34 protein-coding genes and 1 tRNA gene (2 of these 35 cut by a window edge) are annotated in these 57,671 nt (G+C 69.4%); 15 read left to right on the top strand and 20 right to left on the bottom strand.

Annotation, left to right across the window (positions count from 1 at the left end):
• On the top strand, window positions 1–86 hold the final stretch of the coding sequence (locus ACOCEP_RS30085) for an iron-siderophore ABC transporter substrate-binding protein (protein ID WP_482332464.1). It extends 1,000 nt beyond the left edge of the window; only the last 86 of its 1,086 coding nucleotides appear in the window; its start codon lies off the left edge, out of view; it ends in the stop codon at window positions 84–86.
• A gap of 354 nt (window positions 87–440) precedes the next feature.
• Here ACOCEP_RS30085 and ACOCEP_RS30080 read toward each other — a convergent pair whose 3' ends face one another.
• The 5 genes from ACOCEP_RS30080 to ACOCEP_RS30060 form a co-directional block, all read right to left on the bottom strand.
• Window positions 441–743, bottom strand: coding sequence for a DUF4073 domain-containing protein (locus ACOCEP_RS30080; protein WP_482332463.1), 303 nt, complete (start codon window positions 741–743; stop codon window positions 441–443).
• A complete protein-coding gene (locus ACOCEP_RS30075; protein ID WP_482332462.1) occupies window positions 707–1,471 on the bottom strand; it encodes a metallophosphoesterase family protein in 765 nt (254 codons plus the stop codon). Before ACOCEP_RS30075 ends, ACOCEP_RS30080 begins: the two co-directional genes overlap by 37 nt.
• A gap of 122 nt (window positions 1,472–1,593) precedes the next feature.
• Window positions 1,594–1,803: an MbtH family protein gene (locus ACOCEP_RS30070; RefSeq protein WP_007029404.1), complete on the bottom strand. Its 210-nt coding sequence runs from the start codon at window positions 1,801–1,803 to the stop codon at window positions 1,594–1,596.
• Window positions 1,800–23,990 (bottom strand): non-ribosomal peptide synthase/polyketide synthase, encoded by a 22,191-nt coding sequence (locus ACOCEP_RS30065; RefSeq protein ID WP_482332460.1) that lies wholly within the window; start codon window positions 23,988–23,990, stop codon window positions 1,800–1,802. Before ACOCEP_RS30065 ends, ACOCEP_RS30070 begins: the two co-directional genes overlap by 4 nt.
• A gap of 43 nt (window positions 23,991–24,033) precedes the next feature.
• Window positions 24,034–25,377, bottom strand: a complete 1,344-nt coding sequence (locus ACOCEP_RS30060; protein WP_482332459.1) for a lysine N(6)-hydroxylase/L-ornithine N(5)-oxygenase family protein — start codon at window positions 25,375–25,377, stop codon at window positions 24,034–24,036.
• Between the two features lie 137 nt (window positions 25,378–25,514).
• Between ACOCEP_RS30060 and ACOCEP_RS30055 the strand changes: the two genes are divergently transcribed.
• From ACOCEP_RS30055 to ACOCEP_RS30030, 6 genes are all read left to right on the top strand, one after another.
• Window positions 25,515–26,462: a methionyl-tRNA formyltransferase gene (locus ACOCEP_RS30055; RefSeq protein ID WP_482332458.1), complete on the top strand. Its 948-nt coding sequence runs from the start codon at window positions 25,515–25,517 to the stop codon at window positions 26,460–26,462.
• A gap of 33 nt (window positions 26,463–26,495) precedes the next feature.
• On the top strand, window positions 26,496–26,933 hold the full coding sequence (locus ACOCEP_RS30050) for a PPOX class F420-dependent oxidoreductase (RefSeq protein WP_482332457.1): 438 nt from the start codon (window positions 26,496–26,498) through the stop codon (window positions 26,931–26,933).
• Between the two features lie 123 nt (window positions 26,934–27,056).
• The gene (locus ACOCEP_RS30045; protein WP_482332455.1) at window positions 27,057–29,171 is read left to right on the top strand and encodes an alpha-galactosidase; all 2,115 of its coding nucleotides are present in this window, start codon (window positions 27,057–27,059) and stop codon (window positions 29,169–29,171) included.
• 138 nt (window positions 29,172–29,309) lie between these two features.
• Complete coding sequence (locus ACOCEP_RS30040) at window positions 29,310–30,581, top strand: extracellular solute-binding protein (RefSeq protein WP_482332453.1); 1,272 nt, start codon at window positions 29,310–29,312, stop codon at window positions 30,579–30,581.
• A gap of 7 nt (window positions 30,582–30,588) precedes the next feature.
• Complete coding sequence (locus tag ACOCEP_RS30035; protein ID WP_482332452.1) at window positions 30,589–31,476, top strand: carbohydrate ABC transporter permease; 888 nt, start codon at window positions 30,589–30,591, stop codon at window positions 31,474–31,476.
• On the top strand, window positions 31,473–32,294 hold the full coding sequence (locus tag ACOCEP_RS30030) for a carbohydrate ABC transporter permease (protein WP_482332451.1): 822 nt from the start codon (window positions 31,473–31,475) through the stop codon (window positions 32,292–32,294). Before ACOCEP_RS30035 ends, ACOCEP_RS30030 begins: the two co-directional genes overlap by 4 nt.
• 342 nt (window positions 32,295–32,636) lie before the next feature.
• On the opposite strand, the gene ACOCEP_RS30025 is transcribed toward ACOCEP_RS30030, so the two are convergent.
• Window positions 32,637–33,725 carry an IS110 family RNA-guided transposase gene (locus ACOCEP_RS30025; protein ID WP_482332450.1) on the bottom strand — a complete coding sequence of 363 codons (1,089 nt, stop codon included), beginning with the start codon at window positions 33,723–33,725 and terminating at the stop codon, window positions 32,637–32,639.
• 314 nt (window positions 33,726–34,039) lie between these two features.
• The gene (locus ACOCEP_RS30020; RefSeq protein WP_482332449.1) at window positions 34,040–35,677 is read right to left on the bottom strand and encodes an ABC-F family ATP-binding cassette domain-containing protein; all 1,638 of its coding nucleotides are present in this window, start codon (window positions 35,675–35,677) and stop codon (window positions 34,040–34,042) included.
• Window positions 35,678–35,823: 146 nt separating this feature from the next.
• Between ACOCEP_RS30020 and ACOCEP_RS30015 the strand changes: the two genes are divergently transcribed.
• Window positions 35,824–36,714 carry a PaaX family transcriptional regulator gene (locus ACOCEP_RS30015; protein WP_482332447.1) on the top strand — a complete coding sequence of 297 codons (891 nt, stop codon included), beginning with the start codon at window positions 35,824–35,826 and terminating at the stop codon, window positions 36,712–36,714.
• A 34-nt stretch (window positions 36,715–36,748) separates the two neighbouring features.
• Window positions 36,749–37,528: an enoyl-CoA hydratase/isomerase family protein gene (locus tag ACOCEP_RS30010; protein ID WP_482332446.1), complete on the top strand. Its 780-nt coding sequence runs from the start codon at window positions 36,749–36,751 to the stop codon at window positions 37,526–37,528.
• A gap of 4 nt (window positions 37,529–37,532) precedes the next feature.
• On the opposite strand, the gene ACOCEP_RS30005 is transcribed toward ACOCEP_RS30010, so the two are convergent.
• Together ACOCEP_RS30005 and ACOCEP_RS30000 are read right to left on the bottom strand one after the other, a co-directional pair.
• Window positions 37,533–38,432 carry a CU044_5270 family protein gene (locus tag ACOCEP_RS30005; RefSeq protein WP_482332444.1) on the bottom strand — a complete coding sequence of 300 codons (900 nt, stop codon included), beginning with the start codon at window positions 38,430–38,432 and terminating at the stop codon, window positions 37,533–37,535.
• Window positions 38,425–39,027 (bottom strand): RNA polymerase sigma factor, encoded by a 603-nt coding sequence (locus tag ACOCEP_RS30000; RefSeq protein WP_482332443.1) that lies wholly within the window; start codon window positions 39,025–39,027, stop codon window positions 38,425–38,427. Before ACOCEP_RS30000 ends, ACOCEP_RS30005 begins: the two co-directional genes overlap by 8 nt.
• A gap of 220 nt (window positions 39,028–39,247) precedes the next feature.
• Between ACOCEP_RS30000 and ACOCEP_RS29995 the strand changes: the two genes are divergently transcribed.
• The 5 genes from ACOCEP_RS29995 (at window position 39,248) to ACOCEP_RS29975 (ending at window position 44,443) form a co-directional block, all read left to right on the top strand.
• Window positions 39,248–41,464 (top strand): glycosyl hydrolase family 18 protein, encoded by a 2,217-nt coding sequence (locus tag ACOCEP_RS29995; protein WP_482332442.1) that lies wholly within the window; start codon window positions 39,248–39,250, stop codon window positions 41,462–41,464.
• 351 nt (window positions 41,465–41,815) lie between these two features.
• Window positions 41,816–42,985, top strand: a complete 1,170-nt coding sequence (locus tag ACOCEP_RS29990) for an alginate lyase family protein (RefSeq protein ID WP_482332441.1) — start codon at window positions 41,816–41,818, stop codon at window positions 42,983–42,985.
• Window positions 42,986–43,124: 139 nt separating this feature from the next.
• A tRNA-Pro gene (locus tag ACOCEP_RS29985) sits at window positions 43,125–43,198 on the top strand.
• 132 nt (window positions 43,199–43,330) lie between these two features.
• Entirely contained in the window at window positions 43,331–43,822 is a 492-nt protein-coding gene (locus ACOCEP_RS29980) for a hypothetical protein (protein ID WP_482332440.1), read from the top strand.
• A 180-nt stretch (window positions 43,823–44,002) separates the two neighbouring features.
• On the top strand, window positions 44,003–44,443 hold the full coding sequence (locus tag ACOCEP_RS29975) for a hypothetical protein (RefSeq protein WP_482332439.1): 441 nt from the start codon (window positions 44,003–44,005) through the stop codon (window positions 44,441–44,443).
• A gap of 23 nt (window positions 44,444–44,466) precedes the next feature.
• On the opposite strand, the gene ACOCEP_RS29970 is transcribed toward ACOCEP_RS29975, so the two are convergent.
• The 3 genes from ACOCEP_RS29970 to ACOCEP_RS29960 all read right to left on the bottom strand — a co-directional run bounded on the left by ACOCEP_RS29970 (window position 44,467) and on the right by ACOCEP_RS29960 (window position 46,650).
• Complete coding sequence (locus tag ACOCEP_RS29970) at window positions 44,467–45,129, bottom strand: S1 family peptidase (RefSeq protein WP_482339847.1); 663 nt, start codon at window positions 45,127–45,129, stop codon at window positions 44,467–44,469.
• A 109-nt stretch (window positions 45,130–45,238) separates the two neighbouring features.
• Entirely contained in the window at window positions 45,239–46,159 is a 921-nt protein-coding gene (locus tag ACOCEP_RS29965; protein WP_482332438.1) for a methylenetetrahydrofolate reductase, read from the bottom strand.
• A 41-nt stretch (window positions 46,160–46,200) separates the two neighbouring features.
• Window positions 46,201–46,650: a VOC family protein gene (locus ACOCEP_RS29960; protein WP_482332436.1), complete on the bottom strand. Its 450-nt coding sequence runs from the start codon at window positions 46,648–46,650 to the stop codon at window positions 46,201–46,203.
• A 259-nt stretch (window positions 46,651–46,909) separates the two neighbouring features.
• Between ACOCEP_RS29960 and ACOCEP_RS29955 the strand changes: the two genes are divergently transcribed.
• Window positions 46,910–48,349 (top strand): MFS transporter, encoded by a 1,440-nt coding sequence (locus tag ACOCEP_RS29955; RefSeq protein ID WP_482332435.1) that lies wholly within the window; start codon window positions 46,910–46,912, stop codon window positions 48,347–48,349.
• A 78-nt stretch (window positions 48,350–48,427) separates the two neighbouring features.
• Here the strand turns inward: ACOCEP_RS29955 and ACOCEP_RS29950 are convergent, their stop codons facing one another.
• The 8 genes from ACOCEP_RS29950 to fabG all read right to left on the bottom strand — a co-directional run.
• Window positions 48,428–49,801 (bottom strand): helix-turn-helix transcriptional regulator, encoded by a 1,374-nt coding sequence (locus tag ACOCEP_RS29950; RefSeq protein WP_482332433.1) that lies wholly within the window; start codon window positions 49,799–49,801, stop codon window positions 48,428–48,430.
• A 141-nt stretch (window positions 49,802–49,942) separates the two neighbouring features.
• Window positions 49,943–51,340 carry a helix-turn-helix transcriptional regulator gene (locus tag ACOCEP_RS29945; RefSeq protein ID WP_482332432.1) on the bottom strand — a complete coding sequence of 466 codons (1,398 nt, stop codon included), beginning with the start codon at window positions 51,338–51,340 and terminating at the stop codon, window positions 49,943–49,945.
• Window positions 51,341–51,629: 289 nt separating this feature from the next.
• On the bottom strand, window positions 51,630–52,400 hold the full coding sequence (locus tag ACOCEP_RS29940; RefSeq protein WP_482332431.1) for an SDR family NAD(P)-dependent oxidoreductase: 771 nt from the start codon (window positions 52,398–52,400) through the stop codon (window positions 51,630–51,632).
• Between the two features lie 150 nt (window positions 52,401–52,550).
• Complete coding sequence (locus tag ACOCEP_RS29935; protein ID WP_482332430.1) at window positions 52,551–53,729, bottom strand: acyl-CoA dehydrogenase family protein; 1,179 nt, start codon at window positions 53,727–53,729, stop codon at window positions 52,551–52,553.
• 59 nt (window positions 53,730–53,788) lie between these two features.
• On the bottom strand, window positions 53,789–54,694 hold the full coding sequence (locus ACOCEP_RS29930) for an LLM class flavin-dependent oxidoreductase (RefSeq protein ID WP_482332429.1): 906 nt from the start codon (window positions 54,692–54,694) through the stop codon (window positions 53,789–53,791).
• Window positions 54,667–56,178 (bottom strand): FAD-dependent monooxygenase, encoded by a 1,512-nt coding sequence (locus ACOCEP_RS29925; RefSeq protein ID WP_482332428.1) that lies wholly within the window; start codon window positions 56,176–56,178, stop codon window positions 54,667–54,669. Before ACOCEP_RS29925 ends, ACOCEP_RS29930 begins: the two co-directional genes overlap by 28 nt.
• The gene (locus ACOCEP_RS29920; RefSeq protein ID WP_482332427.1) at window positions 56,175–57,143 is read right to left on the bottom strand and encodes an aromatase/cyclase; all 969 of its coding nucleotides are present in this window, start codon (window positions 57,141–57,143) and stop codon (window positions 56,175–56,177) included. Before ACOCEP_RS29920 ends, ACOCEP_RS29925 begins: the two co-directional genes overlap by 4 nt.
• 4 nt (window positions 57,144–57,147) lie before the next feature.
• A protein-coding gene (gene fabG, locus ACOCEP_RS29915; protein ID WP_482332426.1) for a 3-oxoacyl-ACP reductase FabG crosses the window boundary here: on the bottom strand, window positions 57,148–57,671 show its 3' portion. It continues 262 nt past the right edge of the window; 524 of the gene's 786 nt are visible here — the last part of the coding sequence; the start codon falls outside the window, past its right edge; it ends in the stop codon at window positions 57,148–57,150.

Raw genomic sequence — 57,671 nt, 5'->3', positions numbered from 1 at the left:
TGCCGTTCGTGATCGACCGGATCGTCCCGCAGCTCGCGGCCGCGGTCGACGGTGACCCGAAGACCGAGGTCAAGCCGGCCGGCTGAGCTCTCCCGAGTACATGAAGGCCCCCTTCCTTGCGCCTGACGCGAGGAAGGGGGCCTTCATGTACTCGGCCACGCGCTGACAGGGTGTGGGGTTCTGGGGACGGGGTCGCCGGGGCGGTGCCAGCCACGGCCGACGTTGCGAAAGCCACTTTCGCAACGTTCAAGGTTGCGAAAGTGGCTTTCGCAACGCCCGGCCAAGCCCTTCACCCCTTCAGGACCCGGTGAGTACAGGAAGGAACCTCGGGTCTCGTGAGCGATCGGACGACTCGCGTGATCAGGCGGACGACACGCGCACCCGCACTCAGGACACTGGTGGCGCGAACCCGAAGCATTACTCACGACCCGGCCGCATCGTCAGTGCGGGAAACCCCAGGAGTCGTGCAGCGGAACGGTGATCTGCTTCAGCCAGGTCTTGGTGGTGAAGTCCCGGGCCTTGATGACCACCGATCCCGGTGAGACCTCGACCTGGAGCCCCTGGTTGAAAGCGCCGCCGAGGGACACTTCCCCACCTTTGCCGTCGTCCGTCCAGCCGGTCTGCACCGCAGCGGTGTTGACGACGGTGAAGCCTTCGAGGTTGCCGGTGCCCGGCACCACCCGGCGGACCACCCAGTCCGACAGGTTCAGATCCCAGTGCGTGTGCCCGGAGAAGAGGAACACGCCCGGTGTCGTCCGAGGATCGACAGCAGCCTGTCGGGCTGGAGGTAGTCGGACCGGTAGAGCTTGTTGTGCGTACCCGAAACGGTGTTGGGCAACGGATGATGCGTCAGCACCATCACCGGGCTGCGCCGGTTCGACCAGTACCGGAGGCGTTGTTCGAGCCAGGTGAACTGGCGGTCGCTCATCCAGACCTCGTCCCACAGCTTGGGGTCGTGGTACTTCGCGTACTGCTCGGTTCCGAGGCAGAGCACCGGAACACCGCCGAACGACGTCTCCGAGTAGACGGTGTTGCGTCCCGCGAACCGGTAGAAGCTGCGGAACAGGGAATCCTCGGTCGTCCCGTTGGGCCAGGTCTCCTGGGCGAGCGTGTCGGGATCACGCCATTTCGGGACGTAGAACTCGTGGTTGCCGATCGCCCACGCGACTTCGCGCGGATGCGGGTGCTTGTCGAACGTCGCGCGCAGCTGGGCGTACTCGAAGTCGTAGCCGCGCGGGGTGAGGTCGCCCGCGATACCGAGCCCCGCGCTGCGCGGGTTGACCGCGTGCAGGTCGTCGAGTGCCTTGCCGAAATCGGTGAGGTCACCCTGGATGTCACTCAGGATGTTGAAGCGGACGACCGGCCCGTGCGGGCCCCACTTCTCGTGCGGTTGCGCTTCCGCCTGACCGGGCAGCATCGCCGCCCCCGCCGCCGCACCACCGGCGGTCACCATGAACGCTCGTCGATCCATAACCCGAACGCTACTCACGTTCTATGGCCGGATTCGGTCGCGCTTCTGAACAACGCAAGTCCGTGAAGGCCTCCTTGAGGGACTCTGGGTCCCTCAAGGAGGCCTTCACGGACCGAAGCGGGTCAGGACTCCATGGCCTTGACGAGCGAGGCGGGCCGCAGGTCCGTCCAGTTGGTCTCAACGTACTCGAGGCACTCCGGACGCGAGGCCGGGCCGAACTTCGTCGTCCAGCCCGCCGGGACCTCGACGAACTCGGGCCACAGGCTGTGCTGACCCTCGTCGTTGACGAGCACCAGATACGTGCCGTCGGGGTTCTCGAACGGGTTCGTCATTCCTTGTTCTCCTTCTTCGTGGCGCGGATGAGCGCGTCCAGCGCGAGGAACCAGCCTTCCGCGAGTTCCCGCACCGAGTCTTCGGTGAGCACGGCCTCCGGCCAGGACCAGTGTGCGCTCAGTTCGGGGCCGCCGGGGCGGTCCTCGGTCACGACGTCGACCGTGAGCGCGTGCGAAACCGGCATCCCGCCGTCGGGGCCGATTTCGGCCGCTTCGGTCTCCGCGGCGTACGACCAGTCGGTCGCCTCGGGGACACCGATCCGGCCCAGGTAGTTGAACTCGATCTGCGGCTTCGCGAACTTCGCCAGCTCCGGGCCGGTGCGCGGGTCGAGATACCGGAGCAGACCGTGGCCGATACCGCCGTCCGGCAGCCCGTCGAGATGCGTCCGGACCCGTTCGAGCGCCTCCCCGGCGGCCGCCCCGCCCGCGAACGCGTCATCGAGGTCGAGGCCGCGCAGGTCCAGGCATACCGGGACGACACTGGTGAACCAGCCGACCGTCCGCGAAAGGTCCGCGCCACCGGCGAGATCCTCTTCGCGGCCATGCCCTTCGACGTCGACCAGCACCGCCTGTCCCCCGTCCCGGCGCCACCGGGCGACGGCGAGGGCGAGGCCCGCGAGCAGGACGTCGTTGATGGTCGCACGGGACAGCAGCGGGGCGGTCCGCTCGGCCGGCAACGTCAGCGACACCTTCTTCACCGTCGCCGCCACGTCCCGCGCCGGGTCGAGCGGCCGGTCCAGCGGGAGAAGATCCCCGCCGCCCAGTACCGACTTCCAGCGCTCCAGCTCACCTGTGCGGTCCTGTGTGGACAGAGCTCGCGACCACCGCCGGAACGAAGTGTCCACAGAGGACAACGCCGGCGCGTCACCGAGGGCGACCGATTCCCAGGCCGAAACGAGATCCGGCAGCAGGATCCGCCACGACACACCGTCGACGGCGAGGTGATGGATCATCAGCAGCAACCGTCCGGGCTCCGACGGCCCCGCGTCGAACCACGTCGCGCTCAACATCACGCCGGCGTCCGGGTCCAGCCGGGCACGAGTCGGTTCGGCGTGCCGCTCGATCAGCGCGAACAGATCGCCTTCGACCTCGACACGTTCGATCCGGACATCGACGGATTCGGCCACCTGGAGCGCCCAGCCGTCCACCGACCGGTCGAGCCGCGCGCGCAGCATGTCGTGCCGCGCGACGACCGCGCCGAGCACGGTCTTCAGCTGGTCACCGACCATGCCGGACGGCGTCCGCAGCAACGCCGCCTGGTGGTACCCGTCGATCGGGCCGCTGAGTTCGCGCAGCGCGTGCATGATCGGCGTGAGCGCGACCGTGTCGTCGTCCTCGATGTTCTCGGCGATCTCGGCCAGCGCCTCGACCGTCCGGCCCGCGAAGACGTCGTGCGGGGTGATCTTCAGCCCGGCCGCGCGTGCCCGGCTGACCAGGCGCATCGCGACGATGCTGTCCCCGCCGAGGGCGAAGAAGTCGTCGTCGGCGCCGAGTTCCGGCACGTCGAGCACCTCCGCGAAGAGCGCGCACAACGCCTTCTCCCGCGCGGTCTCGGGCGCCCGGCCGCCTGCCAGCTCCGTGTAGTCCGGGGCCGGCAGCGCCTTGCGGTCCAGCTTCCCGTTGGACAGCACGGGAAGTGCGTCGAGCGAGACGAACGCCGCGGGCACCATGTAGTCGGGCAGCGCCTCGGCCGCGAACCGCCGCAAGCTCTCCCGGTCCACAGTGGACACCACGTACGCCACCAGTTGCTTGACCCGCGGGCGATCTTCACGCACGAGGACGACAGCCTGCGCGACGTCCTGGTGTCGTTCGAGCACGGCCTCGACCTCGCCCGGTTCCACCCGGAAACCGCGGATCTTCGCCTGGTCGTCGGCGCGGCCGCCGAAGTCCAGCCGCCCGTCCACGGTCCAGCGGGCGAGGTCGCCGGTGCGGTACATCCGGGCCCCCGCCGAGCCGAACGGATCCGCCACGAACCGCTCCGACGTCAGCGCCGCTCGCCCGAGGTAGCCCCGGGCGAGCCCGGAACCGGCGAGGTACAGCTCCCCGGTGACCCCGGGCGGGACCGGCCGCAACGCCGCGTCCAACACGTACGCGCGAGTGTTCGCGACCGGCCTGCCGACCAACGGCTTGTAGCTGTCGCCGATCCTCGCGACGAGAGCGTCCACTGTGGACTCGGTCGGGCCGTAGAGGTTGACGGCCTCGGTTCCGTCCAAAGTGGCCAGACGGCGCCAGAGGCTCTCGGGCACCGCCTCACCGCCGACACCGATCACGGCGAGCGGGCACCGGTCTCCGTCGAGCAGCCCCGCGTCCGCCATCTGCGCGAAGAACGACGGCGTGACCTCGATGAAGTCGAAGCCGTCCCGCTCGATCATCGCGGCCAGGCGCTCGGGGTCGCGCCGGGTCTCCTCGTCCACGATGTGCACGGCGTGCCCGTCGAGCAGCCACAGCTGCGGCTGCCAGGACGCGTCGAAGGAGAACGACCACGCGTGTCCCACCCGCAGGTGCGGTTTGCCGGTGGCCTCGACCGCGGGCCGGTGCAGGGTGGCGCGGTGGCTGTGGAACAGGTTCACCACGCCGCGATGCGGGACGACGACCCCCTTGGGTGTCCCGGTCGAGCCGGACGTGTAGATCACGTACGCCGGATTCTCCGGGTCGAGCGGGCGAACCCGGTCGCGATCGGTCAGGTCGTGCGCCTGCCGGTCCTCGGTGACGAGCGCGCACAGCGCCAGCGTCTCGATCTCGTTCCGGGGCAACGACTCCAGCAGCTCGGGCTCGGTCAGGATCACCTTGGGCCGCGCGTCGGCGAGCATCGCGGCCAGCCGTTCGGCCGGGTGGTCCGGGTCGAGCGGCAGGTACGCCGCCCCCGCTTTGTGGACCGCGAGGATCGCCAGCAGCACGTCCGCCGAACGCGGCAACGCCAGGGCGACGAAGTCCTCGGGTCCCACACCGTGGGCGACCAAGGCCCTGGCGAGCCGGTTCGCACGCTCGTTGAGTTCGGTGAAGGTCAAGGAGACCTTGCCCGACACCACCGCGGTCGCGTCCGGCGAACGCCGCACCTGGGCCTCGAAAAGACCGGCCACAGTGGACGGCTCGACGGTGAGTGCCGTGTCGTTCCACTCCCGCACGATCAGGTCGAGGTCGGCCTCGGCCAGGATGTCCACCCGACCGACCGGGGCGTCCACATCGGACACCATCGCGGCGAGCACGCGTTCCATGGCCGGGAGAAGCCGTTCCGGCAGGCCGGGGTCGAACAGGTCGGCGCGGTATTCGGCCGTGAGCTTCAGCCGCGTGCCGGGTTCCACCGCCCAGGTGAGCGGATAGTGCGTGGAGTCGTCGTGGCGCACGATCTCCCCGCGCAACCCGGCACCGGTCTCGTCCTCGGCCGCGCCAGGGTAGCTCTCGAACACCATCAGCGTGTCGAACAGTTCTCCCAGCCCGGCGACGCGCTGGATGTCGGCGAGCCCGAAGTGCTGGTGTGCCAGCAAACCGGACTGCTCGTCCTGGACCCGGTCGAGCAGACCACCCAATTTTTCGGCCGGGTCGAGCGTGATCCGCACCGGGATCGTGGTGATGAACAGGCCGATCATCCGCTCGACGCCGGCCAGTTCGGGCGGGCGCCCGGCGACCGTCGCGCCGAACACGACGTCCGAGCGGCCGGTCAGCCTGCCGAGTACGATGCTCCACGCGGTCTGGACGAGCGTGTTCAGTGTCAGACCACGCGAGCGGGCTACTGTGGACAGTGCTTCGGTCGCCTGCTCCGGAAGCTCCAGCGACAACCGTTCCGGCAGGGCCGGGATCCGCTGCGGATCGTGCGGGACGAGATGCGTCGGCTCGGTCAGGCCGTCGAGCGCCTGTCGCCAAGCGGTTTCGGCCGCCTCCCGGTCCTGCTGTCCGAGCCAGCCGAGATGGTCGCGGAACTGACGGGCGGGCGCCAGGTCCGCACCGGCGTACAGCTGGGACAGCTCGGCGAACAGCTGCGGCACCGACCAGCCGTCGAGCAGGACGTGCTGATGGGTGAACACCAGCCGGTGCCGGCCGTCCGGCAAAGCCAGGAGCAGGAACCGCAGCAGCGGCGCGGCGGCCGGGTCGAAGCGGCGCCGGTCGTGAGCCGACTCCGCCTCGGCGTCGCTCGCCGAAGCCACGAAACGCCACGGAACGGTGACCGACCGCGCCACCAACGCGACCGGACGGCCGGACGCGAGATACCGATAGCCGGTGCGCAGGATGGCGTGACGGTCCACGAGCGACTGCGCGGCGTCACGCAGTCGCGCCGGATCGAGCGGCCCATCGAGATCGAAGGACACCTGGACGGTGTAGACGTCGGGTCCGCCGCCGTCCATCGACGCGTGGAAGAGCAGCCCGGCCTGCAGCGGGGTGAGCGGCCACACCTCGGCCGTGTCCGGCGCGACGTCGAGGATCTCCGCCTGCTCGGCCGCATCCAGCTCCACCAAGGGCTTCCTGGACGCGGGCGCGTCGAGCCGCACCGAGCTGACCTCGGCCAAGGCCGCGACGGTCCGGTGCCGGAAGACGTCACGCGGGCTCAGCAGCAGCCCGGCGCTCCGCACGCGGCCGACCAGCTGCATCGCGACGATGCTGTCCCCGCCGAGGCGGAAGAAGTCGTCGTGGATGCCGACCGAGTCCAGTCCGAGCACATCGGCGACGAGCGGCGCGAGCAGTTCTTCGCGGGCAGTGCGCGGGGCATCACCGGCGACCTCGCCCGAGAAGTCCGGGGCGGGCAGCGCCTTGCGGTCGAGCTTCCCGTTGGGCGTCAACGGGTACGCGTCCAGCACCACGAACGCCGAGGGCACCATGTACTCCGGCAGAGTGGCCTCCGCGAGCCGCCGCGCCGCCTCGACGTCCGCCTCTCCGGTCAGGTAAGCGACGAGCCTGCCGTCGCGCAGGACCACGCGGGCGGAGAGCACGGACTCGATCTCGCCCAGCTCGATCCGGAAGCCGCGCAGTTTGACCTGGTCGTCGGCTCGGCCGAGATAATCGAGCGCGCCGTCGGCCCGCCACCGCGCGAGGTCACCCGTGCGATACATCCGCTCCCCCGCCGCGAAGGGGTTCGCCACGAACCGTTCGGCGGTCAGCCCGGCCCGGCCGAGATAGCCGCGCGCGAGCTGCGCGCCCGCCAGGTACAGCTCCCCCGCCACGCCCGGCGGCACCGGCCGGAGCCGGGCGTCGAGCACGTGAACCTGGGTGTTCCACACCGGACGTCCAATGGGGACGGTTCCATCGACGACCTCCCACGAGGTCACGTCCACCGAAGCCTCGGTCGGCCCGTAGAGGTTGTGCAGCGGGACGTCCACGCGAGCCGCCAGCTCCGGCGACAGCGCCTCGCCACTGCACAGGACGCGGCGGACGCCATGCCACGACGGCTCTTCGGCGAGGAACGCCTCCAGCATCGACGGGACGAAGTGCAGCGTCGTGATCCGCTCGTCCCGGATCAGTGCTGCGAGATACGCCGGATCGCGGTGGCCGTCCGGTTTGGCGACCACCAGGGTCGCGCCGGTGATCAGCGGCCAGAAGAACTCCCACACCGACACGTCGAAACTCGACGGCGTCTTCTGCAACACACGGTCGTCCGCGGCCAGACCGTACTCGTCCTGCATCCACAGCAGGCGGTTCACGATGCCCTCATGAGGCACCACCACACCCTTGGGGCGCCCCGTCGAACCCGACGTGTAGATCACGTACGCCGGAGACGACGGATCCACAACCCTGCCCAAACGCTCACCGGAATACCCGTCCAGCGCGGGCAGCTCGTCCAGAACGACCGCGGGAGCGGCGTCATCGAGCATGAACGCCAGCCGGTCGGCCGGATAGTCCGTGTCGAGCGGCAGATACGCCCCGCCCGCCTTGTGCACGGCGTAGAGCGCGACCACGAGATCGAGCGACCGAGGCAGCGACACCGCCACCACCGACTCCGCACCCACCCCCTGCTCGACCAACCACCGCGCCAACCGGTTCGCCCGCGCGTCGAACTCCGCGTACGACAGCTCAGCGCCCTCGAACACCACCGCCGCAGCGTGCGGAGTCCGCGCCACCTGCGCCTCGAACAACTCCGGAAGCGTGGTCGCCGGGACGTCGTGTGCGGTGTCGTTCCAGTGCCCGAGCCGGATGCGCTCGTCCTCGCCGAGGACGTCGAGCTCACCGACCAGGATCGCCGGATCGGCGGCCACCTGCTCCAGAACGGCGACCAGCCGCCGCGCGAACGACTCGGCCGTGCCGTGGTCGAACAGATCGGCGCTGTACTCGATGGCGCCCGCGATCCCGTCACCGTTTTCCAGGAACCCGAACTCGAGGTCGAACTTGGCGACGCCCTGCGCGAAGTCTTCCTGCTCCGCGCGGAGACCGGGCAGCTCCAGGCCTTCGCCCGATTCGGGAAGGTAGACCACCATCACCTGGAACAGCGGGTGCCTGGCCAGCGAACGTTCCGGGTTCACCGCGTCGACCAGCCGCTCGAACGGCAGGTCCTGGTGTTCGAAGGCGGCGAGGTCGGTCGCGCGCACCCGGGAGAGCAGCTCACCGAACGCCGGGTCACCGGACAGGTCGGTGCGCAGCACGAGCGAGTTGACGAAGAAGCCGATCAACGGCTCCAGCCGCTCGTCCACACGGCCGGAACTCGGCGCGCCGAGCGGGATGTCGTCCCCGGCGCCGAGCCGGTGCAGCAGTGCCGCGACGGCGGCCTGAGCCAGCATGAACATGCTGACGTCGTGCCGCCGGGCGACCGCGCGCAGGCGCTCGGTGAGCCGGTCGTCGATCGGGAAGGTGACGAGACCGCCGCGGTGGCTCGACTCGGCAGGGCGTGGCCGGTCCGTGGGCAGAGCCAGTTCGACCGGCAACCCTGCCAGCGCGTCCCGCCAGAAGCCGAGGTGCTGAGGCGTTGTCGAGTCGAGCAGTTCCCGTTGCCACACGGCGTAATCCGCGTACTGGACGGGTAAGTCGGTCCACTGTGGAGTGACGCCCGCGGCACGGGCCTCGTACGCCGTGGCGAGGTCCGCCATCAGCGGTCCCTGGGACCACTCGTCCGTCGCCACGTGATGGATCACCAGCAGCAGGACGTGTTCCCGCGGCGAGACGGCGAAGACCGTGGCCCGGATCGGGAGTTCCTCGTCGAGCGCGAATCCGCGACCGGCCTCGGCGGCCAGCCGCGCCGGAAGGTCTCTGGCCTCCTCGAAACGGACCTCCGGACGCACGTCGCCCAGGATCCGCTGCGCCACGACACCATTCTCCTCGGTGAACACGGTCCGGAGTGGTTCGTGCCGGTCGACAAGGTCACCGATCGCCGCACGCAGCGCGTCCACGTCCAGTTCGCCGTGCAGGCGCCACGCGAGCGGGATGTTGTAGGTGGCCGTGAGCCCTTCGAGCCGGTAGAGGAACCACAACCGTTGCTGTGCGGGTGAAAGCGGCAGCACGTCCGGCCGGTTCCCGGCCCTCAGGACCGGTTGCGAGGACGGGTCCGACAGTCGTTCCGCCAGCGCGGCCACGGTAGGAGCGTCGAAAACGTCGCGGACAGACACCGTGGCGTCCAGGCTCGCCGCAATCCGGCTGACCAGGCGCATCACCAGCAGCGAATGCCCGCCGAGGGCGAAGAACCCGTCGTCGATCCCGACCCGCTCGACCCCGAGCACGTCGGCGAACAGCACGCACAGGGCCGCTTCCCGCGCGTTCCGCGGCTCGCGGCCTTCGGTGGTCGCGAACTCCGGCGCGGGCAGGGCCTTGCGGTCGAGTTTGCCGTTCGGGGTCAACGGGATCTCGTCGAGGACGACGAACGCCGACGGCACCATGTGCTCCGGCAGCTTCGCCGCCACCTCCTCCCGCAGGCCGTCGGCGGACCCGACGACATAGGCGACCAACCGGTCTTCGCGAGCGACGACCACGGCGCGCGTGACGAAAGCGGCCAAGGCGGCCTCGACCTCGCCGAGTTCGACCCGGAAGCCGCGGATCTTGACCTGGTCGTCGACGCGGCCGAGGAACTCCAGCACGCCGTCGTCCGACCAGCGCGCGAGGTCCCCGGTGCGGTACATGCGCTCCCCCGGGCCGCCGAACGGGTCGGCGACGAACCGCTCGGCCGTGAGCCCCGGCCTGGCCAGGTACCCGCGGGCGAGCTGCACGCCGGCGAGGTAGAGCTCCCCGGGGACGCCCGGCGGGACCGGGTTCAGCCGCGCGTCCAGCACGTACGTCCGCGTGTTCCACACCGGACGCCCGATCGGGACCGACGGCGTCGTTTCGGCACCGGCTCGCCAGGACGTCACATCGACGGACGCTTCGGTCGGGCCGTAGAGGTTGTACAGCGGGACGTCCACGCGGGCCGCCAGCTCGGACGGCAGCGCCTCGCCACTGCAGATCACGCGCCGCAGGCCCGTACACGCCGCGGTTTCCAGGAACAGGGCGAGCATCGACGGGACGAAGTGGACGGTGGTGATCCCGGCGGTGCGGATCAGCTCGGCGAGATACGCCGGCTCCTTGTGCCCCTCGGGTTTCGCGACGACCAGCGTCGCGCCGGCGATCAGCGGCCAGAAGAACTCCCACACCGACACGTCGAAACTCGACGGCGTCTTCTGCAACACCCGATCATCCGCAGTGAGGCCGTACTCGTCCTGCATCCACAACAGCCGGTTCACGATGCCGGAATGCGGCACCACGACACCCTTGGGGCGGCCGGTCGAACCCGACGTGTAGATCACGTACGCCGGAGACGACGGATCCACCACCCTGCCCAGACTCTCACCGGAGTAGCCGTCCAAAACCGGCAATTCGTCGAGAACGACCGCGGGCGCGGCGTCTTCGAGCATGAACGCGACGCGATCGGCCGGATAGTCACGGTCGACCGGCAAGTAGGCGCCACCGGCCTTGTGCACGGCGTACAGCGCGACCACCAGGTCGAGCGATCGCGGCAACGACACCGCCACCACCGACTCCGCACCCACACCCTGCTCGACCAGCCACCGCGCGAGCCGGTTCGCCCGCGCGTCGAACTCGGCGTACGACAGCTCGGTGTCCTCGAACACCACCGCCGTAGCGTCCGGCGTCCGCGCCACCTGCGCCTCGAACAACTCCGGCAACGTCGCGACCGTGACCTCACGAGCCGTGCGGTTCCACTCCGTGATCCGCGCGAGCTCGTCGCCGACGAGGACGTCGAGTGCCGCGATGGGCCGCTGCGGTTCGGCCGTGACCTGCTCCAGCAGGGACGTCAGCCGGGTCAGCAAGCGCTCGGCCGTCGCCTTCCCGGCGAGGTCCTCGGCGTACTCCAGCATCAGCGTGGCGGTGGTGCCGTCGTCGACCATCGTGAAGTGCAGGTCGAACTTCGCCATGCCGGTGTCCATCTCGAACCACTCGGCGGGCAGGCCGAGCACGTCGCGCGCGTCGCTCTGCCGGTGGTAGCCCACCATCACCTGGAACAGCGGGTTGCGCCCCGGCACCCGCGGCGGGTTCAGCTCCTCGACCACGCGCTCGAACGGCAGGTCACCGTGCGAGAAGGCGGCGAGATCCGCTTCGCGCACCCTGTCGAGCAGTCCGGTGAACGTCGGCTCGCCGGAAAGATCGGTCCGCAGCACCAGTGTGTTCACGAAGAACCCGACGAGGTCGTCGAGCGCCGCGTCGGTACGTCCGGCGATCGGGGCGCCCAGGGGGATGTCGTCCCCGGCGCCGGTCCGGTGCAGCAAGGCGGCCACCGCTGCCTGAAGCACCATGAACGGGCTCGCTCCCGCTTTCGCCGCCAGGTCGCGCACAGCGGCCGACAGTTCCTCCGAGAGCGTGGACTTGACCTTTCCGCCCCTGCCCGTCGGTTGGAGCGGACGGGCGCGGTCCAGTGGCAAGGTCAGCTCGTCCGGCGCCCCACGCAGGGTTTCGGCCCAGAAGGCGACCTGGGTGGCTCCGCGCTGGTCGAGGAAGTCCCTCTGCCACAACGCGAAGTCGGCGTACTGCACCGGCAGATCCGTCCACACTGGACTGTCTCCGCCGAGCCGCGCCCGATAGGCCGAGGTCAGATCGTCCAGGAACGGCCGGTCCGACCATTCGTCGGTCGCGCTGTGGTGCAGGACCAGCGAGATCACCTGGTCGCCGTCGCCGAGGCGCAGGACCCGGAGCCGGACCGGGGTCTCCGTCGCCAGGTCGAACGGGGTCCGCGAAAGTTCGGCGATCCGCGCCGCGAGGCCGTCCTCGTCGCACTCTTCGACGGCGAACGGGATCTCCGGCGCGTCGAGAACGCGCTGATACGGCTCACCGTCGTGCTCGGCGAAAACGGTCCGCAGGACCTCATGCCTGCCGAGCACGTCGCCGAGTGCCGCGCGCAGTGCGTCGAGGTCCAGGTCACCGCGCAGCCGGAAGGTCAGCGGGAAGTTGTACGCGACGGCGTTCGCTTCCATCCGGTCCACGAGCCACAGGCTGCGCTGGGCTGCCGAAAGCGGGATCCGCTCGGGGCGTTCGGCGCGGACCACCGGCGGCCGCGCCGGTTCGCCGCCGCCCGCGCGAGCGGCCAGCTCGGCCACCGTCGGCGCCTCGAACAGATCACGGATGGCCAGTTCGGCGCCGAGTTCGGTCCTGGCCCGGCTGATGAGCCGGGTGGCGAGCAGGGAATGACCGCCGAGATCGAAGAAGTTGTCCTCGACGCCGACCCCCTCCACCCCGAGGACCTCGCCGAAGAGCGCGCACAGCGTCTCCTCCTCGGCGGTCTCGGCCGGACGGCTTTCGGCGAGCCGCACCGTCTGCTCGGCGTCCGGAAGCGCCCGGGTGTTGAGCTTGCCGTTGTCGGTCAGCGGCAACGCGCCCAGCGTGACGAAGGCTGCCGGGACCATGTAGTCCGGCAGTTCCGTCTTGAGCCTGTCCCGCAGGCGCTGCACCAGTTCGCCGCCGCCGCGGGCCGCCGTCGGGCTCGTGGCGTACTTGGCCAGGTTCGTGCCGAGCGAGACCGGCTGATGCACCCCGGTGACCAGGACCCCCGTCCGTCCCTTGTGGACGAACACGGCCTCGAACGCACCCTCGGCCGACCAGGTGCAGTACACCCGGAATCCGAGCCGGTCACCGAGTTCGTGCACGTCCTCGGGCTCCACACCACGGGAGGAACCGAACACCGAGAGGACGTCGACGAGCGGCGCACCGGCGTCCAGCGCCCGCGTCGCCTCGACCTCCGGCGCCTGCCGGGCGTCCGGGATCCGGCTCACCCGCAGCGTTTCCACGCCGGAAAGACGGTCCTCCAGTGCGGCCAGGGAACCCACTTCGTCCCACGACAGGCGTGGCGCTTGAGCGACCGACACCGTCTCGGCGGGTTCCTTCACGAGCACCGCGTCGTAGCGGTACCGGCTCAACTCGTTGTGCAGCCGGGCCCGTTTGATCCGGACCTGCGCGGCGACATCCGGCATCCGCCGCGCGAGCGCGGTGAAGTAGTCCGGATCGATCAGCAGTTCCTTCTCCAGCGCGGCACCGCGTTCGATCGCGCGCCGCACCTGGGCGACGTCGGACGTCGCGTCGGCGCGGGTCAGCTGGACCGCGGTGTGGAAGGCGCGGGCGAGCCGCAGGTTGCGGACGTCGCCCACGAACAGCGCGCCGCCGGGCGCGAGCAGGCCGATCGCCTTCGTGATCACGTCGGTCAGGTAGTCGACGCTCGGGAAGTACTGGATGACGGAGTTGATCACGATCGTGTCGAACCGGCCGGCGGGCAGGCCGTCGAACTCGTGCGCCGGCTGGGCGCGCAGACGCACCTTGGCCGCCAGCCCCGGGTCCTGTTCCAGCTCGCGGTTCAGCTTCGCGATCACCGGCGCGGCGAGGTCGGTGCCCCAGTACTCCCGCACCAGCGGCGCGATCTGCCCCATGAGCAGACCGGTGCCGACGCCGATCTCCAGCACCCGTTGCGGCTTCAGCTCGGCGATGCGGTCGACGGTCGCCCGCCGCCATTCCCGCATGTGCTCCAGCGGGATCGGGTCGCCGTCGTAGCTGGAATCCCAGCCCGCGAAGTCCTCGGTGAACAGCGCCGTCGGGATCTCGGTGTACTCGTCGGAGTAGATCTGCTGCCATTCGCCGACCTGGTCGGCTTCGGCCTCGGCTCGCGCGTCCCCGCTCAGTTCGGCGGGCACGACGTAGCCGATGAGCCGGTGCAGACCGGGCGCCGACGGGTCCGGCCGCGCGATGACGGCGGCCTGCGCGACCTCCGGGTACCGGCTGAGCGCGGTCTCGATCTCGCCGAGTTCGACGCGGTAGCCGCGGATCTTGACCTGGTCGTCGGTGCGGCCGAGGAAGTCGAGGTTGCCGTCCGGGCGGCGGCGCACCAGGTCGCCGGTGCGGTACATCCGCCCGCCACCGGGGACGAACGGGTCGGCGACGAACCGCTCGGCGGTCAGCCCGGGACGGCCGAGATAGCCGCGGGCCAGGCCCTCGCCCGCGATGTAGAGCTCACCCGCGACACCGTCGCGGACCGGCCGGAGCCAGGCGTCGACGATGTAGGCCCGCGTGTTCCAGATCGGCTTGCCGACGGTCGGGGTGTCGCTGTCGGTCGTGCCGCCGCCGAGCGTGTTGATCGTGTACTCGGTGGGGCCGTACAGGTTGTAGCCGTAGGTCCCGTCGGTGTCGCGCAGCCGGTTCCACACCGACTCGGACACAGCTTCGCCGCCGAGCAGGACGAGCGCCGGCCGGTGCCCGTCGAGCAGCCCCTCCTCGATGAGCAGGTGCGCGTACGTCGGTGTCACGTTGACGACGTCGACCTCGTGCTCGTCGCAGTACGCCACGAGCGCCCGCGCGTCCCGCCGCAGCTCCTCGTCGCAGACGTGGACCTCGTGCCCTTCCACGAGCCACAGCAGTTCTTCCCACGACATGTCGAAGGCGAACGACACGGTGTGGGCGATCCGCAGCCGCCGCCCGCCCGCCGCCGCGATGGCCGGGGCGAAGATGGCGCCCTGGTGGTTGAGCTGCATGTTGGTCAGGCCGCGGTACGGCGTGACCACACCCTTGGGCTTGCCGGTCGAACCCGACGTGTAGATGACGTACGCCGGGTGCTCCATGCGGTCCGCGCGGCCGCGCGCGAACAGCGGGCGTTCGGCGTCGGAGATCGGGCCGTCGCCGAACGCCCTGTCTTCGTGGTCGTCGACGAGGATCCGCGGCGTCGTGCCGGGAATCGTCGCCGAGACGTCCTTCGTGGACACCAGGCACAGCGGCCGGGCGTCCTCCAGCATCACCGTGAGCCGCTCGACCGGGTAGTCGAGTTCCAGCGGCAGGTACGCCGCGCCGGTCCGCAGCACGGCGAACAGCGCGACCACCATGTCGATCGACCGAGGCAGCCCGAGCGCGATCACCTGTTCCGGTGCGGCGCCCTTCGCCAGCAGCAGGCGGGCCATCCGGTTGATGCGCGCGTCGAGTTCGGCGTAGGTCAGCTGCTCCGCACCGAACACCAGGGCCGTCGCGTCCGGAGTCCGCTCGGCCTGCACGGCCAGCAGGTCCGCGATCGTGTCCTCGACGACGGGGTGCTCAGCCTCGGCCCAGCCCGCCTCCAGGGCGGCCCGGTCCTCGGCGGACACCGTCGCCAGCGCGGCGACCGGCCGCGCCGGGTCGTCGACGATCTGCGCGACCAGCGACGTGAACCGGTCCAGCACGGACGCGGCCTCGGCGGCGTCGATCACGTCGCCGGAGTAGGACACCGTGATCCGGATTTCCTCGCCCGGCGTGACCACCAGCGTCAGCGGGTAGTGCGTGGCGTCGATGTTCAGCAGGCCGGTGATGCCGTGCCGGTGGCGCAGGCCGTCGCGCCGTTCGTCGCCGTCGGCGTTGCGCAGCACGAAGAGCGTGTCGAACAGGACGCGATGCCCGGCTTCCCGTTGCAGGACACCGAGGCTCATGAATTCGTACGGAGTCAGGTCCATACGCTCGGACTGCAGGCGCCGCACCAGGTCCAGGACGGATTCGGCCGCGTCGAGCCGCACCCTGGCAGGCACGGTGTTGAGGAACAGGCCGATGGTTTTCTCGATCTCGGGCACGGCGGCGGGCCTGCCCGCGACCGCGGCCCCGAACACGAGGTCGGTGCGCCCGGTCATGGTCGACAGGACCAGGCCCCAGGCGGCGTTGAGCACGGAGTTGACGGTGAGACCGTGCCTTCTGGCCTGCTCACGCAGCCCGTCGCCGAGCTCGGCGGGCAGCACCGTGTCCAGGTTGACCGGGGTGGCGGGCACCAGATCCCGGCCTTCCGGACCGATGACCGTCGGCTCCGCGAGACCGGACAGCGCCTCGCGCCACGCGTTCGCGGCCTCCTCGATGTCCTGCCGGTCCAGCCAGCGCAGGAAGTCCACATAGGACCCGGCGGCGGGGAGAGCACGATCGTCCCCACCGAGGTCGTACAGCGCGAACAGCTGCTCGATGAACAGCCAGGCGGACCAGCCGTCCCAGAGCAGCAGATGCCGGTTCAGCACGACCCGGTCACGTCCGTCGCCAAGCCGCACCAATTTCAGCCGGAACAGCGGCGGAGCGTCGAGGTCGAACCGCGTCGCACGGTCGTCGGCCATCAGCTCGTCGAGCTTGGCCTGCCGCTCGTCTTCGGGCAAGGCCGAAAGGTCCACTTCGGACACCGGCGGCTCGACCTCGGCCGCCACGAACTGCACCGGCCCGCGCAGCCCCTCGCTGGTGAACCCGGCGCCGAGACTCGGGATCCGGCGCAGCAGAGCGGCCACCGCCGCCCTCAGCCGTCCAGCGTCCAGGCGGTGATCGAAGTCGATCGCCTCCTGGATCGTGTAGATGTCGACCCGGTCGGAGTTGTAGCTGGAGTGGAAGAACAGGCCTTCCTGCAGCGGCGACAGCGGCCAGACGTCGGCGACCGGCACCGGGCTGATCCGCTCGACGCGGGCGATCTCCTCCTGGGTCAGCGACACGAGTTCGAGGTCCGACGGGGTGAGGCCCACCGGCGCGTCCGTGTCCACGGTCGCGAGCTCGGCCAAGGCGGAAGCCCAACGATCGGCGAGCGCAGCGCCCGCACCCACGAACGTCGCCGTCAGCCTCGGCCCGTCCTCGGTCTCCTCGCAGGCGACCCCGATGCGGAGCGCGTGGTCTCCGGACGGCGGCACGGCCACGTGCCCGCCGACCTGCCACTCCCCCGGCCCGGCCGGGATCCGGCCGTCGTAGCGCAGGGCGATCCGCGGTTTCGGAAGCCCGGCGAGCACCGGACCGGTCTGGACCTCGAGGTACCGCAGCGAGCCGTAACCCTCGGGCGCCTTGCGGACGGTCTCCTTGACGGCCTTGAGGAGCGCGAGCGGTTCGCCGGTGGCGGTGATCCGCACCGGACGGACCGAGGTCAGCGCGCCGACCGTGGCCGAGGGGTCCACCCGGCCGTGGAGATCGAGCAGGAGGTCGCCATCGACAGCGATCTTCAATGCAGACAGGAGGACGTCGGTCACGTCTCCGTGCACGGCCGACGGGAGCGCGCCGACGAGCGTCCGGGTCTCTTCGACGGACAGGGTGACGCGACGTTCGGCGGGGTCGCCGGGGATCTCGGCCGAACCGGGCGCCAAGATCCCGGCCCAGTGCTCGATCTCGCCCAGCAGCGCGGGATCCTGCGCTTCGTCGGTGATCCGGCGGGCGATCGCCCGCAGCGACGTCCGCGCCGGGGCGAACGCCGGCGGGTGCCCGTCGGTCACAGCCTGCCAGGCGATCGCGAGGTCGGCCGCCAGCGTCGTCCAGCTCCGCGCGTCCAGCAGCACCGGATGCGCGACCAGGAGCAGCCTGCCCGGCTCGTCGAACCAGACTGCCTGAAGCAGCGTGTCCGGCAACCGGTCGACGGCGTCGCGGTACTCGTCGTCCAGGGAAGCGGTCGCGTGCCGGAGCAGATCCGTGGCCTGAACCGTCCCTTGTGGACGGACCTCGAGCGACCACAGCACCGAGGCGACCCGGGACAGTTCGAGCCGCAGGCCGTCGTGGTGGTCGAGCACGAGTTGCAGGGCGGCGGCGAGTGTCTCGACATCGGCCCCGGCGGGCGCGTTCAGCAGCACGGACTCCGGCTGGACCGCGTCGCCCAGCTCACGCAACCGCAGCATTTCGGGCAGGAGTGGCAAGGCCCCGACACCGTCGGCGACCGTTGTGGGCTCGGCAGGTGCGGCGGAGGCGGCGAGCGCGGCCGGGGTCCGGAGCTCGAACACGTCCTTGGGGCTCAGTTCGAACCCGGCCCGCCGGGCGCGGCTCGACACCGCGATCGACGAGATGCTGTCGCCGCCCAGCAGGAAGAAGTCGCCGTCGGCACCGACGGAGTCCAGGCCTAGGACCTCGGCGAAGATCCGTGCGAGAGCGCGTTCCTGATCACTCGCGGGGGTGGTGGCGGCCTTTCCGACCTCGGGCGCGGGCAGGGCGCGGACGTCGAGCTTTCCGCTGGGGGTCAAGGGGAATTCGTCGAGAGCGACGAACGCCTGCGGGACCATCGGCGCCGGCAGCGCTTCGCTGGCGGCGGCACGCAGCCGCTCCGGTGCCACATCGCCGACGACGTAACCGACGAGCGCGCCGTCCTTCGCGACGACCGTGGCGGCCGTGACCTCCGACAGCGCGACGAGGACGGCTTCGATCTCGCCGAGTTCGATCCGGTTGCCGCGGATCTTCACCTGCCGATCGGTGCGGCCGAGGTACTCGATCTCACCGTCGGCGCGGCGCCGCACCAGGTCACCGGTCCGGTACAGCCGCTGCCCGGGTTCACCGAACGGGTCGGCGACGAAACGTTCGGCGGTCAAGCCTGGCCGTCCGTGGTAGCCGCGGGCCAGCTGGACACCGGCGAGGTACAGCTCGCCCGCCACGCCGTCGGGCACCGGACGGAGACAGCCGTCGAGGACGTGCGTCCTCGTGTTCCACACGGGACGGCCGATGGGCACGGTCGCGCCCTCGGCCCCTGTGCTCTCGAAGAAGGTGACGTCCACGGCCGCCTCGGTGGGGCCGTAGAGGTTGTGCAGCGGGACGCCGGTGAGCGACCGCCACCGCGCGGCGATCTCGCCGGTGAGCGCCTCGCCGCTGGAGAACACCCGGCGCAACGATCCGAGGTCGCCGGTGGCTTCGTCGCTGCCGAGGAACGCGGCGAGCATGGACGGGACGAAGTGCAGGGTGGTGATCCGCCGCTCCCGGATCACCCTCGCGAGATACGCGGGGTCGCGGTGCCCGTCCGGCTCGGCCAGGACCACGGTGGCGCCTTCGCACAGCGCCCAGAAGAACTCCCACACCGACACGTCGAAACTCGACGGCGTCTTCTGCAGCACACGATCCGAGGAGGTGAGCCGGTACTCGTGCTGCATCCACGCGAGCCGGTTGACGATCGCCCGATGCGTGACGGTCACGCCCTTCGGCCGTCCTGTCGACCCGGAGGTGTAGATCAGGTAGGCGGCGTCGTCCGGTCCGGCGGCCGCGCCCTGAACATCGTCGGCGGACTCGCCGGCGACCGGAACCCGCGTCAGCCCGTCGGCGTCCGGGATCCGCGCGGCCGTCCCGGGTTCGCAGAGCACGAGACGCGCGCCGGAATCGGCGAGCATGTATTCGAGCCGGTCCGCCGGGTAGTCGAGATCGATCGGCAGGTAGGCGGCCCCGGCCTTGAGAACACCCAGGAGGGCGACCATCAGCTCGGCCGACCTCGGCACGGCGACGGCGACGACCTCGTCGGGGCCGGCGCCCAGGGCACGCAGCCTGCGAGCCAGGTTCTCCGCGCGTACATCTAGGTCCGTATAGGACAGTTCGGTGTCCCTGAAGATCACCGCGGTCGCGGACGGCGTCTTGGCGACCTGCTCGGTGAAGGCCTGGGCCAGCGTTCGTTCGGGTACCGGATGCGACGTCGCGTTGAGTTCGGCCAGACGGCCGCGTTCGGCGGGCGACAGCAGGCCGAGGGTGGCGACCGGCAGGCCGGGGTTCGCGGTCAGTGTCTCCAGCAGGCGGGCGAACCGTTCGGCGAGCTGCCCGGCCTCGACCGCGTCGATCCGCGCGGCGTCGAACTTGAGGGAGAACTCCAGGTCTTCACCAGGGGTCACGATCAGCGCGACCGGGAAGTGCACCGCGTCGGTGACCTCGACGCCGGTGAGCCGGGCAGTTCCGGACGCGCGTTCGCCGTCACGCGGGAAGTTCTCGACGACCACGAGGGTGTCGAACAGTTCTTCCTGTCCCGCACCGGCGATCCGCTGCAGTTCACCGAGGCCGAGATGCTGATGGTCCAGCAACGCCGCCTGCTCGTCCCCCAGCCGCCGCAGCACGGCGGCGACGGTCTCGGACGGCGACCAGCGCAGCCGCACCGGCACCGTGTTGATGTAGAGGCCGACCGCCGACTCGATCCCGGCGGCGCCGGTGTCACGGCCGGAAGCCGTGCTGCCGAACAGCACGTCGTTCCGGCCGGTGAGCCCGCCGAGCAGGAGTCCCCACGCACCGTGCAGCACGGCGCCGAGGGTGAGCCCGTGCGCCCGAGCCATGTCCGCCAACGCCTTCGTCGCATGTTCGCCGAGGCTCAGGTGCAACCGCGACGGCTGTCTCGCCGCTCCGGCCCTGCCATCGACCAGCCGGGTGGGTTCGTCCACTCCGGACAGTGCCGCGCGCCAGGCTTCGCGCGAAGCCTCGTGATCACGTGCCGCGAGCCGCCGCAGGTGGTCGGCACGGGTGTCCGGTTCCGGGAGCGCGTCCGCTCCCTCGTAAGCCGCCAGCAGTTCGCGAAGCAGCACCACGACCGACCAGCCGTCGGCGATGATGTGGTGGAACGTCAGCGCCAGCTTGGCGTGTCCGTCGTCGAGCCGGGTGAAGGTGGCCCGCAGCAGTGGCGGCCGGGCGAAGTCGAACCGGCGCGCGCGATCGGCCTCGAAGGCTTCCGCCGCGTCCTCGGCGGCCACCTCGCGCCAAGGCAACTCGGCGTGCCGGGGCACCGTCTGGACGACCCGGCCGCCGTCGAGCTGCCGGAAACCGGACCGCAGGGACGAATACCGGTCCAGCAGGGCCTGCGCCGACCGGCGTAATGCTTCGGCGTCGACGTCGCCTTCGAGGTCCAGCACCTCCTGCACCGTGTAGATGTCCGCGGCCTGGCCGCCTTCGAACTCCGCGTGGAAGAAGAACCCTTCCTGCAACGGCGTCACAGGCAGGACGTCGGCGTACTCGGCGAGCGACGCCCGCTCCGCGCCGGTCAGCTCCAGCAACGGCCGCCCGTCCACAGTGGACTCGGCGACGACGGCCTCCGCGCAGGCGGCCAGCGCTTCCGGCGTCCGGTGCTGGAACACCTGACGCGGGGTGATGGCGAGCCCGTGTTCCGCCACGCCGAGCACCAGCCGGATCGACAGGATGCTGTCGCCACCGAGGGAGAAGAAGTCGTCGTCGGCACCGAACGAAGCCAGGCCGAGGACTCGTGCGGCGACGTCGCAGAGGATCCGCTCGCGCTCGGTGCGCGGCGCGCGACCGGTGGCCGCGGCGCCGAAATCCGGCAGCGGCAGCGCGGTACGGTCGAGTTTGCCGTTCGGCATGATCGGCAGCCGGTCGAGGTCGACGAACGCCGACGGCACCATGTAGTGCGGCAGCGCCGATTCGGCGTGCGCGCGCAGGTCCTTGAGCAGCGACGGAGACGCGTCCGTGGCCGGGACGACGTACGCCACCAACCGCCGGTCGCCCGGCTTGACCTCACGGGGCACGACGGCGATCCGCTCGACCCCGGTGAACGGGGCGAGCGCCGACTCGACCTCCCCGGGTTCGATCCGGAACCCGCGGATCTTGACCTGGTGATCGGTACGGCCGAGGAAGTCGAGGTTGCCGTCCGCGCGCCAGCGCACCCGGTCTCCGGTGCGGTACATCCGCGCGCCGTCACCGGCGAACGGGTCGGCGACGAAACGTTCCGCCGACAGCCCCGGACGTCCCGCGTAGCCCCGCGCGAGACCACGTCCGCCGACGTACAGCTCCCCTTCGACGCCGACCGGCACCGGCCGCAGCGCGGTGTCGAGGACGTAGCAGCGGGTGTTCGGATCCGGGACGCCGATCGGGATGGGCCCGGTCCAGCCGGGTTCGGCCGCCCACAGCGTCGAGTTCACCGTCGCCTCGGTCAGCCCGTACGCCGCGACGACGCGCAGGTCTTCGGCCCAGCGCGCGATCAGTTCCGGCGGGACGGTCTCGGTGCCGACGACCAGCACCGCGCCCTTGGGCAGTTCGCAGTCCGGCGGCAGCGCCGCGACCAGCGACGGCGGCAGGATCATGTGCGTCGCCGCGTTGTCCGCGATGTAGCCGGTCAGCTCGACGCCCGCGACGCGGCGATGCGACGGGACCACGATCAACGTCCCGCCGACGCACAGCGACATGACCAGATCCCAGACCGTCACGTCGAAACCGGTGGAGGCGAACTGCACCACCCGGCTGTCCTCGCCGATGCCGATCCGTTCGGTCGCCGTGCTGATCAGGCTGCCGATCCCGTCGTGGGACAGGACCACGCCCTTCGGCTTGCCCGTCGACCCCGAGGTGTAGATGACATACGCGGCCTGGCTCAGCCCGATCCCGCCGACGTCCACAGTGGACGATTCGAGGGCCGCCAGCTCGGCGGCGGTCTCGGGGTCGTCGAGAAGAATCGGCTCGACGTCCACACCGGACGGCAGCTGCGCCGATTCCTCCACAGTGGACACTAGGATGTCCGCGCCCGCGTGCGAAAGCATGTACGCGAGGCGATCCTCGGGATGGTCGAGGTCGAGCGGGAGATACGCGGCTCCGGCCTTCATCACGCCGAGCAGCGCGACGACGAGATCGGCCGACCGCGGCATCGCCACGCCGACGACGTCCTCGTCACCGACGCCGCGCCGCCGCAACAGCCTGGCGAGCCGGTTGGCGGCGGCGTCGACCTCGGCATAGGTCATCCGGACGTCCTCGCAGACGACGGCCTCGGCGTCCGGCTTCCGCGCCACGACCCGGGCGAACGCCTCGGGCCAGGACACCTCCGGCGACTCCGCGAACGCCGTCCCGAGCGCCAGGACCCGGTCGCGTTCCTCGGCGGAGAGCAGGTCGATCGCGGCCAGTGGCAGGTCCGGCCCCGCCACGAGGGCGTCCAGGACCGCGGCGAACCGGCGGCGGTGATCGGCGAGTTCGTCGTCGGAGGACACGGATTCGTCGGCGTCGAAGTCGAACCGGAGCCCGCGCCCCTCACCGGCGTCGTACACGGCGATGGCGACGTCGCTGATCGGCCCGAGTTCGAGGTTGCGCACCGTCGCGCTCGCGGCGCCGAACGCGAGTTCGCCGTCCACGGCCATGTAGTTCACGCTCAGGCCGACGAGTTCGTGCACCCCGCCGCTCGCGCCGAGTTCGCGCGCGAGGTCCTCCCCGCGGTAGCGGCTGTGCTCCAGCAGCGCGGACACCTTCTCCGCGACCTGGGCGACGAGCTGCGCCGGCGTCGTCTCCGGGCGCACCGCCAGGCGCAACGGCAGGACGTTGGAGACCATGCCCGGCTGCTCACGCAGGGCGCGGGTGGTCCGCGCGGTGACCGGCAGGCCGAGGACGAGGTCTTCGGCGCCGGTCACCCGATGGGCGTATGCCGCCACCGCGGCGATCGCGACACGGGACAGCCTCGTGCCCGCGTCGAGCGCGAACTTCCGCAAGCGGCCGGCGTTCGCCGCGGGCAGCTCCCACGAATGCCGCCGGAGCCGGACCTGACCGGACGCCGCGCGGCCGAGCAGCCGCACCGGGTTGGGCCTTCCCGCGAGGTCGCCGAGCCAGTAGTCGCGGTCGGCTTTCGCGTCGTGGTCCGGCTCGGCCAGGCCGGAGAGCGGCCAGGAGACCTCCTCGGCGGTGCCCGAATAGTGGGCCGCCGCGCGACGGGTCAGGATTGCCTGGCCGTGCGCGTCCATCACCAGATGGTGGTAGCGCTGGACCCAGCGGACCCGGTCCGCGGCCAGGATGAGCAGCGTGTGCGCGGTGAGCGGACCCCGGGCGGGGTCGGTCGCCACGGCGAGCTCGGCCCGCGCCCACTCGTCCGCGGCCCGCTCCGGATCCGGCTCACCGGTGAAGTCGAGGACCGCGACCTCACCGGGGGCGACCGGGCGCTGGACCGGCGTGTCGCCGTCCAGCTCGACCGTGACGTGGAGGCATTCCGCCTCCGCGACCGCCCGCCGAACGGCTTCACCCAGCCGGGCGATGTCGACGTCGCCGCGAAGCTCGGCGACCCAGCCGATCGTGTAGACCGGGTCGGCCGGGTCGAGCTGCTGCGCGAGCCAGATCCCCTGCTGTGCCGGGGTCAGGGGAAAGCCGCGGTTCATCGGGTCGCCTCCACCGTTCAGTGCCTTCGGGATCGTCAGGGCCTCAAGCGGGCCCGGTCCCGCTCACCGCGTACTCGGGCCGGGTCGCCCCGGCGGCCCGCCGGTCCACAATGGACTGCAGGATCTCGCCGACCCGGACGGCCGTGTTCGACAGCAGCGACGACGTGATGCCGTGCGTGTGCTCGGTGCCGCCCTGGAGGTAGATCCCGCCGTCCAGCGGCGGCTCGGTGACGATGCGGTAGTCGCGTTCGACCCGGAGCCTGCCCTCGTCGTCGCGCGCGCAGGCCGATGCCAGCTCACCGAGCAACGGTGTCGGGTCGGCCGGGCTGTACCCGGTGGCGTACACGACGAAATCGGCGTCGAGCCGGGTGCGTTCTCCCGTCTCCAGCGCTTCGACGGTGACCCGCACGTCGGAGCCGGTGTCCGTGACCTCGGTGGGACGCGAGACGTTGATCAGCTTCAGCCGCTCAATCCCCTGGACCTTCTCGCGGTAGACGCGCCGGTACAGCTCGTCGATGAGTTCGATGTCCACGGCCGAGTAGTTGGTCGCGCCGTGGTAGCGCATCAGGCGGTCCTTGACCGCTTCCGGCGCCTCGTAGAACCGCCCGACCGCTTCGGGATCGAAGATCCGGTTGGCGAACGCGCTGTCGTCGGCCGGGCTGTAGCCGTAGCGCGCGAACACGGCGCACACCTCGGCCCGCGGGAAGCGGTCGTGCAGCAGCGCGCTCACTTCGGCCGCGCTCTGGCCGGCACCGACGACGACGAACCGGCGCGGCTCCTCGGCGGCCATTCCCTCCAGCCGGTGCAGGAGTTCGCTGTTGTGCCAGATCCGTGTGCCCGGCGTCACACCTTCGGGGAGATTCGGGCGCAGGCCGGTGCCCATCACCAGATTGCGGGCGCGCAGGTTCACCAGTTCGCCGTCGGTGCGGGCGTGCACGTCGAAGAACACGATCTCGTCGCCGTCGAACACCGGCGTGACGGAGAGCACTTCCGTGCCATACGAAACCAGGTCGTCGACCTTTTCGGCCGCCCATTCGAAGTAGTCGTGGAACTCGATCCGCAAGGGGAACAGGTTCTTGTGGTTGATGAAATCGACCAATCGGTCCTTGCTGTGCAAATACGACAGGAAGCTGAACGAACTCGTCGGGTTCCGCATCGTCGCCAGGTCCTTGAGGAAGGAGACCTGCATGGTCGCGTTGTCGATCAACATCCCGCGGTGCCAGCCGAAACGCACCTGGCGCTCGAGGAAGTGGGCCGTGACGGTCTCGGCCCCCGGCGCGGCGTTGTGCTCGGTGACGGCGATGGCGAGCGCGAGGTTCGAGGGACCGAACCCGACCCCGACCACGTCGTAGACCGGAACCCGTTCACCGACCACTGCTCGTGCCATCTTGAACCCCTAGCGCGGCTCAGCCGCATCTCGGTACTTCGTTACAAAGACCAGGGAACCCTAACCTAAGTTAGGTGAGGCTCAACTAGTACTTTCAGTGGTGATGTTCATCCCTCGACCAGGAGGAGGCCGGTCCCATGCGGGTCGCCATGTTCGGATACCAGACCTGGGGACACCGCACCCTGCGGGCCTTGATCGACGCGGGCCACGATGTCGCCCTCGTCGTCACCCACCCGAAGAGCGACCACGCCTACGAGAAGATCTGGTCCGATTCCGTCGCGGACCTCGCCGAGGAGAACGGGATCCGCGCGCTGCTGCGGCAGCGTCCCGACGACGCGGAACTGCTGGCGGAGCTGAAGGAAGCCGATCTCGACCTGATCGTCGCCAACAACTGGCGGACCTGGCTGCCGCCCGAGATCTTCGAGATGCCGCGGTACGGCACGCTGAACGTCCACGACTCGCTGCTGCCCGCCTACGCCGGCTTCTCGCCGCTGATCTGGGCGCTCATCAACGGTGAGAAGGAAGTGGGCCTCACCGCCCACATGATGGACGCCGACCTCGACGCGGGTGACATCGTGCTCCAGCGCTCCGTGCCGGTCGGCCCGAAGGACACGACGACCGATCTGTTCCACCGGACGGTGGATCTCATCGCGCCGATCACCACAGAGGCGATCGAGCTGATCGCGAGCGGGGACTACACGCCGGTCAAACAGGACCGGTCGAAGGCCAGCTTCTTCCACAAGCGCGCCCTCGAAGACAGCCTCATCGACTGGTCCTGGCCCGCCGAAGAGATCGAGCGGCTCGTGCGCGCGCAGTCCGACCCGTACCCCAACGCCTTCACCTACCACCGCGGGAAGCAGCTGCGCGTGCTCCGTTCGTCGGTGTCGGCGGGTCACTACGGCGGCACCCCCGGCCGGATCTTCATCCGTGAGGGTGAAGGTGTCGTGATCGTCGCCGGGCCGGAGTCGCGCCGTGGCCGGTCGCACGGTCTCGTCATCGAGCGGGTCCGGACCGAGGACGGCACCGAACTGGCGGCGAACGAGTACTTCCGCACGATGGGTGGCTATCTCACCTCGCGCCCCTAGGCTGTACCTACGGTCCGACCTGGAGGGAAAGTCATGCCGGAGAAGATGACCGACGAGCAGCGCCGTGCCTTCCTCGCCGAAGGAACCCGCACCGCCGTCTTCGTGACGGTCCGCCCGGACGGCAGGCCGCACGCGGTCCCGATCTGGTTCACCCTCGACGGCGACGACGTCCTGGTCAACCTGGGCGCGGACTCCGTCAAAGGCAAGGCGCTCAAGGAAAATCCGCGTGTGTCGGTGGTCGCCGACGACCCGGCTCCGCCTTACTCGTTCGTGAGTGTGGAGGGGATCGCGGAGATCGTCTCGGACCCGGACGGCGTTCGCGCGGGTTCGGAGTCGATCGCACGGCGGTACCTCGGCGAGGCGGGGCAGGAGGCCATCGACGGCTGGCTCGCCTACGCGACTTCTCCGGGGAAGGTGATCGTGCGGGTGCGGCCGGAGCATTTCGTGGCGATCGCGAAGGTCGGCGGCTGAAGCACCTTCGGTCTCGTGAGTGGTAAGGGCGGTTAGAACCGTCCTAACCACTCACGAGGCCCGATGTACCGCCGAGCGGGAGCATTCTGGCCGCCGCCACCGTTCGGCGCCAGGATGGCCCCCGTGGCCGAGATCGTTTTCGACGACGACACCCGTTCCTGGCTCATCAGCACGGCATCCACGAGTTACGCGCTCAGGCTGACCGAGGACGACACGCCCTCCCACGTCCACTGGGGCCCGGCGCTCACCGCCGGTCAGCTCGCCGACGTCCTCCCCCGGACGAAGGAACGCTGGGACGCCTTCAACGATCCCAACGAGGGACTCGACGAACTCGCCGCCGACGGAGGCACGCGGTACTGGACCCCCGCCCTCCAGGTCCGGTTCGCCGACGGGACCCGCGCCCTCGAATGGCGCTACCTCGGCCACGACATCGACGGCGGACAGCTGCGCGTCCGCTTCCGCGATCGGCACTACCCCCTTCGGATCACGCTCGGCTATCGCGTCCCCGGGGGCACCGACGTCATCGAGCGCTGGACCGAACTCGCCCACGACGGCACCGACGGCACCGACGGCCCGATCGAGATCATCCGGGCCGATTCGGCGACCTGGGTCGTGCCGGACCGGCCCGATTACCGGATCAGCCACGTCACCGGCCGCTGGGCAGCCGAGAGCCAGCTGCTCCGCGAGCCGGTCCCCCACGGCGAAACGACGTTCGGCAGCAGACGCGGGATCACGAGTCATCACGCCAATCCATGGGTGATGCTCGACGACGGCGAGACGACCGAGCGGCACGGCGAGGTCTACAGCGCCGCGCTCGCCTGGAGCGGTTCATGGCGCATCACCACCACCCGCTCGTCCACCGGCCGCCTCACCGTGACCGGCGGTTTCGGTCAAGACGGCGTCGTCCCCCAGCTCGCACCGGGCGACACGCTCACCACGCCGGTTTTCGCCGGGCTGTACACCGACGGCGGATTCGGTGCCGCGAGCCGCGCCTGGCACGCGTACACGATCGGCCACGTCCTCCCGCATCCCGGTGAGCTCCGGCCGGTGCTCTACAACTCTTGGGAGGCAACGGGTTTCGGCGTCACCGAGGCCGGCCAACGGGCGCTGGCGCACAAGGCGGCGACACTCGGGGTGGAACTGTTCGTGGTGGACGACGGCTGGTTCGGCGCCCGGGACGGCGACCACGCCGGACTCGGCGACTGGCAGGTGAACCGGGACAAGTTCCCCGATGGCCTCGAACCCCTCGTCGCCGAAGTGCACCGCCTCGGCATGAAGTTCGGGCTCTGGGTCGAACCCGAGATGGTCAATCCGGACAGCGATCTCCATCGCGCCCATCCCGGCTGGGTCCTCCACCATCCACATCGGACACGATCGGAGCTGCGGCGCCAGCTGGTGCTCAATTTCGCCCGCCAGGACGTCGCCGAGTGGGCGTTCGGCACGCTCGACTCCCTCGTCGGCACGCACGGGATCGACTTCCTGAAATGGGACATGAACCGCCCGTTCAGCGAGGCGGGATGGCCCGCCGACAGCGATCCGGACCGGCTGTGGGTGGAGCACACCCGCTCGGTCTACGCGATCATGGACCGCCTGCGCGCCCGCCACCCCGCGCTGCGGATCGAGGCGTGCGGCGGTGGTGGCGGCCGGATCGACCTCGGGATCATGGCGAGGACGGACCAGGTCTGGACCTCCGACAACACCGACGCGCTCGACCGGCTCGTCATCCAGCACGGCTACGGCCAGGTGTACCCGGCGCGCGCGATGTCGGCCTGGGTCACCGACGATCCCAACTTCGTCACCCGGCGATCCACGCCGCTGCGCTTCCGGTTCCACGTCGCGATGGCCGGAGTGCTCGGCATCGGCGGCGACATCGTGCGCTGGTCCGACGAGGATCTGGCCCACGCGCGCGAGCAGATCGCGCTGTACAAGGAGATCCGGCCCATCGTCCAGCACGGCAGGCTCCACCGCCTCCTGCCGCCCGCCACCGACGGGGTCTCCGCGCTGCAGTACGTGGCGGCCGACGGTGGACGCGCGGTGGTGTTCGTGTTCCGGCAAGCGGCACATTTCCACACTCACGAACGGCCTGTCCGGCTCGACGGTCTCGACCCCTCCGCCCGCTACCGCGACGAGGACACCGGAAAGGTGTGGCACGGCGCCTCACTCCTGGCACACGGCCTGCTCCCTGGACTCCCGGACGGGGATTTCGCCAGTGTCGTGATCCGCTTGACGAAGCTCTAAGCCCGTCGATAGATCAGATGTATCACCCATTTTCGCCCAGCTGACGCCTCGGAAGCCGCTTGACATCCCCCTAGACATCCGATCGAATGCCGTCGTATATGAGACGCCGTGCATCGCCGCGAGAAGGGTGACTGGGGCATGAGAAGGTCCTTCGCGTTGGGAGCCGCGCTACTCCTCGCCGCGAGCCTCGCCGGATGCGCCGTCGGCGGCGGGACGAACGCCTCCGGCGACGAGATCACCTTCCTGACGTTCGAGACACCGAATCTTCCACCGTCCTATTGGGACTCCGCGATCAAACGCGTCACGGACCGCGATCCCGGGCTGAGGGTGAAGAAACTGGTCGCCCCGTCGACCGACCGCACCGGCTACGCCAAGCAGCTGTTGCAGTCCGGCCAGTTCCCCGACGTCGCGATCGCCGTCGACTCCGCCGGTTTCGCCGAATCGGGCAACCTCTACGCGTGGACGCCCGAGGAGCTCAAGGACTTCCAGTTCCCCGCGGCCAACCCGATCAGGGGCGGTCACCACCAGTTGCCCGCCAACACCCAGACCATCCCGCCGATCTACTACAACAAGAAACTCTTCGCCGACGCCGGGATCACGTCGACGCCGAAGACGTGGAACGAACTCCTCGCCGCGTCGGAGAAACTGAAGGCGAAGGGCGTCACTCCCTTCACCATCGGCGGTGGCAAGGAAGGATTCCCGTCCGCGATGCTGCTGGACGGCCTGGTCAGCGTCGACGTCTACGGCGAAACGCCGGACTGGCTTTCCCAGCGGCGGGCCGACAAGGTCAAGTTCACCGATCCGCCGTTCCAGCGGGCGTTCGGCAAGTTCGCCGATCTGGTGGCCAAGGGATACCTCGACAAAACCCAGGTCTCCCGGGACTACTCGGCGACCGAGGCGGCCTTCCTCAACGGTGAGGGCGCGATGTACCCGATGGGCAACTGGTTCGCCGCCAGCGCCGACGCCAAGAAGCCGCCGTTCGAAATCGGCGTCTTCACCTTCCCCTCCGAGGACGGGAAACTCGTGGTGCCCGCCTATACCGGTGGCGGTATCGTCGTCAACGCCAAATCGCGGAACCTCGACGCGGCAAAGAAGTTCGCGCTCGCGTTCCAGCTCGACAAGGAGCAGATCGACGCCTCGGTCAAGGCCGATGGCCTGTTCCCCGCGATCAAGGGCTACACGCCGCCCGCCGGCGTCGGCCCGGTCTTCAAGGCGGGCTACGACCTGTACCGGGAAGCCGTCTCGAAGAACGCGATCGTGAACGCCTTCAGCTGGGAAACCGCCGACGACGGCCTCCTCCCGGGAATGAAGGACAAGGTCTACCAGGCCGCGCAGGACGTCATCACCGGGCGCAAAACGGTGGCCGACGCCTGTGCGTTCCTGGACACCGAATGGGCGAAGGCGCGCTGACCTCGCGATGGGGAGGAAACCGATCCTGCCGCGAATGTGGCATTTCGCCTCGTTCGGCGCGCCCGGTGTCGTCATCTACCTCTGTTTCGTCATGGCGCCGATCCTCATCAGCTTCGGCTACAGCCTGACGAACCACAATCCGTTCGACCCGCCCGCCGAGTTCGTCGGGCTCGAGAACTACCGGCTGCTGTTCCAGGACGAGCAATTCCTGACCTCGCTGCGGGTCACCACGATCCTGACCGTGATCGTCGTGGTCGTGCCGAACGTGCTCGGGCTCGGCGTCGCGTTGCTGCTCGACCGGAAAGGACGGCTGTACAACGTCTTGCGGAGCGTGTTCTTCACGCCCGTGATCCTGAGCTCGGTCGTGGTCAGCATCATCTGGACGAAACTGCTCGACGACCGGGGCCCGGTCAACGACCTGCTCCGCGCCCTCGGCGTCGAGCACCCACCGGGCTGGCTTTCGGATCCGGATCTCGCGCTGTACTCGGTCGCGTCGATCGTGTGCTGGCAGCTGCTGGGGTTCTGTGTGGTCGTGTATCTCGCGGGCCTGCAAGGTGTTCCGGCCGAGCTCCTGGAGGCCGCGGAGATCGACGGCGCCGGACCGGTCCGGCGGTTCCGCGCGGTGACGTGGCCGCTGCTCGCGCCGTCGCTGACGATCAACACCGTGGTCCTGCTGATCTCGGCCTTCAAGACCTACGACCACGTCAAGGTGGTCACCAACGGCGGGCCGGGTTCGGGGACCACCGCCACCGTCGCGTTCGGCGTCCTCGCCACCGGACTCGACGCGAACCACGTCGGCTACGCGTCGGCGATGGCCGTGGTGATGCTGGTGATCGTGGCGGTCCTGACCACGATCGTGCTGCGGTTCCTGCGGCGGCGGGAGGTGGACCTGTGACCGCGAAGTGGCCCCGGCCGGCCGCGGCGATCCTGGCGAGCGCGCTCTTCGCCGTGCCGCTGTACTACGTGGTCGTCAACGTCTTCAAACCCGGCGATCGGATCGCCCAGGAGCCGGCCTTGGTCCCGCTGCCACCGACGCTGGCCAACCTCAACGCCGTCCTCACGCGGCCCGACGGCCTGTTCTGGGTGAGCCTGGCGAACAGCGTGGTCGTCACCCTGCTGTCGATCGTCGTCCTGACCGTGCTCTCGGCCATGCTCGGGCACTATCTGGCGCGCTCGGCCCGGCGATGGACGAAGGTGCTCACGCTGATCCTGTTGGCGGGCTTGATGATCCCGCCCCAGGTGATCCTGATCCCGGTCACCGAGGTGCTGCGGCTGACCGGGTTGATGGCGACGATCCAGGGTCTGGTGCTGTTCAACGTCGGCTACTACGTGCCGTTCGGCGTCTTCGTGTTCACCGGCTTCATCCGCGGGGTGCCGGTGGAACTCGAAGAGGCCGCGCTGCTCGACGGCGCGAGCCGGACTCAGGTGTTCTGGCGGATCGTGTTCCCGTTGCTGCGCCCGGCCACGGCGAGTGTGCTGATCTTCCTCGGGGTGTGGATCTGGAACGACTTCATCGATCCGCTGATCATCCTCGGCCCCAGCCAGGGCACGACGGTCACCACCGGGATCTACCGGTCGATCGGGCAGTACCAGGCGGATCTCGGGAGCGTGTTCGCGCTGATGTTCCTGGCGACGTTCCCGGTGCTGATCTTCTACCTGGCGCTGCAGAAGCAGTTCGTGAAGGGACTCACCGGCGGCGCGACCAAGGGCTGACCCCTGCCGCGTTCAGTCCTCTGAATGCTCAGCTGTGCGCGTTCCCCAGGCGCCCCGGTACCCCTGTCGCGAAAGCCACTTTCGGGACATCAGACGTCGCGAAAGTGGCTTTCGCGACAGCCCGGCGTCATCCGGCCGACGACCCCGCCGCTTTTAGTGAGCCGTAGGGCAAAGGTGTCCTGTCGGGTGGCGAGTCCGTGAAGGGAGCTTTCCCCTCATCGCACGCGACGAAAGTCCCCTTCGCCACAAGTGGTGCGGTCCTTCTGGGCGACGGAAGGCTCGGACACGTCCCGAAAGCCACTTTCGCGACGTCACATGTCCCGAAAGATGCTCCTATAGATGTCAAGGGGTGTTGGCGAGGTTTGCTAGGTCTGTGGTGAGGGCTTTGTGGATTTCGCGGGCGACGTAGCGTTTGAGGCAGCGGATGATGTGGCGTTTGGGAATGCCTTCGGCGGTGCGGCGTTCGAGGTAGGCGCGGGTGCGGGGGCAGTGGCGTAGGCGGACGATGACGATGCGGTAGAGGGCGGCGTTGGCGTGGCGGTCGCCGCCGCGGTTGAGACGGTGGCGGTCGGTGCGGCCGCTGCTGGCGTTGATGGGGGCGGTGCCGCAGAGGTGCGCGAACCGGGCTTCGGTGTCGATCCGGTCGGGGTTGTCCCCGGCGGTGGCCAGGAGTTGGGAGGAGGTGCCGGGGCCGACGCCGAACAGGGTGGTGGTGGCGGGCAGGACTTGCTGGGTCAGTGTTTTCAGGTCTGCTTTGGCGTCGGTGATCTCGGTGGTGAGGTGCTGGATGCGGCGTGCGAGACGGCGCAGCGCGGTCTTGGTGCCGGTGGCGGGGCTGGTGAGGTCGGAGCAAGGCCGTAGCCGGGCGCAGGCGGTGATCAGGGCCTTTCCGGTGAACCGGGTCAAAGATTCGCGCAGCGCGGCAGGGGCGGTGACGATCAGGGCGTCGAGCTGGTTGAGGGCCGCGGTGCGGGACTTGACCGCACTGTTGAGCACCGCGCGCAGGGCGGTGATCGCCGCGGCGGGCCCGGTCCCGGCCTTGGGGGTCGCGTCGGCGCGGCCTGACACCACGGCGTGGGCGGCGTTGATCGCGTCCTGGGTGTCGGTCTTTCCTTTGCGGCGGCGGGTATGCCGGTCCGGCTGGTTGACCTCCACCACCCGGACACCCTCGGCGGCCAGGTGGCGGGCCAGCCCGGCGCCGTAGGAGCCTGTGCCCTCAACCCCCACCGCGGTCACCACGCCGAAGTCCCTCAGCCAGGCCAGCAGCGCGGTGTAGCCGGCGGTGGTAGCGGGAAACGCACGCGTGTCCAGCACCCGGCCGAGCCCGTCGACCGCGGCCGCGGTGTGAGTGTCTTTATGGGTATCGACCCCACCGGTCACCCGGGTCAGGTCGACGGCATGCTGCTGATCGGTCATCCTGGTCTCTGCCATTCCGTGTCTCGATCGGTCGACGGATGGCACGTACCGGGCCGGCGGGGACGGACAACACAGTGATGGGTGTCCTGGTGGCACAGGCTCCTATCAAGTCACATCCCCCGGCCTGGTCACGTGCATGAACAGAGCCCACAAAGAGCCCACAGATCTTTCGCAAGACAACCCCAACCAGGGCGTCAGTGGCTTTCCGGGTCAAACCCTCCGCGGTCTCCATCCACACACATCATCATCACTGTGGCTTTCGCGACACCGAAGCCCGCATCCAGCAAGCACCCGAACACGCCACCTTTGCCCTACGGCTCAATCAGTGCTCAGAGTTCCGTGACCTTGCCGTCGGCCACTTCCAGCCGCCGCGTCGTCGCGACCGCGTCCAACATCCGGCGGTCGTGCGTCACCAGCAGCAGCGTCCCCGGATACTCCGCCAGCGCCGATTCCAGCTGCTCGATCGCGGGCAGGTCGAGGTGGTTCGTCGGCTCGTCGAGCACGAGCAAGTTCACCCCGCGCGCCTGCAGCAGCGCCAGCGCGGACCGGGTCCGCTCCCCCGGCGACAGCGTGGCCGCGGACCGGAGGACGTGCGCGGCCTTGAGCCCGTACTTCGCCAGCAGCGTCCGCACCTCGGCGTCGGCCAGTTCCGGGACCTCGCGGGCGAAGGCCTCCACCAGCGGAAGATCGCCGAGGAACAACTTCCGCGCCTGGTCGACCTCGCCGACCACGACACCGGAACCGAGTGACGCGGCGCCTTCGTCGACCGGGACCCGGCCGAGCAGCGCCGCCAGCAGCGTCGACTTCCCGGCGCCGTTCGCCCCGGTGATCGCGACCTTGTCCGCCCAGTCGATCTGCAGGTCCACCGGGCCGAGGGTGAACTCGCCCCGCCGCACCACCGCGCCGCGCAGGGTCGCCACGACCGCGCCCGCCCTGGGCGCCGCCGCGATCTCCATCCGCAGTTCCCATTCCTTGCGCGGTTCCTCGACGACTTCGAGCCGCTCGATCATGCGGTCGGTCTGGCGGGCCTTCGACGCCTGCTTCTCCGTCGCCTCGCTCCGGAACTTGCGGCCCACCTTGTCGTTGTCGGTGGCCTTGCGCCGGGCGTTCTTGACGCCCTTCTCCATCCACGAACGCTGCATCGCGCCACGCGCTTCGAGCGAGGCCTTGGTGTTCGCGTACTCCTCGTACTCCTCCCGGGCGTGCCGTCGCGCGACGGCCCGTTCCTCCAGATACGACTCGTAGCCGCCGCCGTAGGTCCGCACCTGCTGCTGCGCGTAATCGAGTTCGACGACCCGGTCCACGGTGCGGGCGAGGAATTCCCGGTCGTGGCTGACGAGCACGGTGCCGGCGCGCAAGCCGGTCACGAAGCGCTCCAGCCGTTCCAGCCCGTCGAGGTCCAGGTCGTTGGTCGGCTCGTCGAGCAGGAAGATGTCGTAGCGGCTCAGCAGCAGCGACGCCATTCCCGCGCGGGCCGCCTGCCCGCCCGACAGCGACAGCATCGGCTGGTCGAGGTTCACGGTGAGCCCGAGATCCGCGACGACCTCGTCCGCCCGGTCGTCCAGGTCGGCCCCGCCGAGCGCGAGCCAGCGGTCGAGCGCGACACCGTACGCGTCGTCCGCGCCGGGTTCGCCCGCGGTGAGCGCTTCGGTGGCGGCGTCGAGCGCGGCCTGCGCGGCGGTGACGCCGGTGCGCCGCGAGAGAAACGCGCGGACCGACTCACCCTCACGGCGTTCCGGCTCCTGTGGGAGGTGACCGACGGTGGCCGTCGGCGGGTTCAGCCGGACGCTGCCCTCTTCCGGCGGGACCAGGCCGGCGAGGGTCTTCAGCAGGGTCGACTTGCCCGCGCCGTTGACCCCGACGAGGCCGATCACTTCGCCGGGAGCGACGACCAGGTCGAGCCCGGAGAACAGAACGCGGTCGCCGTGACCGGCGGCGAGATTCTTGGCAACGAGTGTGGCGCTCATGAGATCGGTAAGTCTACGGGGGCCGATTGAACACCTCGTGGTCCCTCGGAAGAGTGGGAAGTATCCAAGCGATCACGGAACGTGGGTAGCCTGATTGTTCTTCTGGACCCGAACGAACCCCCGAGCATTGAGGTCGGTGACAGCAAATGGCGGACTCCGCCACCCCGGTCCCCGTCGTCCACCAGCAGAAAGGCGGTACCCGTAGGCCGACGTTGAGCAGGCGCCGCGAAGTCGGTCATGCCAGCGCGCGGTCGCTGCTGATGACGATCCTCGGCGAGTACGTCCTGCCGCGAGACCAAGCGATCTGGACCTCGGCACTGGTCGAGGCGCTGCGCGTGCTCGACATCGAGGAGAAGTCCGCGCGGCAGGCGCTGGCCCGATCGTCCGCCGAAGGGTGGGTGGTCTCCGAACGCGTCGGCCGAAGAGTGCGCTGGTCGCTCACTCCACCAGGCAGGCGACTCCTGACCGAAGGCGCGGAACGGATCTACGCCTTCGGCAACGAGGAGAAGGCCTGGGACGATCGCTGGCTGATGCTGATCGTGTCGGTCCCCGAAGCGAAACGGGATCTCCGGCACCGGCTGCGCACCCGCCTGACCTGGGCGGGCTTCGGTTCGCCGGTGGCGGGCGTCTGGGTCAGCCCGGATCTCAGCCGCCAGCGGGAGGCCCAGCAGATCGTCCAGGAACTCGGTCTCGACGCGCAGGCGATGTCGTTCACCGCCGCCTACGGTGACGTCGGCGATCAGGAGACGATGGTCGCGCGCTCCTGGGACCTGAGTGACCTCAAGGACCGCTACGAGGACTTCATCGACCGCTTCACCGGCCTGCGTCCTTCCGGCGAACGCGGTGTCCTGCGCGCGCAGACGGAACTCGTCCACGAATGGCGCAGCTTCCCCTTCCTCGATCCCAGGCTTCCGCTGAAACTTCTCCCCGACGGTTGGAGCGGCGTGCGCGCGGCGGACCTGTTCCACCGCAAGCATGTCGAATGGCGACCAGAAGCACAGGCGCAATGGGACGAACTCGTGGCGGCGTCGGGCTAGGGTCACCGAAAACGACCCATCGGAGGGAACCGCCTTGGCCGCCTCGATCCGCCTCGACCGTGAAGACGACCTCGCCGTCCTGACCATCGCTTCGCCGCCGCTGAACCTCTACACCGCGGAACTGCAGGCCGAACTGGGCGAGGCGATCGGCGAACTGGAGACCACGCCGCCACGCGCGGCGCTGATCCGCGCCGAGGGGAAGATCGTCAGCGGCGGCGTGGACGTCTCCCTGTTCGACGCCCAGGCGAGCGCGGCCGAGGCGAAGGTGCTCTTCGACGAGATGCTGGCGATCCCCGACCGGATCGCCGCGCTCCCGTTCCCGACCGTGTTCGCCGCGCACGGGCTGTGCCTGACGTGGGCGTTCGAGGTCGCGGTCGCCTGCGACATCATCCTCGCGAGTGAGAAGGCCAAGTTCGGCCTAGTCGAACGGGTCGTCGGCCTGACCCCGACCATGGGCGGCACGCAGCGGCTCGCCGCCCGCGCCGGGGTGGGCCGCGCCAAGGAGTTCGTGATGACGGGCGCGACCTACGACGCCGCGACCCTCGAACGCTGGAACGTGGTGAACCGGGTGTTCCCGGTCGACGGCTTCGACGAGGCCGCCCGCGCCTTCGCGACCGACCTCGCCCAGGGGCCGACGAAGGCACACGCCGCCACCAAGAAGGTCCTCGAGCACTACGAGCACGGCGGCGTCGCCGAGGCGAACGAACACATCACGACGATCGCCGCCGGGCTCTTCGACACCGAGGACCTCCGCGCCGCGGTGAAGTCGTTCCTCGCCGACGGTCCGGGCAAGGCGACCTTCACCGGGCGCTGAGCCGCTACGGCCGCTGACCGACCGCGTCCACCACGCCGGACGCGGTCACAGCGGTCGAATCCGTCCCCAGATACAGGAAGGTGTCGGCAGCGAAGACGATCACCACCGGTTTCGCCACCTCGGGGTCGTCCCCCGGCCTCAGCGGCCAGGTGATGCCTATCCCCGGCCTGCCCGCCGCGTCCCGGACGTGGTCGACGGCGCGCAGCCCCGGGACCTTCGCCGCCGCGCCGAACAAGGCGGCCCGGACCGCGGGCGAAAGGTAGCTCTCGTTCGCCAGCGAGAGAACGTCCTTGCCCATCGCGGTGAAGTCGCCGTCGTGACCTGCGGTGAGGTAGGCGAACATCGCGTCCGCGTCGGTGGGGAGATCCGCCCGGTGACCGGGCGATGGCGTGCACGGCTCCAGGACACCGTCGAGCGGTACTTCGCCCTTGTACACCTGCGCCCGTCCGTTCCGGCACCCCGGAAGCGGGAAGGAACTTCCGTCCGCCATCGTGATCAGCCCGTCATGGGTGCCATCGGCCGAACGCCACGATTCCCGCTCGCCATCGGGCTGCTTGGTCTTCGTGTAGAGGAACTGGCCGGGCCTCGGCGGTGTGTCGGGGGACTTCAGCGCGGCCGCGGCGGCGTTCCGGAGCACCGTCACGGGATCCGCGGCGGCCGACGGGGGCCGGAGACCGACCTGCTCGACCGGGGCGAGCGCCACGACGGCGGTGATGGCCGCGGCGAGCCCGAGCGTCCCCGCTCCGGCCCACGCCCAGCGTCGCCGTTTCCTCGGCGGCGCGACGGTTCCCCGTTCCGCGTCGGCGATCTCGGCCATCAATCTCGCCCGCGCCTGCGCGAGCGCTCCGGAGTCCGCGAGCGGGACCGAGCCGGTCCGCTCGGCGATCGACTGCAGCTCATCCATGGGTGGAGATCTCCTTCGCGGTCATGGTGTCCGGGCGCCCGAGCGCCTCGCGGACCTTTCGGCGGGCGCGATTGAGCCGTGAGCGGACAGTGCCGAGCGGAATGCCCAGCGCCGAAGCCACCTCCTCGTAGCTGAGGCCTTCTCCGGCGAACAACGTGAGCGCGTCCCGGTCGCCATCGGTGAGTTCCGCCAGCGCGGAGTCCAGCAGCTTCCCCATCGCCTCGGCGCTCACCTGCTCCGCGACGCGCTCGGCGTGCCCTTCCTCGTGAGACGGCGGGCCGAGCGCTTCCCGCAGCTTCAGCTCCCTGGCCTCCTCACGACGCCGCTGCGCCACGAGGTTGGTGGCGATCCCGTAGAGCCAAGGCCGGGCGTCGCGACGCTCGGTGTCGTAACCCTCGCGTTTGCGGAAGGCCACCAGGAACGCCTCCCCCAGCGCGTCCTCGGCGGCGGTGGGGCCGACGCGCCTGACCAGGTAACGGTGGATATGCGCGGCATGCCGGTCGAAGATCGCGGAGAACCAGTCCGGCCTGGTCACCGATCTCGCGATCAGCTCCGCGTCGTCGAGATCGTCCGGATCCGCCCTAGGTGAGCTCATGAACCGCCCTTCGCCGTTCGTCGGTGTCACCCGTTGTCCGCATCCGGGGCCCACCGGGTTCACGACCGACGAATCGGTCTAGACCTTTTATGCGCTCCGCGCTACATTCATCTGTGGTCTAGACCACACGCGCCATCTTTCGAGCAGGTCAGTCTCGCCGCCTCTTTTGGAGAGAACCGCCATGAGACGCACCAGAAGAAGACTACTCAGCGCACTCACCGTGACACTCCTCGCCGCCGGGCTCCTCGTGGCCGCGGGTACTCCCGCGTCGGCGGCGGGCCGCCTCCGCGCCGCCTTCACCTTGACCGGGACCACCGGCGAGTACACCGTCACGAACCCCAGCAGCGAAACCGTCGCCGACTGGTCCATCACCTTCACCGTCCCCGCCGGCGTGACCGCCACCAGCGGCTCCAACGGCACGGTTTCCCAGACGGGTAACCAGGTCACCCTCACCCCGGCGTACTACATCAAGTCCCTCGCCCCGGGCCGTTCGACCTACCCCTACAGCCCGTCGTTCCGGCTCAGCTCCGCGGTCAACCCGACCACCTGCCGGATCGACGACGCCAACTGCGACGGCTCGGGCGACACACCGCCGTCGACCCCGGCCAACCTGCGGCTCGTGGCGAAGACGACCACGACCGCCGCGCTGGCCTGGAACGCCGCCGCCCCGGGCTCCCTGCCCGTCGCCGGCTACGACGTCTACCAGGGCACCACGCTGGCGGCGTCGGTCACCGGCACCGAAGCGCGGATCACCGGGCTGACGCCGAACACGGCATACAGCTTCACCGTCGTCGCCAAGGACCGCAAGGACGCCAAGTCCCCGCCCACCCCGGCACTCGCGGTGACCACCAACAACCCGAGCGACGACACCCAGGCGCCGACCGCGCCGTCGAACCTCCGCTCGACCGCGGTCACCTCGGGCTCGATCTCGCTGGCGTGGAACGCGTCCACGGACAACACCGGCGTCGTCTCCTACGACGTCTACCGGGGCACGACCCTCGCCACCACGGTGACCGGGACGACCGCGACGGTGACCGGGCTGTCACCGTCCACTTCGTACTCCTTCACGGTCAAAGCCCGCGACGGGTACGACAACGTCTCCGCGGCGAGCGCCGCCGTCAGCGCTCGCACCGGCGACATCGTGAACGGGTACGCCCGGGTCGGCTACTTCGTCCAGTGGGGCATCTACGGCCGCCAGTTCTTCGTCAAGAACCTGGTGACCAACGGATCCGCCGCCAAGCTGACCCATCTGCTGTACGCCTTCGGGAACATCGACCCGGTCAACCACACCTGCCTTTCGGGCGTCACCAAGGGAACGACGTCGAATCCGCAGGACCCCAACCAGGGTGACGGCGCGGGCGACGCGGAAGCCGACTACTCGCGGCCGATGTCGGCGGCACAGTCCGTCGACGGCGTCGGCGACACCGGCTGGGAGACGCTGCGCGGCAACTTCAACCAGTTGAAGAAGCTCAAGGCCAAGTACCCCAACCTGAAGATCCTCATCTCGCTGGGCGGCTGGACCTACTCGAAGTACTTCTCCGACGTCGCGGCCACGCCCGCGTCGCGGCAGAAGTTCGTCGCGTCGTGCATCGACACGTACCTCAAGGGCAACGTGAAGCCCTACGGCGGCGCCGGCGGTCCGGGTACCGCCGCGGGCATCTTCGACGGTATCGACATCGACTGGGAGTGGCCGGGCAGTCCCGACGGGCACCCCGGGAACCACTGGAGCGCCAACGACAAGACGAACCTGACCGCACTGCTGGCCGAGTTCCGCACGCAGATGGACGCCTATGGCGCGACCACCGGCAAACGGTACGAACTGCAGGCCTTCACCCCCGCCGACCCGGCGAAGGTGAAGGGCGGCTGGGAGATCCCGAAGATCTTCGACTACCTCGACGTCGCGAACGTGCAGGGCTACGACTTCCACGGCTCCGGCAGCGACAACTCGTGGGAGCCGAACCGCACCGGCCACCAGGGCAATCTCTACGCCGACGCGGACGATCCGTACAACTTCAAGTTCAGCGTCGAATCGGCGATCAACGCCTACACCGAGGCCGGGGCCAATCCACGGAAGCTCACCCTCGGCCTGGCCTTCTACGGGAGAGGCTGGCAAGGGGTCGCGGACGGCGGCAAGAAGGGCGAATGGCAGAGCGCGACCGGAGCCGCGCCGGGCCAGTTCGCCGAGGAAGCAGGTACTCGTGGCTACGCGAATCTCTTGGCCAGCGTCCCCAACTGCGCCGTCCAGCACGACACCGCGGCCGTGGCCACGTCGTGCTACACGGGCAACGGAGGGCAATGGTGGACCTTCGACGACGCCTGGTCCATCCAGCAGAAGGTCGCCTGGCTCAAGACCAGAGGACTGCTCGGGGTCATGGCCTGGGAGATGTCCGGTGACACCGGAGCCCTCATGACCACAGTGGACAACTCGCTGAAGTGACGATCGGCCCTCGCGCGCGGCGAGCCGCGCGCGAGGGCTTCACCTCCACCCCGCCTCGCCGCACAGTGTGCTGCGTGACTTCTGCGAACGAGGATCGGGCTCCGCTCATCGCCGGGTCCTACCCGGCGGCAGCGGCGAGGGTATCGCCACGTTCTGGCGCGACGCGCGCGACCTGGCGCCTGATCGGCGGTCGCCCGGTCGGAAGCCCGCCTTTCATCGGCCCTTTGGCCGCACTGATTCGTCGACCCTTTCTTTTCGAGGTGAACGAGGACTCTTGACGCAACTGGTTCAGACCATGACACTGAATCGCGCGCCGCCGGTGACCTGGTTCACACCCACTCGAGGAGACCCATGTCCCTACCGAGGAAACTGCTCACCCTGATCACACTCGTCCCGTTGGCGTCAGGCCTTTTCAGTGCCCCCGCGCAGGCCGCACCCGCCACCTTCACCCATCCGGGCGTGCTGGTCAGCCGCCCGCAGCTGGACTTCGTCCGCGCCAAGGTGCAGGCCGGCGCACAACCGTGGAAACCGGCGTACGACGCGATGATGTCGAGCCCGTACGCCTCGCTGTCCCGGTCACCGAAACCCCGCGCCGTCGTCGAATGCGGTTCCTATTCGAATCCGAACATCGGCTGTACCGATGAGCGGCAAGACGCGATCGCCGCGTATTCGCTTTCGCTGGCCTGGTACATCACGCGCGACGCGAAATACGCGACCAAGGCGATCGAAATCATGGACGCCTGGTCCGCGGTATTGAAGGATCACACGAACAGCAACGCTCCCCTGCAGTCGGCGTGGTCGGCCTCCTCGTGGCCGCGGGCGGCGGAAATCATCAAGCACACCTACTCGAGCTGGCCGAATTCCGGCCGTTTCGGCACCATGCTCCGGACCGTGTACCTGCCCGAGGTGATCAACGGCAGTCACAGCAACGGCAACTGGGAACTCAGCATGACCGAGGCCGCGATCGGCATCGCCGTGTTCCTCGACGACAAGACCGCCTACGACAAGGCCGTCGCGAAGTTCCGCACCCGCGTGCCCGCCTACCTCTACCTGACCAGCGACGGCGCGCTCCCGAAGACCGCGCCCGGCAGCGGGCTGAACACCCGAGACAAGATCGTCAAGTACTGGCAAGGCCAGACGACCTTCGTCGACGGCCTCTCCCAGGAGACCTGCCGCGACTTCACCCACACCGGCTACGGCCTCGCCGCCATCGCGAACTTCGCCGAGACCACCCGCATCCAGGGCCAGGACCTCTACCCCGAGATCGCCGACCGCCTCCGCGAAGGCCTCGGCTTCCACGCGAAGTACCAGATGGGCGCCGCCGTCCCGTCGTGGCTGTGCGGAGGCAATCTGAAGCTCGGCCTCGGCCCGGTCACCGAGGTGGGCTACAACCACCTTCACACCCGCCTCGGGCACACCATGAGCAACACCGAAGCCCTCACCTTGCGCCAGCGCCCGGCGGGCACCAACACCCTGTTCGTCGCCTGGCAGACCCTTACCCACGCCGGCAACCCCCAGTGACCCCGTGGGGGCCGCCCGAATGCGGCAGGGCGGCCCTCACGGACCGTTTTCGCAGCTCAGACACACAGTGACCCCTGGTTGCAAGCCGCCGTCCGGCACCCGCTAAAGTACTCACATCGCACTCCACGGAGCGCGGGTCCGGGCTGTGGCGCAGTTTGGTAGCGCACTTGACTGGGGGTCAAGGGGTCGCAGGTTCGAATCCTGTCAGCCCGACCGGAAGACGAAAGGCCCGCGAGCAGTATCACCGCTGCTCGCGGGCCTTCTTCGTGATCAAGGTTGTTTCGTGACGGTGAGCTACGCCTTGGCTCGGCTCGCCATCCCCTTACCGGAGAGCTTGACCAGCACATGAAGCATGTCGTCGTGGCAACCGAAGATCACGCCAGCTACCTCGATCCCGAGAAGTACCTCGAGGCGTTGCCCACCTTCGCCCAGGACCTGCCGGCCGGGGCTCGAGCGTTCGCCACCGATCCCGAGCACTACGACTTCTTCGGGCAGCGGTGCGTGAAAGATCTGAAGCCCGCCACCGTGACGCGTGGCGACACGTCCGGTGAAGCCTGGCTGGAGCTGGGCTTCCGGCACAATTGCTGGAAGCACGAGGAGGACCTGACGATCCGCTACTCCGATGTCGAGACCGTCTTTCCCCTGACGTCCTGCGCCCCACCGACCTGGGACGAACGCAACGCGGTGAGATTGGACGAGATCCTTCCCCATGAGCATGGCTGCAGCCACGAGATCCACTTCCTCTCCGGATCTCTGACCGTCGTCAGCCGTGACCTCACAGCCACCTGGACCGAAGCCGACTGCCCGGACAAGACGCTCTCCGATCGCCAAAGCTGAAGCGGGGCCGGCGAACCCGAAACGACCGCGTGCCTGGAGCAGCGACCGCCAAACGACAGGACGACAGAGGGTCTCGGTGTTCCTGTATTTCAGGCTCCATCGACCAGATCTGCCACGCGGAGCTGTCCCCGCACATCGCGGGTCGCTCGCGCCGGCGGGCCCGACGTAACGGAGGCAGCAATGCGTAACGAGGCCATGCGGCAACTGGACGTCTTGGTCGGCTCGTGGCGGACAACGCTGCGCGACGCCTGGTTCCTGGACCCCGCCGACCAGGAGGTGCCCGGCTCGGCGACGGTGGAGTGGCTCGGCGACGCGTTCGTGGTTCTCCGCTGGACCATGGGCGACGACGAAACGACCGCGAGTGAAATGGTCTTGGTTCTCGGTCGCAGCGACGCCCGCGACACCTACACCGCCCTGTACCACGACGAACGAGGTGTCTGCCGGGTCTTCACCATGACCTTCGACGGCACAAGCTGGTGCCTGGACCGGCAAGACCCCGACATGCACCAACGCTTCATCGCCGACGTCCGGCCGGACCGGATCACCGCACGCTGGGAAGCGTCCGAAGACCACGGATCCACCTGGCGCAAGGATTTCGACCTCATCTTCGAACGGATCTAGCAACTCACGGCGCGAAAGCCCGCTCAGGCGAGAGTGGCGCCGTACGCGGTGAGCACGGGCCGTAGTGGCTGGTAGAAGCTCACTTGGCTGTTCCCGCCGGACAGCACCCCGTAGCCGACACCGCCATAGAACAACGGGCCGCCGCTGTCACCGCTCTCGATGGGGATGTCGGTCGCGATCGTCCCGACGACCTGCTTGTCCTTGCCGTAGTTCACGGTCTGGTTGAGGCCGAGGACCTTCCCGCACGTCTTCTTCGTCGTCATGCCGCTCTTGCACACCGTTTGACCCACCTGCGGGAGGCCCGCGCGAACGATCCGCTGGGTGCGGCCATCGTGAAGATCGACTTGGCTGGGCCCGGAGCCGGTGAGGTCCCGGACGCGGCCGTAATCGGTCACCGGGAAGTGGCTGTCCACATGAGGTCCGATGCCTTCCCAGTCGAGCCCGTGTGAGGTGCAGTGCCCGGCCGTGAGGATGTATCGGACGCCCTCGACGAGGATCGCGAACCCCGCTGAGCAAAAGTACGGCTCACGGCCGGGTCCCGGCGAGACGCTGTACATCGCGGCACCGCCGTTCACCGCGGTTCGCTGAGCCGCGCCGGCCGCGGAAGCGACCGGGCAGGCCAGCGAGATGGCCGCGGCCGCGGAAATCAGTACCCCGGCCAGCTTCCGGCGTGAGCAGCCGAACATGGTCACGTCCTTCCGTCCTCAAGAGACTGGAGATGCGCGACCAGTCCAGTGCCGCGCGGCGGGCGGCACAACCGGAGTCAGTCTGACGAGTGATCCGAAGCTTGCGACTTCAGCCTTTGATCTCCGGCCGAAGGCGCTCGGCGAGTCGCACGGACGCCTCGATCTCCTCACGCCTGATCGACACGCTCTCGACGTTGATGCCGAACGGCACGCCCAGGCCGCGGCAGTAGTCCATCAGTTCGGTGGCCGCCGCGACGGCGAACCGATACGACGCTTCGAGGGTGTCGGCCGCGTGCCTGAGGTCGTTTTCCATCCATCGCGGCACGTCGACGCCCAGCCACCGCAGAAAGTCGAGTGTCTTCAGCGATCCGCAGAGCGAGAAGGTGAAGACGACCGGAACGGGTGCTCGTCCGCGCGCGAGACATTCGTAGTGATAGTCGGAGACGAGGTTCTTCGCCGCGTTGACGTCGTAAACCACCTGGGTCACGAAGAATCGGCAGCCGGCGTCCTGCTTCGCCAGCAGCCGCAGATGTTCGTCGTCCCGGCGGCTGTGACGTTCCGGGATCGCCACGCCGCCCAGCGACAGACCGGGGTTGACGTCACGCCGCAGCGCTTGAGCATCGGCGAGTGAGGTCATGGCCTCGACCTTGCTGGACGAAGCTCCGACGAGAACGGTCATCACTCGCGACGGGTCTTGGGCCGCCAGCCATGATCGCAGCTCCGGCGGCGCGTACTTTCCGGCCGCCCGGTAGACGATGACCGGGGTCCGCCAAGCCGAGAGGTTGTTCGCGAGATAGTCCGCGGGGTCGAGGGTGGGCGAGAACGGGAACGGGCGCCGCGCCGGATTCCGAGCCACCTCGTCGTCGATGTCGTAAAGAATGAGGCCGTCGAGATTCAACGGCCGCAGACGAGCCATGGTGGCGTCGGCGATCTCTTGAACGCGTTCGCGTGCGGTGGCCAGGCGCGGTGGGGTCAGCGCGAACAGCAAGAACTCGCCCGCGGCGCGGTCGATTCGGCGCACAAGATCCATGAAAGGACCGTAGCCGAACAGCGCACCCCGGCCAGTCCCGCCTACAGGTCGAACTCTCCCGGCGCGAGGCTGCGGGTCAGGCAGAACTCGTTTCCTTCCGGGTCGGCCAGTACCACCCAGGACCGGCCTTCACCCTGTCCCACATCCGTCTTGACGGCACCGAGCGCGAGCAACCGATCCAGTTCGGTCCGCTGGTCACTGTCGATCGGACAGATCTCGAAGTGCAGCCGGTTCTTGGCGATGGTCTTGGCCGCGGGAACACAGACGAAGACCATGCTCGGCACAGCGGGCCCGCCACGCAACGCGGCCAACCGCTGTTCGTCCGGCTCCTCCGGATCGGGCCCGATCTCGACCGCGGCGCCGTTCTTGTCCTGATAGACGACGTAATCCAGCACGCCGCACCAGAAATCCGCCAGTTTCCGCGGATCCACGCTGTCGATGGTCATCCATTCGAACCGGCTCGCCATGCACATCGCCTTTCCTCTGGGCATCTCGGGTTCACCCTATTCCAGAACCCCGGGCCGCGTGCTCGACCGACGTTGTCCACAAAGGACATTCCAAACGCGCGGACGAGATGTCCGTGCGACGCAGGTGGCCGGTTCACCTCTGCGGCACCTTGAGAGAGGGGGCTAGCGGGACCGCCTCGGGTTCAGATAATCTGTGAACCCGACGATCTGACAGCGAGATAGATCCGAGCCGGTCTCGCCGGTCGCCGGAGAAGACATGTCCTTGTCCCGAGGTGGAGGTTCCGTGGTGCTCGAAAATGCCGGGCAGGGCGGTCGTTCGCGACAGCTCGCGCTCGTCGTCCTGTGTCTGGCATCGCTGATGGTGGTGCTCGACGGCACGATCGTGGTGGTGGCGTTGCCGTCCATCCAGGCCGATCTCGGTTTCGCCACACCCAATCTGGCCTGGGTCGTGAACGCCTATCTCGTACCCTTCGGCGGGCTGCTCCTGTTCTCGGGCAGGCTGGGCGATCTCGTCGGCAGGCGACGCGTGTTCCTCATCGGGTTGTGCGTCTTCACCGTCGCTTCGCTGCTCTGCGGCCTGGCCTCCAGCCAGACGATGCTCATCATCTTCCGGTTCGTCCAGGGCGCCGGTGGCGCGCTCGCCTCCTCGGTCGTGCTCAGCATGATCGTCACGCTGTTCCCCGAGCAGCGTGAGCAGGGCAAGGCGCTGGGGCTGTTCAGCTTCGTGCAGGCGGGTGGCGCGTCCATCGGCATGATCCTCGGCGGAGTGCTCACCCAGGGGCTCAGCTGGAACTGGACGATGCTGGTCAACGTGCCCATCGGCATCGTCGTGGTCGTGGCGACGTTCGCGCTCATCGAGCGGGACGCCGGGATGGGGCTCCGGGCCGGTGTCGACGCGCTCGGTGCCGTCCTGGTGACGGCGGGCGCGATGCTGCTGGTCTACGTCATCGTCGACACCGGGTCCCCCGCCCGGCGCTGGACTCTGCTGGCCCTCGCGGTGCTGTTGCTGGCCGGTTTCGTCCTCCGCCAGGCGAAGGCACCGACGCCGCTCTTGCCGCTGGGCTTGTTCCGCTCCCGTTCGGTGACCGGTGGCAACACGGTCATGATCCTGATGGTGGCGGGAATGATGGGCTTCCAGTTCCTCACCGCCCTTTACCTGCAACAGGTCCTCGCTCTGGACGCGCTCGCCACCGGGTTCGCCTTCCTGCCGACGCCCGTGGCCAACGCCGTCGTCGCGCTCTGGCTCGGACCGCGGCTGGTCACCCGGTTCGGCCCGCGGCCCGTGCTCGCGGGCGGGCTCCTCGTCGCGGCGGCCGGGCTGGCGCTCCTGGCCCGGGTCCCGGTCGACGGCAGCTACTTCGTCGACGTGCTCCCGCCGCTGCTGCTCGCCGGGGTCGGGATGGGCGCCGCGGTGCCCGCCGTCATCGGCACCGCGATGTCCGCCGGATCCCCGGAGAACGCCGGCGTCGCTTCGGGGCTGGTGAACACCACTCTGCAGATCGGTTCCGCGATGGGCACCGCCGTCCTCGCCACCGTCGCCGCCTCCCGGACGACCTCACTGGTCGACAGCGGTCAGGGTCAGAAGGAGGCGGCGGCGGCCGGCTTCCAGCTCGCCTACCTGGGCAGTACCGCGTTCGTCGTCCTGGCCATTCTCACCGCGCTCGTGCTGGTGCCGAAGCGCCTCGACTCGCCGGAGAGGCAACCGCAGCCCGAACTGACCTGAGCCGAACTCGGGCGCCGGAGCGGCGCGAGGCAACCCCCAGGCCCCCACCGCTCCGGTGCCCCGTCCCGCCGAAGGGCGTCACCCGGCCGAAAAACACGGATTGACCATCGCGTAGGCCATATCCGCCCGGCCGGAAATGCCCAGCTTCCGGTACGCGCTCGACAGGTGCTGTTCGACCGTCCGGACCGTGAGGTTCGCACGTTCGGCGATCTCCTTGTTGCTCAGTCCGGCGCGAGCGAAGCTGCCGATCAGCGCTTCCCGTTCGGTCAGCACCGAACCGGCGGTTTCGCCGCTCATCTTGCCGAGCGCGACCCGGGAACGTTCCGACCAGACCACACTGCCGCACGAATCGGCGAGATCCCGCGCGAGCGTCAACATCTTGCGGGCGTCCTCATAGCTCAGCCGGCGCCACAGGTAGAGACCGAGATCGAAACACACCCGGATCCGCTCGCTCTGTGTCGCTCCCTGGAAGATCGCCGCGACCGATTCACGGAGGTGCTGCGCACCGTGCTCATCACACCGGGCGAGACCGAGCGCGTGCAGGGCCGCGCCCCGCGCCCACGGCGTTCCCCACGACCGGGCGTGCAGAAGATCCTCCTGTGCGAGGGACGTGGCCAGATCGCATTGCTGCAACGCGGAGGCGCAGAGCGCGGCGCGGGATCGCCAGTTGACGACCGCGGGATTGAACACCGACCACGCGCTCAGTTCCCGGCCGCAGGCGAGCAGGTTGTCCAGGCCCTGTTCGAACCGGCCGGCCGCGAACTCCACCGCGCCGCGGACGGCCAGGATCAGCGGACGGTCCCGGCCGTCCTCGATGGAACCGAGCATCCCGTGCGAATGCAGCAGATCGGTGGCGTTCCCGACGTCGCCCACTTCCGCGAACACCTCGATGAGCCAGATCGCGGCGAGTTCCCCCGGGCCCGAGGGGAGGCACACCAGCCGCGACAGCGCTTGCCGCGCTTCACGCAGCTTTCCCGAAAGCGCCAGCATCCTGCCCCGCAAGAGGCTGAGAAGGTGACGGCGGGACGGGAGCCGGGTCCAGAACGGCTGCGACGCGGCGAGCGAGCATTCCCGATCGGCCAGCGTGAATTCATCGGCGTGGATCAACGTCATCAGCGCGCACCAGAACGTGTAGACGTCCTCACGCCGGGACTCCTCCAGCGATCGCAAGGCCAGCGAGACCGCCTGCCGCCGGTCGGTTCCCGCGTTCGCCAGCAGCATCGCTTCGACGACATCGGCGCGCGCGTCCGCCGCGAAGCCTGCCGCGCCCTCGACCGCGGCGGCTTCCGCCTCGGCACCGCCCGGCACGTAGACCAGGTTCCCGATCGCGTCACCGCTTGCGGTCGTCCGGTGCACGATCTCGCGAACGACGGCGCTCGCGTCCGCCCAGCGGGCATTGCGTGCCAGCTCGGCGCGTCGTCTGCGGGCATCGATGATGTAGCGGTCGTCCATGGCGAGCCGGTCCCTTCCGTCACGACGATTTCTTGGACAAACCGCACCTCGACGACGCCCACGGCAGCCACTCAGAGAGGTTTCGCGACGCTGCGAAGGGCACCACGAGTAAGACGGGAAACTACCGGGGCGGCCGGTGTTTCAGCCGAACCACAGACACATCTCGGCGGAGGACGGCAGCTCGCGTCTGCTCGACACCCCGAGTTTGCGGTAGACCGAGGAAAGATGGAATTCCACCGTCCTCCTGGCCAGCGACAGACGTTGGGCTATCTCGGTGTTCTGATAGCCGACGCCGGCCAGCTTCAGCACCTCGACCTCCTGGCGCGTCAGCTTCTGCGGTTCGACCACGAGTTCCAGCGCCGCTCTCGCCTGATCCTCCCAGTACCCGCTGCCGCATTCGCGCGCGATCGTGATCGCTCGATGCAACTGTTTACGGGAACCGCCCAAATCGTTCCGGTCACGCAGAATGGTCCCGTGGATGGTCAGCGCGAACGGAAGCTCGACCCAGGCGTGGGCGAGCTCGAGCAGCCCGACGGCCTCGCTCGCCCAGTCCGCGGCCCGGCGACCGCCGTGAAGCGCCGCCACCACGCTCAACGCTCTCCCGACGGTGCCCGGGGCTCCCCATCGCCTCGCCCGCACCAACTCCGTGTGCGCCAGGCTTTTCGCGGTTTCGTTCTGCCGCACCGCACGGGCGGCGAGGGCCGCTTGGGGGCGCCATGGCACCACGGCCGGGTTCACGACGTCGGCTCTGTCCAGTTCCGCGCCGCACGCGCGGTACTCCGTGAGCGCGTCGAGAGAACGGCCTTCCGCGACGGCGACCGCACCACGCGCGGCGAACAGGTCGGCCCTGCCGGGCAGCCCGTGCGGAACCGCGCCGTCCAAACCGTTTTCCGCCAGCACCTCCACCGCGCTTCCCGTCCTGCCGACGCTCACCAGCGTCTGCACGAGCCAGGCCACCGCGGTCGCGCGCAAGGACGCGGGCGCCCCACCCTCGAGCACCTCGTCGTACAGCGCCAGCGCGCCCCTCGAATCACCGACCACCGAACAGATCCGCGCGCGCAGGATCGCCAGCGTCTTGCGGGCGAGCGGGCTTTCCGCCCAGTACGGCTCGGCGGCGAGGCGGGCGCAGTGTTCGTCCGCGCGCACCAGATTGCCCGCGTGGATCAACGTGATCAGCGAGGACCAGACGCAGTTCAGCTGCCGCAGGCAGCCCTGGTCGGACAACGCGTGTTCGGCCAGGCGGACCGCGGTGAAGCGTTGCGTGCCGGCGAAGGTCTGCCGGATCGCCTGTGCGGCGAAGCACGACCCGAGGGCCGAATGGCCACGATCCCCTTCGTCAGGGCGGATCTCCGCACCGACGGCCACCGGCACCGGATCGGAATCGGCACCGATGCCGACGGGGATCCGGTCACCGGGACGGAAAATCGAGGCGAGAAAAGAATGTCCAGGCGGTGCGACGGGCGACCGGCGGAGTTGTTCGGGAATCCGCCGTCCCGCGCCGGGCGACTGATCGTTCCGGACGGATTCGCGTGATGTCACCGATTCATCCTGGCCAACCAGCATAAACCTTGTCCCCCAACCGGTTCTCGACCGTCTGCCACGCGATTCAGAGTTCAGCGCGACAGAAACCCTTGACAAGAACCAATTTCCCGTTCCCCCAACGAGTCACCGGCCACGTTACCCGAAACCCACCATGCTGTCCAACGACTTTCGTGGGACGGAATAGGACATCGGAACCCGTGCCGACGACCGGGTGCACCGCCGTACGCGACCCCTTTCCATGTCGGGAAAAACCCTGTAACACCAAGGAAACAACTGCGGTGGAGAATCAGGCCGACATACCCCCGTCGATCGCGAGCGCGGCGCCGGTGATGAATTTCGCTTCATCGCCGAGAAGAAAGGTCGCGAACGCCGCGACTTCCTCGGGTTCGCCGATCCTGCCCGCCGGCGTGTGCGCGACCGCGTCCGCGACGAGCTCCGCCCGGCAGGCGTCTCCGCTGGTGGAGCAGAGACCCGGAGTGTCGACCGGCCCGGTCACCAACGCGTTCACCCGTACGCCCTGTGCCGCGAACTCCAGCGCGGCGGCCCTGGTCAGCCCGATCACCCCGTGCTTCGCCGCCACGTAAGCGGACGCGCCCACGATTCCCCGCACACCGAGCAGGGACGCGTTGTTGACGATCGCCCCGCCACCACCGGCCACCAGCGCGGGGATCTGGTACTTCAGCCCGAAGAACACACTGGTGAGGTTGACCTCGAGCCCGGCACGCCACGAGTTCGTGTCGACCTCGGGGACCAGGCCGGCCGGGGCCATGGCGCCGGCGTTGTTGAACACGCAGTCGACGCGTCCCCGCGCGCGTAAAGCGTGCTCGACCAAGGCTTCGGCGTCCTCCTCGACCGTGACGTCGGTGCGGACGAAGGTCGCCGATCCCCCGTTGTCCTCGACGACCGCGACGATCTCCTTGCCCGCCTCCTCGTCGCGCCCGGCCAGGACCACGAAGGCACCGTCCGCCGCCGCGCGGAAGGCCATGGCCCTGCCCATTCCGGAAGTCCCTCCGGTCACGATGACGGTCTTCGCGGCCAGGGTCCGGGTACCGGTCATGCGGTGTCTCCTTCGGCGCGGGGACGCGCCGACCGGAACCTCCGCCGAGCGGGCGCGGTGTACCGCCGACACTACCGGGGGCCCGGCCGATCTCGATCTCCTTTCCCCGTGTGCCAGCGAAGATCACTCTGATGGTGTCCCCGCCGGCGATCAGAAGTACGTAGTGTTGGGTTCCTGATCACACAGATGCCTGCCGTAGAGCTCGATGTTCGTCTGCGGGTTGAAGAATCCGTGCAGCAGCATGGCGTGGACGTCACGGTGGATCCGCACGATGGGCACGTGGCGGTAGATCGAGGACCCGCCGCTCGCCGAAGCCAGGATTTCCACGGCTTGTTTGCACAACTGCCCGACCCGCCCGATCTGCACCCGTGAGGTGATCCGCTCCGTCGTGCTCCACGGTTCGGCGTCACGGGTCTTCTCAGCCATCCGGTCGGCGAAGAGCCTCGCCCGGGTCGACGCCTCTTCGATCAGCATCGCCGCCTCCCCGACCTGCAGGTGCGTGACCGGAGCCTCGGCCTGGCTCGGGTAGTCCGTGTAGCTGATCGGACGGCCGGGAAGACGCTCCAGGAAACTCGCCAGCGCGTATTCGGCGGCGCCCAGCAGCACCCCGACCATGGCGACGGTCGCGGTGACCGGAATCGGTACCTGATACAGACCTTTGGCGGAGTTCGTCACCGAGCGGCACGGGTTCGCCATGAAGACCGCCGCGTCGAGCACATGCCGGTCCGGCACGAAGAGGTCCTTCGCGACGGTGGTGACACTTCCGGTGCCTTCCAGGCCGACCGTGTCCCAGTCGTCCCGCAGCTCCAGCGCGTCGACCGGCAGCAGCGCGAACACGCCGCCCTCGCCGTCCGGCCCGGAGGTCTTCGCCGCGCTCAGCTTCCAGTGGCTGTGCCGGACACCGCTGGTGAAGGCCCACTCCCCGCTGATCAGGTAGCCGCCGTCGGTCCGGGTCGCGGTTCCGGTCGGGGCCCCGCCGCCGCACACCCGGACGTCCGGCCGGGCGAACACCTCCGCCAGCACTTCGTCCGGCCAGAGCGCCGTCATCCAGTTCTGGAGGGAATAGACCGCCACACAGAAGGCGGCCGAGGTGTTCCCCTTCGCCAGCTCCGCGTGCACGTCCACCAGCGTCCGCGCGTCCGACTCGAAACCGCCGTATTCGACCGGCACCTGCATCCGGAAGATGCCGGTCTCCTCCAACGCTCCGATCACCTCGTCGGGAATGGTCCGGTGCCGGTCGATCCAGGCCGCGTTTTCCCGGAGCAGCGGTACCAGTTTCGCCGCCCGCTCCACCAGTTCTTCCCTGCTCGGCGCCACGGTTTCGGTCATCGTCCACCTCTCGTCGGCTCGGCTGTCGTGCTGTCTGCTCCGGCGGTGCCCGGAGACGTTCACCTCGTGAGACGGGTAGCCGCTCGGCCCAACAGCTCCGCCTGTTCGTGCCAGTCGCCGGAGAAGGGCACCCCGACCACCCTGGACGCGCCCGCCGCCGCCAGCGACGCGAGGTACTCGGCGCCGTCGTCCGCGGTTCCGCGCATGATCGTGGCGTGCGCTTCGGCGTCGGTGAGCCCGTGCGCGGCGAGGATCCGGACCTGCTGGTCGATCTCGCCGGCGGTCGGGCTCCCCAGCGCGAGACCGACCGTGACGACGACCTCCGGCACCGCGACGCCCGCCGTCTCCGCCTTCCTGGCGATCTCCGGCACCTGGGCGAAGACGTTCGCCGGAGCGTCGATCGCGGCCATCCAGGCGCCGCCGTGGCGCAGGCACCGGCGGATCGCGGCGCCGCGGCCGCCGAACAGCAACGGCGGCATCGGCGCGGCCGGTGCCAGCCGCACCGTTTCTCCACCGAGTTCACAGGGCTTGCCCTGGACGAGGCCGGGAAGCACCTCCAGCGCTTCATCGGTACGCCGCCCGCGCCGGCGGTGATCGATCCCGGCCGCGCGGAAGCCGTCCCACCCGTGCTTCTCGTCGCCGACCCCGACCCCGAGCAGCACCCGGTTCCCGGAAAGCCGTTGCAGGGTCGCGATCTGCTTCGCCGCCCACGCCACCGGCCGCTGGCTCAGCACCATGACCGCGAACCCGAGACGGATGCGTTCGGTCGCCGCCGCGATGGTGGCCAGCACCAGGGTGCTGTCCGGCATCGGTGCCAGGTCGGAGATCAACTGGTCGCCGGTCCACACCGATTCCAGGCCCGCGGACTCCGCGTGCCGCGCGTCGGCCGCGAGCCGCCGTCCCGGCTGTTCGTCGTCGTCCGTCCCGTAGCCCAGCGCTATTCCGACATCGAGCTGAGTCGCCATCTGTCCCCTTCCGTGCGAAATTCGAGATCCGTGGGCCTGCCGAACCAGCGCCGCAACGCGGATTCGAGGGAGACCGGCCCCTCCGGCACCCAGGCGACGTAACCGTCCGGGCGGACGAGGACGGCGTGTGGGAGAGCCGCGACCGCCGGTGCCAGCGCTGTCTCGACACGGTCCGCCCACGCCGACGCCGTGGCCGAGAGGCGCTCCCGCTGTTCGGCGGTCCCGCCGAGCAGAAGCAGCAGGCCCCCGCCGTCCCGGAGCAGCGCCGGAACCGAGGCACCGGCACCGCCCAGGGCTTCCAGCGGAAGCCGTCGACCCACCAGCGTCGGCAGGCCATCGCCGAGCTCGTAGCGCAGGCCGGTCCCGCTGATCCCCCCGGCCAGCTCGGCCCGGACGCCCGGCCGGCCGAGCAACCGGCCGAACACCTCGCGCAGCGGCTCGATCTCCGCCCCGCCGAAGAGCAGCTCGGCCTGCGCGGAGATGTCGGCCAGCGTCCGCGCGCCGACGGCGTGCCGCTCGTCGTGGTAGCTGTCGAGCGCCGTGGCGGGGAGCCTGCCGGTCACCACCGCGGCGAGTTTCCAGCCGAGGTTCACCGCGTCCTGGATACCGAGGTTGAGCGCCTGTCCCCCGATCGGCATCTGCCGGTGGGCCGCGTCGCCCGCGAAGAGCACCCGGCCGTCCCGGTAGCGGGCCACCTGCCGGGAGGTGTCGTCGAAGGCGTTGACCCACAACGGTTCGCCGCCGGAAATGTCCTCGCCGGTCACCCGGAGCCAGGCCGCGGCCAGCTCGCCGAACTCCGGTTCGGCCTCCCGCCGCCGCGGGGCGCGACCGGACTCGTGGACCATCACCCTGGTGACGCCGTCCGGCCGCCGTGCCGCGACCGCGAGCCCACGCGGCAGCCTCTCGAACCGCCTGCCGGGCACGTCGATCCCGGCGACATCGCCGCGCAGCAGCTCCCGTCCCGCGTCCCGGCCGGGGAACGGCGCGCCGGTCAACCGCCGGACCGTGCTCTCCTCACCGTCGCATCCGACGACGTACCCGGCGGCGACGGTCCGAGGGCCGTCCGGGCCGGTCGCCTCGACCAGCACCTCGTCGTCGGTGACCACGAGGCCGTCGACGGCGTGCCCGCGGCGGATGTCCGCCCCGAGCGAGCGGGCCCAGTCCTCCAGCATCGCCGCGGTGCGCGCCTGCAGCACCTTCCACTGTCCGGGATAGGGGCCCGGCAGGGTCAGGTCCATCCGGATACCGCCGAAATGCCCGACGGTGTCGCACGGCGGCGTGCCGAGGCCGGCCAGCAGACCGCGGCTGTCGAAGATCTCCATGGTCCTCGCGTGCAGGGTCGACGCGCGGGACTCGGTCGTCGGCTCGGCCAGCGTCTCCAGTACGACCACCTCCGCGCCGCCAAGCCGCAGCTCGCCGGCGAGCATCAATCCCACCGGCCCCGCGCCCACGACGACGACCTGGGCCCGATCCCCCGGCTTCACCGGCCGCGTTCGGCGTGGGCCTTGGCGTAGCCCAAGGTCGCCGTGCTGTTGGTGCTGAGCGCCTCCTGGACGAGCTTCTTCACGTTCGCGATCTCCGCGTCGGCGGCGATGTTGTCCGGGTCGAGCACCACCGTGTGCTGGGAGGTCGCGACCACGCCGGAGCCGTCCTCCTGGAAGGTCCAGTAGCCGGTGTGGAGCGCCAGCAGCGCGGGCAGGGTCACCTGTTTGTAGGCGATCTTGTTCGGGGCGAAGCAGACCCGGTACGACTTGGTCGTGTGGGTGTTCCCGTCCTTGGTGCGGGTCTCCATCTCCAAGGTCTGCAGACCCGGCTCCTGTTCGTCGAGCCGGACCGACGCGACGTGCGGCAACCGCTCGGCCCAGCGCTGCGCTTCGTTGACGAAGTCGTAGACGTCCTTCACCGACCCCTCGACGCGGACGCTGTCCTCGAACGAGAACGTCAGCTCCTCCGTCTTCGCGACCGCCTCCAGGTTCGTCTTCAACGCGGCCAGTTCACTGCGGGAATTGGTGTCGACGGCCTTGGCGATCCCCGCCAGGTCGGCGGGATCGTCGTCGATCGCCCGGTAGTCGTGGAGCAGGCGGAGGCGGCACTCCCCCGGGCCACGCGGCTCGATCACCCAGGCACCGCCCATCGAAGCGATCGGCGCCGGGGACACCTCCTGCCGGAACTCGATCCGCCGCGCCGCGGGGTCGAGCACCCGGCGCGAAGTCCAGTTCCGCACCTCGCCGTTGGCGGTGGCCCAGATCCGGATCCTCTCCTCGCGGTCCCCTCGTTCGACGTATTCGACGTGAATGGTCGGTGGGAAGATCCGCGGCCAGTTCTCCACTTCGGCGATCAGCCGGTAGACCGCCTCCGCCGGCGCGGCAACCGTGATCTCGTGTTCGACCTCGCTCGGACCGGCAGCGGGCATGGCGATCGTCCTTTCGTACGGGGATTCGGTGGTCATAGGTTCAGAAGTTGCCGAGGCCGCCGCAGACGTTCAGCGCCTGAGCGGTGATGGACGCGGCGAGATCGGAGGCGAGATAGCCGACGAGCCCGGCGACCTCCTCCGGCGTCGAGTACCGGCCCAGCGGGATCTTCGCGGTGAACTTGTCGAGGATCGCTTCCTCGGTAGTGCCGAAGGCCGTGGCGTAGCGTTCCCGGACCCCTTGGGCCATCGGCGTTTCGACGTAGCCGGGGCAGACGGCGTTCACGGTGATGCCGGTCGGTGCCAGCTCGTTGCCGAGCGCCTTGGTGAATCCGACCACGCCGTGCTTCGACGCCGAGTAGGGAGCACCGAGCACGACACCCTGTTTGCCCGCGGTGGAGGCGATGTTGACGATCCGCCCGCGATCCTTGGCGCGCATGCCACCGGTCGTCAGCACCGCGCGGGTCATCCGGAACACGCTGTTGAGGTTGGTGTCGAGGACGTCGTCCCAGAGTTCGTCGGCGATGTCGGCGGTCACCCCGCCGCCCGCACGCCCGGCGTTGTTCA

The organism is Amycolatopsis sp. CA-211722 (assembly GCF_056828465.1).
Note: the sequence above shows the minus strand (reverse complement) of the source record. Positions and strands in the feature narration are given on the sequence as shown.

What these genes read in the sequence shown, in the direction of transcription:
- ACOCEP_RS30055 (WP_482332458.1), top strand. Translation starts at nt 25,515, where the DNA reads ATGCGGGTCGCCATGTTCGGATACCAGACCTGGGGACACCGCACCCTG.
- ACOCEP_RS30075 (WP_482332462.1), bottom strand. Translation starts at nt 1,471, where the DNA reads ATGGATCGACGAGCGTTCATGGTGACCGCCGGTGGTGCGGCGGCGGGG.
- ACOCEP_RS30015 (WP_482332447.1), top strand. Translation starts at nt 35,824, where the DNA reads ATGGCGGACTCCGCCACCCCGGTCCCCGTCGTCCACCAGCAGAAAGGC.
- ACOCEP_RS30020 (WP_482332449.1), bottom strand. Translation starts at nt 35,677, where the DNA reads ATGAGCGCCACACTCGTTGCCAAGAATCTCGCCGCCGGTCACGGCGAC.
- ACOCEP_RS29975 (WP_482332439.1), top strand. Translation starts at nt 44,003, where the DNA reads ATGCGTAACGAGGCCATGCGGCAACTGGACGTCTTGGTCGGCTCGTGG.
- ACOCEP_RS29970 (WP_482339847.1), bottom strand. Translation starts at nt 45,129, where the DNA reads ATGTTCGGCTGCTCACGCCGGAAGCTGGCCGGGGTACTGATTTCCGCG.
- ACOCEP_RS29950 (WP_482332433.1), bottom strand. Translation starts at nt 49,801, where the DNA reads ATGGACGACCGCTACATCATCGATGCCCGCAGACGACGCGCCGAGCTG.
- ACOCEP_RS30005 (WP_482332444.1), bottom strand. Translation starts at nt 38,432, where the DNA reads ATGGATGAGCTGCAGTCGATCGCCGAGCGGACCGGCTCGGTCCCGCTC.
- ACOCEP_RS30035 (WP_482332452.1), top strand. Translation starts at nt 30,589, where the DNA reads ATGGGGAGGAAACCGATCCTGCCGCGAATGTGGCATTTCGCCTCGTTC.
- ACOCEP_RS29930 (WP_482332429.1), bottom strand. Translation starts at nt 54,694, where the DNA reads ATGGCGACTCAGCTCGATGTCGGAATAGCGCTGGGCTACGGGACGGAC.
- ACOCEP_RS29920 (WP_482332427.1), bottom strand. Translation starts at nt 57,143, where the DNA reads ATGACCACCGAATCCCCGTACGAAAGGACGATCGCCATGCCCGCTGCC.
- ACOCEP_RS30050 (WP_482332457.1), top strand. Translation starts at nt 26,496, where the DNA reads ATGCCGGAGAAGATGACCGACGAGCAGCGCCGTGCCTTCCTCGCCGAA.
- ACOCEP_RS29935 (WP_482332430.1), bottom strand. Translation starts at nt 53,729, where the DNA reads ATGACCGAAACCGTGGCGCCGAGCAGGGAAGAACTGGTGGAGCGGGCG.
- ACOCEP_RS29965 (WP_482332438.1), bottom strand. Translation starts at nt 46,159, where the DNA reads ATGGATCTTGTGCGCCGAATCGACCGCGCCGCGGGCGAGTTCTTGCTG.
- ACOCEP_RS30000 (WP_482332443.1), bottom strand. Translation starts at nt 39,027, where the DNA reads ATGAGCTCACCTAGGGCGGATCCGGACGATCTCGACGACGCGGAGCTG.
- ACOCEP_RS30040 (WP_482332453.1), top strand. Translation starts at nt 29,310, where the DNA reads ATGAGAAGGTCCTTCGCGTTGGGAGCCGCGCTACTCCTCGCCGCGAGC.
- ACOCEP_RS30025 (WP_482332450.1), bottom strand. Translation starts at nt 33,725, where the DNA reads ATGGCAGAGACCAGGATGACCGATCAGCAGCATGCCGTCGACCTGACC.
- ACOCEP_RS30070 (WP_007029404.1), bottom strand. Translation starts at nt 1,803, where the DNA reads ATGACGAACCCGTTCGAGAACCCCGACGGCACGTATCTGGTGCTCGTC.
- ACOCEP_RS29980 (WP_482332440.1), top strand. Translation starts at nt 43,331, where the DNA reads ATGAAGCATGTCGTCGTGGCAACCGAAGATCACGCCAGCTACCTCGAT.
- ACOCEP_RS29960 (WP_482332436.1), bottom strand. Translation starts at nt 46,650, where the DNA reads ATGCCCAGAGGAAAGGCGATGTGCATGGCGAGCCGGTTCGAATGGATG.
- ACOCEP_RS29990 (WP_482332441.1), top strand. Translation starts at nt 41,816, where the DNA reads ATGTCCCTACCGAGGAAACTGCTCACCCTGATCACACTCGTCCCGTTG.
- ACOCEP_RS30060 (WP_482332459.1), bottom strand. Translation starts at nt 25,377, where the DNA reads ATGGCACGAGCAGTGGTCGGTGAACGGGTTCCGGTCTACGACGTGGTC.
- ACOCEP_RS29940 (WP_482332431.1), bottom strand. Translation starts at nt 52,400, where the DNA reads ATGACCGGTACCCGGACCCTGGCCGCGAAGACCGTCATCGTGACCGGA.
- ACOCEP_RS30065 (WP_482332460.1), bottom strand. Translation starts at nt 23,990, where the DNA reads ATGAACCGCGGCTTTCCCCTGACCCCGGCACAGCAGGGGATCTGGCTC.